The sequence below is a fragment of the Bifidobacterium criceti genome, assembly GCF_002286935.1.
In the GTDB taxonomy this organism is placed as follows: Bacteria; Actinomycetota; Actinomycetes; order Actinomycetales; family Bifidobacteriaceae; genus Bifidobacterium; species Bifidobacterium criceti.
Window position 1 is genome coordinate 114085 of record NZ_MVOH01000015.1, and the last position, 55722, is coordinate 169806.

51 protein-coding genes, 3 tRNA genes and 1 pseudogene (1 of these 55 only partly in view) are annotated in these 55722 nt (G+C 61.7%); 41 read left to right on the forward strand and 14 right to left on the reverse strand.

All coding sequences use genetic code 11. From position 1 onward, the window contains the following. From pyk to glgX, 9 genes are all read left to right on the forward strand, one after another. Positions 1-920, forward strand: partial view of a pyruvate kinase gene (pyk, locus tag B1526_RS07055; RefSeq protein ID WP_095615351.1) — the 3' portion only. The gene continues 523 nt to the left of window position 1, outside the view; 920 of the gene's 1443 nt are visible here — the last part of the coding sequence; the start codon falls outside the window, past its left edge; the stop codon is at positions 918-920. 140 nt (positions 921-1060) lie between these two features. Next, positions 1061-1137: transfer RNA gene (locus B1526_RS07060), tRNA-Leu, on the forward strand. 589 nt (positions 1138-1726) lie between these two features. Beyond that, positions 1727-1966, forward strand: a complete 240-nt coding sequence (locus tag B1526_RS07065; protein ID WP_095615352.1) for a hypothetical protein — start codon at positions 1727-1729, stop codon at positions 1964-1966. A gap of 567 nt (positions 1967-2533) precedes the next feature. Further along, positions 2534-3130 carry an NUDIX domain-containing protein gene (locus B1526_RS07075; RefSeq protein ID WP_095615354.1) on the forward strand — a complete coding sequence of 199 codons (597 nt, stop codon included), beginning with the start codon at positions 2534-2536 and terminating at the stop codon, positions 3128-3130. A gap of 195 nt (positions 3131-3325) precedes the next feature. Continuing rightward, positions 3326-4105, forward strand: a complete 780-nt coding sequence (locus tag B1526_RS07080; RefSeq protein WP_095615355.1) for an ANTAR domain-containing response regulator — start codon at positions 3326-3328, stop codon at positions 4103-4105. A 118-nt stretch (positions 4106-4223) separates the two neighbouring features. Continuing rightward, positions 4224-7058: a DNA polymerase I gene (gene polA, locus B1526_RS07085; RefSeq protein ID WP_095615356.1), complete on the forward strand. Its 2835-nt coding sequence runs from the start codon at positions 4224-4226 to the stop codon at positions 7056-7058. A 72-nt stretch (positions 7059-7130) separates the two neighbouring features. Then, positions 7131-8051, forward strand: coding sequence for a Nif3-like dinuclear metal center hexameric protein (locus B1526_RS07090; RefSeq protein ID WP_095615357.1), 921 nt, complete (start codon positions 7131-7133; stop codon positions 8049-8051). Beyond that, complete coding sequence (locus B1526_RS07095; RefSeq protein ID WP_095615358.1) at positions 8041-8694, forward strand: NUDIX hydrolase; 654 nt, start codon at positions 8041-8043, stop codon at positions 8692-8694. Before B1526_RS07090 ends, B1526_RS07095 begins: the two co-directional genes overlap by 11 nt. Before the next feature lie 57 nt (positions 8695-8751). Next, positions 8752-10887, forward strand: a complete 2136-nt coding sequence (glgX, locus tag B1526_RS07100) for a glycogen debranching protein GlgX (RefSeq protein ID WP_201260140.1) — start codon at positions 8752-8754, stop codon at positions 10885-10887. Between the two features lie 123 nt (positions 10888-11010). Here the strand turns inward: glgX and B1526_RS07105 are convergent, their stop codons facing one another. Further along, a complete protein-coding gene (locus B1526_RS07105) occupies positions 11011-12258 on the reverse strand; it encodes an ABC transporter permease (RefSeq protein ID WP_201260141.1) in 1248 nt (415 codons plus the stop codon). A gap of 99 nt (positions 12259-12357) precedes the next feature. Here B1526_RS07105 and B1526_RS07110 point away from each other — a divergent pair. From B1526_RS07110 to B1526_RS07120, 3 genes are all read left to right on the forward strand, one after another. Further along, positions 12358-12431: transfer RNA gene (locus B1526_RS07110), tRNA-Pro, on the forward strand. A 131-nt stretch (positions 12432-12562) separates the two neighbouring features. Then, entirely contained in the window at positions 12563-12949 is a 387-nt protein-coding gene (locus tag B1526_RS07115) for a transcriptional regulator (protein ID WP_095615359.1), read from the forward strand. Between the two features lie 180 nt (positions 12950-13129). Continuing rightward, positions 13130-13711: a peptidoglycan DD-metalloendopeptidase family protein gene (locus tag B1526_RS07120; RefSeq protein ID WP_235607097.1), complete on the forward strand. Its 582-nt coding sequence runs from the start codon at positions 13130-13132 to the stop codon at positions 13709-13711. Positions 13712-13733: 22 nt separating this feature from the next. Here the strand turns inward: B1526_RS07120 and B1526_RS07125 are convergent, their stop codons facing one another. Both B1526_RS07125 and B1526_RS07130 read right to left on the reverse strand, forming a co-directional pair. Beyond that, entirely contained in the window at positions 13734-15254 is a 1521-nt protein-coding gene (locus B1526_RS07125) for a substrate-binding domain-containing protein (protein WP_157908716.1), read from the reverse strand. A gap of 134 nt (positions 15255-15388) precedes the next feature. Then, the gene (locus tag B1526_RS07130; RefSeq protein ID WP_095615361.1) at positions 15389-16606 is read right to left on the reverse strand and encodes an NADP-dependent isocitrate dehydrogenase; all 1218 of its coding nucleotides are present in this window, start codon (positions 16604-16606) and stop codon (positions 15389-15391) included. 128 nt (positions 16607-16734) lie between these two features. Between B1526_RS07130 and B1526_RS07135 the strand changes: the two genes are divergently transcribed. The 12 genes and pseudogenes from B1526_RS07135 to B1526_RS07190 form a co-directional block, all read left to right on the forward strand. Further along, entirely contained in the window at positions 16735-17856 is a 1122-nt protein-coding gene (locus B1526_RS07135; RefSeq protein ID WP_095615362.1) for a GuaB3 family IMP dehydrogenase-related protein, read from the forward strand. 705 nt (positions 17857-18561) lie between these two features. After that, positions 18562-19230, forward strand: a complete 669-nt coding sequence (locus B1526_RS07140) for an Rv3235 family protein (RefSeq protein ID WP_095615363.1) — start codon at positions 18562-18564, stop codon at positions 19228-19230. Between the two features lie 41 nt (positions 19231-19271). Beyond that, positions 19272-21341, forward strand: a complete 2070-nt coding sequence (locus tag B1526_RS07145; RefSeq protein WP_095615364.1) for an AMP-dependent synthetase/ligase — start codon at positions 19272-19274, stop codon at positions 21339-21341. Positions 21342-21344: 3 nt separating this feature from the next. Beyond that, complete coding sequence (locus B1526_RS07150; RefSeq protein WP_095615365.1) at positions 21345-21830, forward strand: peptide deformylase; 486 nt, start codon at positions 21345-21347, stop codon at positions 21828-21830. A gap of 254 nt (positions 21831-22084) precedes the next feature. Then, a complete protein-coding gene (gene rpsB, locus B1526_RS07155; protein ID WP_095615366.1) occupies positions 22085-22999 on the forward strand; it encodes a 30S ribosomal protein S2 in 915 nt (304 codons plus the stop codon). Positions 23000-23079: 80 nt separating this feature from the next. Next, on the forward strand, positions 23080-23940 hold the full coding sequence (gene tsf / locus B1526_RS07160) for a translation elongation factor Ts (protein ID WP_095615367.1): 861 nt from the start codon (positions 23080-23082) through the stop codon (positions 23938-23940). 160 nt (positions 23941-24100) lie between these two features. Beyond that, positions 24101-24847 (forward strand): UMP kinase, encoded by a 747-nt coding sequence (gene pyrH, locus B1526_RS07165; protein ID WP_095615368.1) that lies wholly within the window; start codon positions 24101-24103, stop codon positions 24845-24847. A gap of 50 nt (positions 24848-24897) precedes the next feature. Beyond that, positions 24898-25452: a ribosome recycling factor gene (gene frr / locus B1526_RS07170; RefSeq protein WP_095615369.1), complete on the forward strand. Its 555-nt coding sequence runs from the start codon at positions 24898-24900 to the stop codon at positions 25450-25452. Between the two features lie 140 nt (positions 25453-25592). Then, positions 25593-26558 (forward strand): phosphatidate cytidylyltransferase, encoded by a 966-nt coding sequence (locus tag B1526_RS07175; RefSeq protein ID WP_407641011.1) that lies wholly within the window; start codon positions 25593-25595, stop codon positions 26556-26558. 76 nt (positions 26559-26634) lie between these two features. After that, complete coding sequence (gene rlmN / locus B1526_RS07180; RefSeq protein WP_095615371.1) at positions 26635-27852, forward strand: 23S rRNA (adenine(2503)-C(2))-methyltransferase RlmN; 1218 nt, start codon at positions 26635-26637, stop codon at positions 27850-27852. Positions 27853-28053: 201 nt separating this feature from the next. Then, the gene (locus tag B1526_RS07185; RefSeq protein ID WP_235607098.1) at positions 28054-28725 is read left to right on the forward strand and encodes a TetR/AcrR family transcriptional regulator; all 672 of its coding nucleotides are present in this window, start codon (positions 28054-28056) and stop codon (positions 28723-28725) included. Next, positions 28661-28951: pseudogene (locus tag B1526_RS07190) on the forward strand (ATP-binding cassette domain-containing protein); the annotation flags it as partial. The gene B1526_RS07185 and the pseudogene B1526_RS07190, both read left to right, overlap by 65 nt. A gap of 114 nt (positions 28952-29065) precedes the next feature. Here the strand turns inward: B1526_RS07190 and B1526_RS07195 are convergent. After that, positions 29066-30100 (reverse strand): helix-turn-helix domain-containing protein, encoded by a 1035-nt coding sequence (locus B1526_RS07195; protein WP_095615372.1) that lies wholly within the window; start codon positions 30098-30100, stop codon positions 29066-29068. A 317-nt stretch (positions 30101-30417) separates the two neighbouring features. Here B1526_RS07195 and hisF point away from each other — a divergent pair, with 317 nt between their 5' ends. The 3 genes from hisF (at position 30418) to B1526_RS07210 (ending at position 33241) form a co-directional block, all read left to right on the forward strand. Further along, the gene (gene hisF / locus B1526_RS07200) at positions 30418-31188 is read left to right on the forward strand and encodes an imidazole glycerol phosphate synthase subunit HisF (RefSeq protein ID WP_095615373.1); all 771 of its coding nucleotides are present in this window, start codon (positions 30418-30420) and stop codon (positions 31186-31188) included. An 80-nt stretch (positions 31189-31268) separates the two neighbouring features. Then, positions 31269-31685, forward strand: a complete 417-nt coding sequence (gene hisI, locus B1526_RS07205) for a phosphoribosyl-AMP cyclohydrolase (protein ID WP_095615374.1) — start codon at positions 31269-31271, stop codon at positions 31683-31685. Next, a complete protein-coding gene (locus B1526_RS07210) occupies positions 31685-33241 on the forward strand; it encodes a chorismate-binding protein (protein WP_095615413.1) in 1557 nt (518 codons plus the stop codon). Before hisI ends, B1526_RS07210 begins: the two co-directional genes overlap by 1 nt. Before the next feature lie 105 nt (positions 33242-33346). On the opposite strand, the gene B1526_RS07215 is transcribed toward B1526_RS07210, so the two are convergent. The 3 genes from B1526_RS07215 to B1526_RS07220 form a co-directional block, all read right to left on the reverse strand. Beyond that, positions 33347-33940, reverse strand: coding sequence for a uracil-DNA glycosylase family protein (locus tag B1526_RS07215; protein ID WP_095615375.1), 594 nt, complete (start codon positions 33938-33940; stop codon positions 33347-33349). A gap of 206 nt (positions 33941-34146) precedes the next feature. Continuing rightward, on the reverse strand, positions 34147-34296 hold the full coding sequence (locus tag B1526_RS09195) for a hypothetical protein (RefSeq protein WP_164470457.1): 150 nt from the start codon (positions 34294-34296) through the stop codon (positions 34147-34149). Between the two features lie 215 nt (positions 34297-34511). After that, the gene (locus tag B1526_RS07220; RefSeq protein ID WP_095615376.1) at positions 34512-34817 is read right to left on the reverse strand and encodes a hypothetical protein; all 306 of its coding nucleotides are present in this window, start codon (positions 34815-34817) and stop codon (positions 34512-34514) included. 249 nt (positions 34818-35066) lie between these two features. Between B1526_RS07220 and B1526_RS07225 the strand changes: the two genes are divergently transcribed. From B1526_RS07225 to B1526_RS07285, 13 genes are all read left to right on the forward strand, one after another. Beyond that, the gene (locus B1526_RS07225; RefSeq protein ID WP_095615377.1) at positions 35067-37151 is read left to right on the forward strand and encodes a bifunctional indole-3-glycerol phosphate synthase/tryptophan synthase subunit beta; all 2085 of its coding nucleotides are present in this window, start codon (positions 35067-35069) and stop codon (positions 37149-37151) included. Continuing rightward, complete coding sequence (trpA, locus tag B1526_RS07230; protein ID WP_095615378.1) at positions 37144-38079, forward strand: tryptophan synthase subunit alpha; 936 nt, start codon at positions 37144-37146, stop codon at positions 38077-38079. The genes B1526_RS07225 and trpA overlap by 8 nt, the downstream gene beginning before the upstream one ends. A 79-nt stretch (positions 38080-38158) precedes the next feature. Next, complete coding sequence (lgt, locus tag B1526_RS07235) at positions 38159-39148, forward strand: prolipoprotein diacylglyceryl transferase (protein ID WP_095615379.1); 990 nt, start codon at positions 38159-38161, stop codon at positions 39146-39148. A 57-nt stretch (positions 39149-39205) separates the two neighbouring features. Further along, complete coding sequence (gene rpe, locus B1526_RS07240; RefSeq protein WP_095615380.1) at positions 39206-39871, forward strand: ribulose-phosphate 3-epimerase; 666 nt, start codon at positions 39206-39208, stop codon at positions 39869-39871. Between the two features lie 117 nt (positions 39872-39988). Beyond that, a complete protein-coding gene (locus tag B1526_RS07245) occupies positions 39989-40252 on the forward strand; it encodes a phosphoribosyl-ATP diphosphatase (RefSeq protein WP_095615381.1) in 264 nt (87 codons plus the stop codon). Between the two features lie 69 nt (positions 40253-40321). Then, positions 40322-41173: an ATP phosphoribosyltransferase gene (gene hisG, locus B1526_RS07250; RefSeq protein ID WP_095615382.1), complete on the forward strand. Its 852-nt coding sequence runs from the start codon at positions 40322-40324 to the stop codon at positions 41171-41173. A 15-nt stretch (positions 41174-41188) separates the two neighbouring features. Then, positions 41189-41806 (forward strand): CDP-alcohol phosphatidyltransferase family protein, encoded by a 618-nt coding sequence (locus tag B1526_RS07255; RefSeq protein WP_095615383.1) that lies wholly within the window; start codon positions 41189-41191, stop codon positions 41804-41806. A gap of 7 nt (positions 41807-41813) precedes the next feature. Beyond that, positions 41814-42785 (forward strand): DUF881 domain-containing protein, encoded by a 972-nt coding sequence (locus B1526_RS07260; RefSeq protein WP_407641012.1) that lies wholly within the window; start codon positions 41814-41816, stop codon positions 42783-42785. A 3-nt stretch (positions 42786-42788) separates the two neighbouring features. Beyond that, the gene (locus tag B1526_RS07265; RefSeq protein WP_095615384.1) at positions 42789-43121 is read left to right on the forward strand and encodes a small basic family protein; all 333 of its coding nucleotides are present in this window, start codon (positions 42789-42791) and stop codon (positions 43119-43121) included. A 213-nt stretch (positions 43122-43334) separates the two neighbouring features. Beyond that, the gene (locus B1526_RS07270) at positions 43335-44165 is read left to right on the forward strand and encodes a DUF881 domain-containing protein (protein WP_235607101.1); all 831 of its coding nucleotides are present in this window, start codon (positions 43335-43337) and stop codon (positions 44163-44165) included. Between the two features lie 6 nt (positions 44166-44171). Beyond that, on the forward strand, positions 44172-44612 hold the full coding sequence (locus tag B1526_RS07275; protein WP_095615385.1) for an FHA domain-containing protein: 441 nt from the start codon (positions 44172-44174) through the stop codon (positions 44610-44612). Between the two features lie 119 nt (positions 44613-44731). After that, positions 44732-45382: a MerR family transcriptional regulator gene (locus B1526_RS07280; protein ID WP_095615416.1), complete on the forward strand. Its 651-nt coding sequence runs from the start codon at positions 44732-44734 to the stop codon at positions 45380-45382. Beyond that, on the forward strand, positions 45379-45837 hold the full coding sequence (locus B1526_RS07285) for a C4-dicarboxylate ABC transporter (protein ID WP_095615386.1): 459 nt from the start codon (positions 45379-45381) through the stop codon (positions 45835-45837). Before B1526_RS07280 ends, B1526_RS07285 begins: the two co-directional genes overlap by 4 nt. Positions 45838-46338: 501 nt before the next feature. On the opposite strand, the gene B1526_RS07290 is transcribed toward B1526_RS07285, so the two are convergent. The 6 genes from B1526_RS07290 to B1526_RS07315 all read right to left on the reverse strand — a co-directional run bounded on the left by B1526_RS07290 (position 46339) and on the right by B1526_RS07315 (position 54074). Beyond that, on the reverse strand, positions 46339-47058 hold the full coding sequence (locus B1526_RS07290) for an HAD hydrolase-like protein (RefSeq protein ID WP_095615387.1): 720 nt from the start codon (positions 47056-47058) through the stop codon (positions 46339-46341). A gap of 54 nt (positions 47059-47112) precedes the next feature. Continuing rightward, the gene (locus tag B1526_RS07295) at positions 47113-47460 is read right to left on the reverse strand and encodes an RNA polymerase-binding protein RbpA (protein WP_095615388.1); all 348 of its coding nucleotides are present in this window, start codon (positions 47458-47460) and stop codon (positions 47113-47115) included. Between the two features lie 68 nt (positions 47461-47528). Then, positions 47529-50132, reverse strand: a complete 2604-nt coding sequence (locus B1526_RS07300; protein ID WP_095615389.1) for a DEAD/DEAH box helicase — start codon at positions 50130-50132, stop codon at positions 47529-47531. Positions 50133-50245: 113 nt separating this feature from the next. Beyond that, entirely contained in the window at positions 50246-50563 is a 318-nt protein-coding gene (locus B1526_RS07305; protein WP_095615390.1) for a hypothetical protein, read from the reverse strand. A 10-nt stretch (positions 50564-50573) separates the two neighbouring features. After that, the gene (locus B1526_RS07310; protein WP_095615391.1) at positions 50574-52502 is read right to left on the reverse strand and encodes a helix-turn-helix transcriptional regulator; all 1929 of its coding nucleotides are present in this window, start codon (positions 52500-52502) and stop codon (positions 50574-50576) included. A 144-nt stretch (positions 52503-52646) separates the two neighbouring features. Further along, entirely contained in the window at positions 52647-54074 is a 1428-nt protein-coding gene (locus B1526_RS07315; protein WP_095615417.1) for a UTP--glucose-1-phosphate uridylyltransferase, read from the reverse strand. A gap of 303 nt (positions 54075-54377) precedes the next feature. Between B1526_RS07315 and B1526_RS07320 the strand changes: the two genes are divergently transcribed. Continuing rightward, positions 54378-54454, forward strand: a tRNA-Pro gene (locus B1526_RS07320). Positions 54455-54508: 54 nt separating this feature from the next. Here the strand turns inward: B1526_RS07320 and der are convergent. Next, on the reverse strand, positions 54509-55722 hold a 1214-nt coding region (gene der, locus B1526_RS07325; RefSeq protein WP_095615392.1), incomplete at its 5' end, for a ribosome biogenesis GTPase Der.

Here is a 55722-nt window from a genome sequence, read left to right on the forward strand (position 1 = left end):
AGAAGGACGAGAAAGACCTGCGTTGGGCCATCCAGACCGGCGCGGACATCATCGCGATGTCCTTCGTCCGCTTCGCGACCGACATCGACCGCGCCCATGAGATCATGGACGAGGAGGGCCGCCGCATCCCGATCGTCGCGAAGATCGAGAAGCCGCAGGCGGTCGAGAACCTCGAAGACATCGTCAAGGTGTTCGACGGCATCATGGTCGCCCGTGGCGACATGGCCGTCGAGATGCCGTTCGAAGAGGTTCCGCTCGTCACGAAGCGCTGCATCGAGCTGTCCCGCCAGTACGCGAAGCCGGTCATCGTCGCGACCGAGGTCCTCGGTTCGATGGTGCATTCCCCGGTCCCGACGCGCGCTGAGGCGTCCGATTGCGCGAACGCCGTCCTCGACGGCACCGATGCGACGATGACGTCGAATGAGACCGCCGTTGGCGAGTATCCGACCGAGACCGTCAAGACGATGGCCCGCATCTCCGGATATGCGACCGAGCATGGCTTCGACCGCATCCCGAAGCTCAGGGACCTCGACATGTCGAGCACGGGCGCCGTCTCCTCGGCCGCCGTCGACCTCGCCGAGAAGCTCAACGCGAAGGCGATCGTCGCCTACACGCAGACCGGTTCGACCGTGCACCGCGTTTCGCGCGAACGCCCGGCGACGCCGATCTACGGTCTGACGACGAACGAGCACACCTACCACTGGCTCGCGCTCAGCTGGGGCACCGAAGGCCTCCTGCTTGACGAGGACTACCACGACATGTCCCGCAAGGACCTCATGATCTTCACCGACAAGGTGCTGCGTGAGGCGGGCAAGGTCTCCAACGGCGACAAGATCGTCGTCCTGAGCTCCGCGCAGGGCGATCATCAGCCGGGCCGCACCGACTCGATCTACGTGCACACCGTCGGCGCTTGCGACTGAGCGCATATCCGGCATGACCGGTGACCGCATATCGCATCAGATGGCCGCCCGTCCGCCAGTGGTGGATGGGCGGCCATCGCCTATCTGCGTGTCGTGCGGTGCCACCGGTATGGTATAGTTGCTCAATGTCGCCTTGCGACGCCCCTGTATCCCAATTGGTAGAGGAGACAGCCTCAAAATCTGTACAGTGTGGGTTCGAGTCCCACCGGGGGCACCAAAAGACGAGGGGCCGAGGAACGTTGGAAAACCAACGAACCTCGGTCCCTCGCATATCCGGCCGCACACCGGTTTGGACACGGTTTGGACACGATATACCGCAAAACTCAGAACGAATCCCCGGACTGGTGGTGATTTCCGCCGGTGCCATGCCATCTTCTTTCCTTCATCGAGATATGCATCGCAACTATGCTGTTATAGGTATGTTCATGCGCTGCGACGCGATACGAGTGGAGGTCTGGGGCTCCTTCTTCCTTGTGCAGTCTCGCGTTGAATGGTGATGGATGGGTTTTGGGGAGTTCATCATCAGGCGCATCAACATGCACTTCGATTGGATGGGTGCGAGGAGCGTCCTGTGGCACCTGGCGAAAGGCGAGAGCGAGGAGGCGGCGTGGGAGGTCGCGAGCGTCCCTGTTCCTCGGCCAGTTCCATGAGGTCGTGCTCACCGGATGGCGGCGCACGATACAGGAATGTGCGAAGAAGGATCCGCGTGCCATCGGCTGGCGGCTCGTGTCCGACGGGGGACCCGTGCGCGTTCTGCGCGAGGCTCGTCTCCCGCGGCCCCGTCTATCTGAGCGAGAAAAACAGCGTTGACGGCGGACACGCCAAGCGGCAAATACCATGCGCACTGCGGATGCGCCGTCGAGGTCGTGTACGGCGACCGGCAGCCCGCCGAACGGGAACAACAATGGATCGACGACTGCTACCGCGCCGCCGAACGGTTCCCCAACGGCGAGAAGACTTGGCAGAACATCCTGCCCATCATGCGCGAAAACGGCCGGTGCCGTGATTCGCCGACAAGAACGGCGACTCCATTGGAGAACCATTAGGCGTTCACAACGGGTGGATCCTTTATGATTTCACGCCTGCTGATTGCATCGAAGGCGGTTTCTCCGGAGTGCTGCAATTCATCGTCGTGAATGTGGACACAGGGGAGGCTCGCTATCAGACAGCAGATGAGATCGACACCGTGAACACACGTAAGATTCTTGATCATCTCGACCCGATACCAGAATAAGATCATCATTGCATTTTTCCCCATCGGCCAGTGGCTGGTGGGGATTTTTGTTGCCCGCAGGCCGGGCGCGAAACACACAACAGGAGAGGATGCCATCATGGCCGACAATCAGACCGAATCGCGGAGATCCGCGCGAAGCATCCGGCCCTGTCCGAGGACGACATGCTGGGGTGGTGCGGGTACGTTGCAATTATGAATACCCACGACCACCGGTTTTCGCAATCATATCCGATGGCGAGATGATGTGGGCACGGATTTGCGCATGCGCCATCACCACGCCGTTGTGGGGCGTACCATCCGCTGTTTTCCTCTCAACGGGAAGTCGGCGCCTGCACTCCATATACAATTAGGGGACAGTGTTTCAGCCGAAAGGAGCATCATGAGCAAGGAGACGTACCGCAGGTTCGATCCATGGCGCGCGGCGCCCGTCGTCGAGGAATCCCGTCAGATGGTATTGGGGGGGCATTACTTCACTGTGGACCAGGTGTCCTACGATTCGCGTGACATCGGGCATTTCGACCGGTATATCCTGCACAAGAACAATGGTGATTCGGTGGGTGTCATCGGCCTGACCGACGATGGTCTCATCCCGCTCATCGAACAGTACCGCGTCGCCGTGCACCGTTGGACGCTTGAGATCCCGGCGGGACATGCGATTCGCCAGGGGGAGCGGCCGATGGAGGTCGCGCAGCGCAAACTCACCGAGGAAGTCGGCTATACGGCCGCGCATCTGACGCAATTCTGCAGGTTCATCAACACGCCAAGCTATTCGACTCAATACACGGCGTTGTTCTTCGCGTCCGGACTCACGCCGGCGTCCGCCGATGAGGCGCCTGAGGACCTGCGGTCCTCGGTGCGGTATTTCACGCCGGAGGAGGCGTACAAGATGGTCATCAACGGCACGATCCTCGACGCCAAATCGATCATCGCGATCCAACGCGTCTACGAGTCGCCGAACCATATGGTGCAGGACTGACCCACGATACGCGACGCACGATGCGCATGCAACGATGTGCGCTATACTGCATAAGGATATCGACGTCGCCGTCCGCCCGCGTGGCAGACGAGGATGTGTGAGCGTCCGTCGCATGGGTGGGCGTCGATGAGACCGACTGTACGCGCCATGCCACAAGCTGGGCATGGTCGCCAACGCGAAAGAGACACAGGACGGATGACACTGCAGGAAATGGACAAGGAACACGAAGAGGCGGTCCTCACGGAAGAGGAGCTCGACACGCTCGCCAAGGATGACGGAACCGAGCAGGACAACGCCGACGAACAGGCACAGACGGAGGAACGCAAACCCACCGTCGTCGTCGCCGAAGACGAATCGGTCAACCGCATGGACCTCGTCGCGATGCTCGAAGACAACGGCTACGACGTCGTCGGACAGGCGGCGAATGGTGAGGAGGCCATCGCCCTCACCCGTGAACTCAAACCGGACGTCGTCTGCATGGACGTCAAAATGCCGCATATGGACGGCATCACCGCGGCGGGCGTCATATGCGATGAGAACATCGCACCCGTCGTCATGCTCACGGCGTTCTCGCAGATCGACCTCGTCAAGCAGGCGATCGGCGCCGGCGCGATGGCATATGTGACGAAACCATACGAGGAATCGAAACTGCTCCCGGCGCTCGCCGTCGCGATGGGACGCTTCGCCGAGATCAACGAACTGCTTGACAGCGTCGAACGCAACGAGGCCGAACTCAAGGACACGCAGGCCAAACTCAAGGACACCGAGGAGCAACTCAAGAAGACGCAGGACACGCTTGAGGAGCGCAAACTCGTCGACCGTGCGAAGGGCCTGCTCATGGACAAGGCGAACTTCTCCGAACAGGGCGCGTTCCGTTGGATCCAGAAGACATCGATGGACCAGCGCATTCCGAAGAAGCGCCTCGCCCAGGCCATCATCGAGAAATACGGCGACGACGATTCGGACAAGGACTGAACCGGACCCATCCCGACACATCGCGGGTGCACGAGTGCCACTGCGGCTTCGCGCACCCGCGATGCCGTTTCCGGAGCGTCAGCTCCACCATCCCATCCCCAAACATGATCGGACATCCATGGAATCCCCAGCATCCAACCCCCGCGGCACCTTGCTCGTCGTCGACGGCCATTCGCTCGCGTTCCGCGCGTTCTACGCGCTTCCCGTCGAAAACTTCAGCACGAAGGAAGGGCAGGCGACGAACGCCGTCTACGGCTTCCTCACGATGCTCTCACAGGTCATCGAATCCGAACACCCCGACCATATCGGCATCGCGTTCGACGTCAAAGGCGGCACATTCCGCAACGAACTGCTGGGCCAGTACAAAGGCACACGCGAAGCGGCCCCCGAGGAGCTGCTCAGCCAGCTGCCGCTCATCCAGCAGGCGTTGACGGCGCTCGGCGTACGGTACATCGAAAAACAAGGATACGAAGGGGACGACGTCATCGCGACACTCGCGACGATGGGCGAACGCGACGGCTACAAGACACTCGTCCTATCGGGCGACCGAGACGCGTTCCAGCTCATCGACGACAACGTGACCGTGCTCTACCCGGGATACCATTTCAAAGACCTCAAACACATGGACCCGGCGGCTGTCGAGGAGAAATACCACGTCACACCGCGGCAATACCCCGACCTCGCCGCATTACGCGGCGAGACGTCCGACAACATCCCCGGCGTCCCCGGTGTCGGTGACGGCTTCGCCGCGAAATGGATCAACCAATACGGCGGACTCGACGGCATCATCGAGCACGCCGACGACATCGGAGGGAAGAAAGGGGAGGCGCTCCGGGCGAACATCGAACAAGTCAAACTCAACCGACGTGTCAACGCACTCGTACGCGACCTTGACCTCGGCGTGACAATCGACGACCTGGGATACGGGCACGTCGACGCCGACCTCATCGAACGGCTCTTCCGCGAACTGCAATTCGGCGAACGCACACGCAACAAACTGCTGACGACGTTCAACACCGGGGAGAATACGGCCGCCATCGCAACGCACGACCATACAATCCCACCAATCGTCGAACCACTCGTCGACGAACTGAAGGACACCGCATCATTCGAGATGTGGATCGACCAATACTGCCCCCAAGCGGACGCGACACCCGCACGCCATGACACAACGACCGACGTGACCGCCGAATACGAACGGCAGGGCACACAATGCGTGGACGCGGTACGGCATTCATGGACGCTGCATATCGACGGCGACGCGAAACCGGGACATGCGCGCGCACACACCGTTGCGATCATCGCAGGTGCCCATGCGGTCGCATTCGACCCACATGACGAACGCTACCACGACACACTGCAAGGACTCCTGACGACACATGCGTGCACACTGAGCGTCCACGGCTTCAAAGAGCATCTGCACATGCTCGCCGCCGCCGGACTCACATTGCCGACCGTGCTTTTCGACACGAACCTCGCCGGCTACCTCATCGACCCCGACTTCCAAGGGGGCACACTCGAAGAGTGCGCCGCCCATTTCCTCGCGGTGCACGTCGACGAACAGCGGGACGAACCACAACAGGGCACACTCGGATTCGAAGGGGAAGGCGAGGACGCCGACGACCGTGCACAGCGATGCATCGACAACGCCGCCGTTGTCGCGGCGCTCGCACGGCATCTCGCACCCGAACTCGAACGGCGTGAGCAATACCCGTTGCTGAGGGACATCGAACTGCCCATGTCCTATGTGCTGTTCCTCATGGAGGACACCGGCGCGAGCGTCGACCGTGCGCGTTTCGACGAGTTGTACACGCAATTCGCCGACGAATCGGCGCATATGGAGCAGATCGCCTATGAGGCCGCGGGACGTCCCGTCAATCTGCAGAGCCCCAAGCAGCTCGGCGTCGTGCTGTTCAAGGACATGGGGCTTGCGCCGACGAAGAAGACGAAGAAAGGGTCGTACACGACGAACGCGGCCGCGTTGCAGACCTTGTTCGCGACAAGCGAGGAAGGGTCGAAGGCGAACGAATTCCTTGGGGCGTTGCTGCGGCACCGTGAGACGAACAAGCTCAAGCAGATTGTGCAGACGCTCATCGATGCGATCAATCCTCACGACGGCCGCATCCATACGACGTTCACGCAGACGGTCACGGCGACGGGGCGTCTCAGTTCGGTCGATCCGAACCTGCAGAACATCCCGAACCGCAACGCCGCAGGACGTGAGATCCGTTCCGGATTCGTACCGGGCCCCGACTTCGTCGATCTGCTCAGCGCCGACTATTCGCAGGTCGAGCTGCGCATCATGGCGGATCTGTCGGGCGATGACGCCCTCATCGAGGCGTTCAAGTCGGGCGCCGATTTCCACAAGTACGTCGCGAGCCTCGTCTTCGGCATCCCGGTCGACGACGTGACACCGGACGAACGCAGCCGCGTCAAGGCGATGAGCTACGGGCTCGCCTACGGGCTGAGCACATACGGATTGTCCAAGCAGCTCGGCATTTCGAACGCCGAGGCGACGAAACTGCGCGACCAGTATTTCGAGACCTTCGGTGAAGTGCACGAATACCTCGAATCCCTTGTCGCGCATGCGCGAAGGACTGGCTATACGGAGACGATCTTCGGACGCCGCCGGTATTTCCCCGACCTCAACTCCCCGAACCGTCAGCTGCGTGACGCCGCGGAGCGTGGCGCCCTCAATGCGCCGATCCAAGGGTCGGCGGCCGACATCATGAAGATCGCGATGATCCGCGCCGAGCGTGCGTTGCGCGACGCGCACTGCAGAAGCCGCATCGTGCTGCAGATCCATGACGAACTCGTCGTCGAGCTCGCCGCCGGCGAGGTCGACGAGGTGACGGCGCTCGTCAAGGACGCGATGGAGCACGCTGTCGACCTCGCCGTGCCGCTTGACGTGTCGACGGGCGTCGGCGCCGATTGGCAGCGTGCGGCCCACTGATACCATGTCTTGGACGGCCGACGGAATCAAAGGACTTAAAAATATGCAGTACCTTACGGAAAGGAAGCTTTAATGCCTAGCCTCAAACAGGTCGTCGACGTGCTCGAGACATTGTATCCACTGCGATATGCGGAATCATGGGACCATCCGGGACTCATCGTCGGAGACCTCACCGATCCGGTGGATTCGATTGTGTTCGCGGCCGATCCCACGGTTGATGTCATCGAGGACGTGATCGCGGGAGGCGCGCAATTGCTTGTCTGCCACCACCCATTGTTCTTCCGCGCCGTGCACGAGGTATCCGGTCTCACGTTCCGTGGCGACATCGTCGCGCGTCTGTACCGTGCCCACTGCGCGTTGTGGGTGGGACATACGAACGCCGACGCCGCCTGGCGGGGCGTCGGCATGGCAGCGGCAGACGCGTTTGGGATCATCGACCAGGTGCCGATGGTGCCGATCGAGGATGCGAGCACGGCACACGCCGTCGGTTTGGGCAGAGTGGGCCGTCTCGCCGAGCCAATGCCGCTGCGCGCGTTCGCCGAACGTGTCGCCGCTGCGCTGCCGGCGACACGCTACGGCATCCAGGTCGCGGGCGACCTCGACGCCCCCGTGCAGACGGTCGGCGTACTCCCAGGCTCGGGAGACTCATTGTTCCGCGAAGTCAACGCACTCGGTGTCGATGTCTATGTGACGAGCGACCTCAGGCATCATCCGGCGACCGACGAACAGCAGGAGAGCATCTATGAGGCCGCGATGCGCGCCGATGGCATCACCCTCGGGCATGGTGACGCGCACATGCGGCCCGCGCTCATCAACACCCCCCACAGCGCAATCGAATCGATGTGGTTCGCCTATGCGATGCACGATGTGCCGCAGGCCATCGAGATCGCGACAGGCGAACGCCCACACGTACGATGGAACAAAACGAACACCGACCCCTGGGACCTGAGCCTGGGGGCGAACTTCACGATGGGGGACACCGATGGACGCTGAACATGCACAGTCCACACGCGCACAGCTCGACATCCGTTTCGACGGAACGTCCGACGGCATCGACATGGATGTCCCTGCGCGCATCGTCGATGTCGAAACGACATATCGCGGCGCGATATTCGACGTCGAGGACCGCACAATCGCTCTCACACGCAACGATGGTGGCGAAACGCTCATCCGTCGGCAGGTCATCGTCCATGCGCCATGCGTCGTCATGCTCGTCCACGACACGCGCACCGACCGCTATCTTGTCGAACGCGAATACCGTGCGGGCGCGAACATCTACACAATCGGATTGCCGGCCGGGCTCATCGACGACGGCGAGGATCCGCGTGAGGCCTCGCTGCGCGAACTACGTGAGGAGACGGGCGTCATCCCCGACGGGGACATCACCTTCGACACCGCAGGCGACTACTACTCGTCGGAGGGCATGACGGACGAGCTCGCGCATATCGCCGTCCTCCACCTCGATGGCTGGCGTCAAGGCGAATGTCGGTTCGACGCCGACGAACATGTCGAATCGGCATGGGTTGATTGGGACACGCTCATGTCGCTGCCGATCACGGCGTCGAACTCGATCATCGCGATCCAACATGAGCGAATGCGCCGCCTCGAACGCGAACGCGGATGCGCGCGCGCGTGAATGGTCATCCTTCGATACCATCAGTGAACGAAACGAGGATGTGCGATACTGTAAACCATGCAGACAAGACCTGGCTCCATGTACCCGCTCGGAGCAAGCTACGATGGAGCGGGTGTCAATTTCGCACTGTTCTCACGTATGGCCGACAAAGTCGAACTGTGCCTGTTCGATGAACAGGACAACGAGACACGTGTCGAACTGACGGAACAGAATTCATTCGTATGGCATATCTACATCCCGGGCATCCAACCCGGGCAGCGGTACGGATACCGTGTCTACGGGCCGTACAATCCGCACAACGGCGAATGGTGCAATCCGAACAAACTGCTCCTCGACCCCTACGCAAAGGCGATCGAAGGCAATATCGACGGTGACGAGAGCCTGTATTCGTACTGGTTCAACGACGCCGACAACCCCGACAACATGAACGACCTCGATTCGGCGGGGCATACGATGAAATCGGTCGTGGTCAACCCATTCTTCGATTGGGACAACGACCAGCATCCGAACATCCCATACTCCGATTCGGTCATCTACGAAGCGCATGTGCGCGGCATGACGAACCTCAACAAGAGCGTGCCGCCCGAAATCCGCGGCACGTATGCGGGACTCGCGCATCCGAGCGTCATCGCCTACCTCAGGCAGCTCGGCATCACGGCGATCGAACTCATGCCGATCCACCAGTTCATCAACGACCCCTTCCTGCAGGACAAAGGGTTGAGCAACTACTGGGGATACAACACGATCGGGTTCTTCGCGCCGCACAACGCGTATTCAAGCCAAGGGCAGCGCGGCGAACAGGTCAACGAGTTCCGTTCGATGGTCAAGGCATTCCATGCGGCGGGCATCGAGGTCATCCTCGACGTCGTCTACAACCACACCGCCGAAGGCAACGACAAAGGACCGTCGCTGAGCTTCAAAGGACTCGACAACCTGTCCTACTACCGTCTCGTCGACAACGACAAACTGCACTATTTCGACACGACGGGCACCGGCAATTCACTGCTCATGCGTTCGCCGCAGACGCTGCAACTCATCACCGATTCGCTGCGGTACTGGGTGCAGGAGATGCACGTCGACGGATTCCGCTTCGACCTCGCCGCGACGCTCGCACGGCAGTTCCAGGAGGTCGACAAGTTGTCCGCGTTCTTCGACATCGTCGAACAGGATCCGGTCATCTCCCGTGTCAAACTCATCGCCGAACCGTGGGACCTCGGCTCCGGCGGCTACCAGGTCGGCGGTTTCCCGCCGAACTGGTCGGAATGGAACGGCCGCTACCGTGATTGTGTCCGTGATTTCTGGCGTTCCCAGCCGGCGACACTCCCTGAATTCGCGAGCCGCATCATGGGCAGCTCCGACCTCTACCAGCACAACGGACGCAAACCGGTCGCATCGATCAATTTCATCACCGCGCACGACGGATTCACGATGAACGACCTTGTGAGCTACAACAACAAGCACAACGAGGCGAACGGCGAAGGCAACCGCGACGGCGAGAACAACAACAGCTCGTGGAATTGCGGCGTCGAAGGACCGACGACGATTCGCGACGTCAACGAGCTGCGGCACCGGCAGATGCGCAACATGTTCTCGACGCTGCTGTTCAGCCAAGGCATCCCGATGATCTGCGGCGGCGATGAGGTGTGCCGCACACAGCTCGGCAACAACAACGGATACTGCCAGGACAACGAGATCTCATGGACGCACTGGGACCTCAAGGACTACCAGCGCGAGATGTGCAATTTCGTCTCGAAGCTCATCCATCTGCGCCTCGACCATCCGGTGCTCCACCGCCGCAGATTCTTCACCGGCCGCGAGGCGGACATGGCCGCAGACGCGTTGCCCCAAGTCGAATGGTTCGACCACAACGGCTCGATCATGGATCTTGAGGCATGGCAGAACACGCATGCGCTGTCGATCATGGTGTTCCTCAACGGCGGTGACATCCCGGAGACCGACTGGTACGGCAACACGATCGTCGACAACGATTTCATCCTCATCTTCAATGCCCACTACGAACCGATCATGTTCACGCTTCCCGACGAACGGTATGGGCGCAAATGGAAACTCGTCGTCGATACGCACAATCCCGACGGCCCCGAACTCAACTATGAGGCGGGATTCGCGATCACCGCGCAGTCACGCAGCTTCCTGCTGCTCAAAAGCGATGACAAGACCGAACGCGCGCTCTGAGCACGAGGGCCTTGGGTGAAAACCCAGGTGAAAAGATGACCGTGGTCTGTCGGTACGGCGACGCCCCGGGACAATCGATTGTCCCGGGGCGTCGCCGTACCGACAGACCACGGTCATGGCGCATCATTTCGCGAGCTGCGCGGCCGCCTCGTTCTGTTTGTCATGCGCCGCGACCTTCGCCGCAAGCGTGGGGGATGCGGTGTCGGTGAGGATTGTGTTGAACCCGATGCTTTTCTCATCGTCGACAAGTTCGTCGAGTTCGGACGAATCGACGACATCATGGGCGATGAGCTCCTGCTGGATGCGGTCCGCTTCGATCGCGGCGATCTGCCGCGAAAATCCGATGAACCATCCCAGGAAGAGCATCGCGGCGAGCGCTTCGACGTTCGTCAACGTATTGTCCCCTTTGAGCCATGCGATGCCGGCAAGCGCGCATATGACGAGCGCGATATCGGAGATCGCATAGAACGCCTTGCTCAGCTGCGGCGCGAGCCACGGGAGGGCGACGAGCAGCACGAACATGACGCACGGCATGCCGCGTGCGAACACATTGTGCAGGATCGGGTGCGGGGTGTAGCGGAACGTGCCGATGCCGATGAACGCGATCCCCGAAAGCGTCAGCAGGACGGACAGGATGATGATGCGCACCTTGAACTTCGGGATGCGGTAGGAGACGTCGGGTGTGCGGATGCCTATCGTGCCGTCGGGGCGTGCGACCTTGTACGTCGTGATGAGCTCGGATATCGCGAAATACGTGATGATGATGATCGACAGTCCGCCGAAGATCAGTGTGATGTTGAACATGCTCGCTGCGAACGTCGTGCGGTCGCCGAGTTCGGAGAAGTTGTTCTTGAACCAGTGTGGGTCGTTCGTCGTCGAACATGCGGTGCCGACGCCCGCGATCACGAAGAACGGCAGCAGCGACGCGAGCGTCTTCGCGTTCATCAGTTCCGCCTGCACGAACGTGATGTAGCCGCATACGCCGGCGAGCGTCGCCGTGAGCGCCGGCAGGTACATCTCGAAGATGACCTTTCCCATCATCGAATTGAGCACCCAGAACAACGTGTAGCTTGTCAGGAACAATGTGACCGCGTAGACGAAGGACAATGCGATGATCTCGAACGCGCGGCGCATGTGGACCGCCCACATGACGTGTTTGTTGAGCATGCCGATGCGGTGCGTGTACCCGGTGATGAACGATACGACGCCGCATGCCGCGACGAGGGCAGCGGAGGCCATGAACCGGCGTTGCGACAATTGCCAGAACGCGGGCGCCCTGTGCAGGTAGACCAGGATTGCGATGCCGCCGACGACCGCGCAGCAGAAGAAGGAGATGAGGCCCGCGGATTCGGCCTTCTGGTGACGTTTCATGGTAACCCTTTCGATACGACACTCCATATTGTATCGAAGTGACCATGATCCGTGGTATCATCTCTTTTTGTGCTCGAAGACGAATGTCTTCGGCCGATTCGGGCTGTGGCGCAGTTTGGTAGCGCGTCTGCTTTGGGAGCAGAATGTCGCAGGTTCAAATCCTGTCAGCCCGACGGTGAGCCCCGCCATTGACGCTTTGGTCGTCGCGTGGCGGGGCGTTTTGCATCTCATGTGCGTCCGGCGTTCCTTCCCGGCATCGGACAAGGCGGTGCGGCGCGTGCGGAGGCGGGGGAGGAGCTTCATCATGAGTACGAACACAGATGACCGGCATGCACTCGAGCAGATCGCGGATGAGCCGGACAACGAGCAGATCGCGTATTTTCGCAAACCGTTCATGGTCGTCTGGGCCGCTGTCCAGGAATCTTCGTCCGAGCTCGTCGAGGATTATGGCCTCTCTCCGGAACTCGCCCAGCTGTGGGTTGCGGAACGGTTGCGTCAAGTAGCTGATTCACTTGTCGACCGCCTCGCCGAACGTGCGGTGGCGCATGGCATGAGCAAATCGAATGTCTCGCGGGCGACGTGCGCGAGTCCGACGAATGCGTTACGCAGGTTCCCGCGGTTGCGCGATCTGGATGAGGGGCGTATTCCCGGGCGCATGCTCATCGACGATGTCCTCGATTCGCTTGATTGAAGACGAGGGTGGACGCGTTATTGTTGCATATGCTACCGGTATCCACAGTGATGATGCCTGTTTGACTGCGACACGCCGTATCCAGGGGCCGTCCGTACACATACCTTCGTCGTGATGGACAGCGGCATACGCTGCGTCGGATAGTGGAACCGACGATCCACGATCCGAAGGAGGAAGCGTATGGGACAATACGAACAAGCGGCACACATCCGCCGGGCGAAGCGGAGGAAGCGTATCGAGGCGATGCGCGGCCGTATGCGCCGCAACGCACTCGTATCGGTGACGATGCTCGTCGTATCGGCGTCGGCGCTTGCCGTGGGTGTGCGGGAGACCGGCTGCGCCCATGCCGACGATGGATGCGCACCCGCGATGGTCATGCCGGTCAAGGGAGGCATTGTTGCTTCGGCGTTCGACGGGCCTGCCCAGGTATGGCTTGCCGGACATAGGGGCATCGACATCGAGGCGCAGGAGGGGACGACGCTTGTCGCGCCTGTGGACGGTTCGATCAGTTTTTCAGGCAAGGTCGCAGGCAAATCGGTCGTCAGCATCGTGCACGGCGCATGGACGTTGACCTTCGAACCGGCGGTCACATCACTCGTTGTCGGCTCGAGGGTTCGTCGCGGCGAGCCGTTCGGCACCGTGTCTGGAACAAGTGACCATTGTGACGGCACATGCGTGCACTGGGGCATGCGTGCTGCGGGAAGGAGGTATGTCGACCCTGAACGATGGCTTCATGCGCAGCGCGTCATGCTCGTTGAATGAGCGTACGCCGGACCGCTCATGTCTACAGGTCGGCGTCCGCGAGCGAGATGTACCCTGGGTCGATGAGCGCCGTTTTGAGGTTGCCGGCGCTCACTGCGACGAGGGGGAGCGCCATCGTCGGCACACCGTCGACGGTGTTGAGATGCCGAGTCGAAGCCGCTCCTTCGCCTCGGTCGAACGCCTGGCATAAGGCCGCGATGCCCTCGGCGTTGTCGTTGCGCGAGGCGAGGCCGGTCATCCACTGCTTGCCGTCTACGATGTTCGGAATGTTGCTGACGTAGGCGCCGTAGCCGGTGATGATCGGCCAACGGCTGGAGGAGGCCGCCGCCGCGCCGCCGTTGGCGCTTTCATCCCCCGTGTGGGCGTCGACGCCCGGTTTGGGGGCCTGTGTCGGTTCGGGAACCTTGCCGCGCTGCACATCATGTTTGCCCGCGATGTTGCCAAGGACGTCGCCGACCGTGATCGATGGGTTGATGTCGGCTGCCGTGCCGACATACCCCATGTCGGCGAGTCCCTTGACGACACCGGATGCGACGAAGTCGTTCATCGAGACGACGCCGTCGATTGGTGTGAACGTGCCTTTCGTGTTCGTACGCAGCCGTGCCTTGATCTCGTCGACGACATCATCGGCGTTCTTCGCTTCGAACGCGACATCGTGCCAATCGTCCTCGGTCGAAGCCGCGGAGAGTTTGAGTGAAGGACTCATAACGACCCCGGAGCGGAAATAGGTGCCGAGCACGCTCCACGCGCCGACGAATGCATCGTGCGCGAACTGCTGTTCATCGTCCATATGCGTGGCGCGCCCGTTGAGGGGGAGCATGATTTCGATGCGTTTGGGATTGTCTTTGCTTGTCTTGTCGAGTTCGAGTTTGTTGACGAGCTGCTGTGCCTGCATACGTCCTATCTGTTCTGCGTCGCACATCGATACGAAGACGTCGGGGGTGAAGCCGGGGATGCGTGTGGAGAGGACGATGACGTGCACACCCGCTGATTTGGCGAGCGTGAGCGCATCGACGGTGCGCGTGAGCGCCTCGTGGTATGCCCGTTCGTCCGTGCCGCCGTCGGTGGTTTCGGCGCTGAGTGTCTGCGTCGCGTAATCGCCATAGTATTTCGTCGATTCCGCAGTCCGCACCGCGGGGGCGACGATGAGCGTCACTGTTCCCTCGTCGGTATTGGAATCAGTATGTCGTCCTTCATCCGTCCGCTCGACATATTCGCGGACATATGTATCGAGGCTCCTGCTTTGCTTGTCGAAATCGGAATCCATATGCGCGTCGATCGAGCTGTTTTCGAAGCCATGTTCGACGAGTGCGTCCGATGTGGCGTCTACAAATCTGTTCCATGTGTTGATTGGGACATTCTGGGAGATCGTGAAACCGTCATTCGGTACGAACATCGCCACCGACCCATTCGTCTCGGACGGTGTCGCCTCAAGCCCTGATTCCGGGGCGCCCCCGGTCGCGCCCGAGCACGCCGTCAATGTGAACGACAGCGTGCAGCACAGCGCCATCATCATGCGGCGACGCAGGGGAATGGGACTCATGGATGACATGACGTACCGCTTTCTCGAGGATGGTCGGGGACGAACACAGCACGATTGTACTCGGAAAGACGGCAAACGGCCCGGGATGGCGGATGTGGCCCCACCTCCCGGGCCGTTCGTCCCGGCAGGGCCCGTCAGCCCCGAAGCGTCTTGTTCAGGTTCTCGTCAAGCGCATCCATGAATCCCTCCGTGTCAAGCCACGGATGGTCGGGGCCGATGAGCATCGCAAGGTCCTTCGTCATCTGGCCGCCTTCAACGGTCGAGATGATCGTCTGCTCGAGCTTCTCGGCGAAATCGGCGACCTGCGGGGTGCCGTCAAGCTTCGCACGGTGCTTGAGGCCGCCCGTCCATGCGTAGATCGAGGCAATCGGATTCGTCGACGTCTTCTCGCCCTGCTGCCAACGGCGGTAATGGCGTGTGACGGTGCCGTGCGCGGCTTCGGCCTCGACGGTCTGGCCGTCGGGCGTCATGAGGACCGACGTCATGAGGCCGAGCGACCCGAAGCCCTGTGCGACGGTGTCCGACTGCACGTCGCCGTCGTAGTTCTTGCAGGCCCACACATAGCCGCCATGCCATTTGAGCGAGCTCGCGACCATGTCGTCGATGAGGCGGTGCTCGTAGGTGAGGCCCTCCTGCTCATAGCGGTCCTTGTATTCGGTCTCGAACACTTCGGCGAAGATGTCCTTGAACTCGCCGTCATAGGCCTTGAGGATCGTGTTCTTCGTCGACAGGTAGACCGGGTATCCGCGCAGCAGTCCGTAATTGAAACATGCGCGCGCAAATCCGCGGATCGAATCGTCGAGGTTGTACTGGACCTGCGCGACGCCGGCGCCGGGGTAGTCGAAGACGAGGTGTTCGATCGGCGCGGAGCCATCCTGCGGCGTGAACGTCACCGTCAACTTGCCGGCGCCGGGGACCTTGAAATCGGTCGCCTTGTACTGGTCGCCGAACGCGTGGCGCGCGACGACGATCGGCTTCGTCCATCCGGGCACGAGGCGCGGAATGTTCGAGATGACGATGGGCTCACGGAAGATCGTGCCGCCGAGGATGTTGCGGATTGTGCCGTTCGGCGACTTCCACATCTTCTTGAGTCCGAATTCCTCCACGCGCGCCTCGTCCGGCGTGATCGTCGCGCATTTGACGCCGACGTGCTCGCGTTTGATCGCCTCCGCGGCGTCGACCGTCACCTGGTCGTCGGTCGCGTCACGGTTTTGGATGCTCAGGTCATAGTAATCGAGGTTGACGTCGAGGTAGGGCAGGATGAGACGGTCCTTGATGTCCTTCCAGATGACGCGCGTCATCTCGTCGCCGTCGAGTTCGACGACGGTTCCTTCGACCTTGATTTTCGCCATGGGGGATTCCTCCAGTGAGTGATCGATTGTTTCGATAGACATGCTTAGCGCATGAGTGTTTCGTCGACGGTCGATTGTCCAAAAACGCGGTGCTTTGCGTGTCATTGCTGAGCATTAGCCTAAGAACCATGTCTCAGGAAATTGAAATCGGCCTTGGCAAGAAGGGCCGCATCGCCTATGGGCTCGACGACATCGCGATCGTCCCCTCGCGCCGCACACGTGATCCGCAGGACGTGTCCACAACATGGCAAGTGGACGCCTACCAGTTCGACATTCCCGTCATCGGCGCGCCGATGGATTCGGTCACGAGCCCAAAGACCGCGATCGCGCTCGGTCGGCTCGGCACTGTCGGTGTCCTCGACCTTGAAGGCCTGTGGACGAGGTATGACGACCCTGAGCCGATTCTTGCGCGTATCGGTGAGCTTGGCCCGGATGAGGCGACGGCCTATCTGCAGCGTGTGTACTCCGAACCGATCAAACCGGAGCTCATCGTTTCGCGTCTCCATGAAATCCGTGACGCAGGGGTGACGGTCGCCGGTGCGCTGTCGCCGCAGCGCACGCAGCAGTATTACTCGACCGTCCTCGAGGCGGGCGTCGACCTCTTCGTCATCCGTGGGACGGCCGTGTCCGCCGAACATGTGTCGACCGACCATGAGCCGCTCAACCTCAAGAAGTTCATCTACGACCTTGATGTCCCCGTCATCGTCGGCGGCGCCGCGAACTACACGGCGGCGCTGCATCTCATGCGCGCCGGCGCGGCGGGTGTCCTCGTCGGCTTCGGCGGCGGCGCGGTCTCCGCGGTACGCAAGACAATCGGCGTGCATGTGCCGCTCGCGACCGCGATATCCGATGTCGCCGAGGCGCGCCGCGACTATATGGACGAATCGGGTGGCCGTTATGTGCAGGTGATCGCCGACGGCGGCATGGGCAACTCCGGCAGTTTCGTGACCGCCCTTGCGATGGGCGCGGATGCGTGCATGCTTGGCGCGCCGCTCGCACGCGCGAAGGAAGCTCCGGGCCATGGCATGCATTGGGGTGCGGAAGCCCGCCATGAGACGCTCCCGCGTGGCTTGCGTTCCAATGTGGGCACCGTGGGCACGCTTGAGGAGATCCTCTACGGACCGAGCCACATGGCCGACGGCAAGACGAACTTCATCGGTGCGTTGCGCCGTGCGATGGCGTCCACCGGATACGTCGACCTCAAGAACTTCCAGCGCTGTGATGTCGTTGTGACGCCCACGGGGCGCTGAGCGGAGCCTTCCTGCATTGACGGGGCCGTGGTGCGCGCAACGCTACCATTGCGTGCACCACGGCCCCGCTTTGCTATATGGGAGGCGGCTCTGAGGGGTACGCGCTTCGCGTACGTATATCGCCGAAGGCGAACATTTTGGCATGAAGTGTCTACGGATTGTACGTGTGCCGATATGCCATGGAAAGGGCGTATGGTGCGTTTTCATGCTTCTGGAAGTGTGGGGGGACGCTGTGGATTCTCAATATGTGGATACGACAATATATCGGTATGGTGTCGCAATTCACATCTTGTTCGATTAGTTCATTGTGCAAACGTATTCAACGCGCATGAGCAAAAAGGGCGAAATACCGCCACGTTTGAGAAGGCGTTTGCGGAACATCAACACAAATCCACAATAATTTGTTCGATTGTGGATGATGCACAGTTTATCCACAAATGGAATGTCCAAGTGAAAGCGTTGGCATATTGCTGCGAAATACGCTACATTCGATTGCGGCGGGGAGATTCACGGAATCAACGGTGCGAACTGGGGAGGAAGGGAGTCGACCGCTATGAACAACAACAAAACAATGCTGGCGTATCCAATTGCGTCCCATGTGCATCCCATATGCGCCGCCGCTTCGCGGTCTGCATATGGCCGCACAAGACGCGTGGAACGCCCAAGCGACGACAGATGAAAGAATAAAGAGAAGGAGGCCCGTACATGGTCAGGAGCGACGATGCTTACATGCAGGATGAGCCTACGGGGGACAACAATGATGACGAAGTCCTCGACCTCGGATGGTCGAAACTGTACGAGGAAATGGACGAGGAAAGCCGCAAGGAATTCGACGCCGACGTGCGCAGGGACCGCGAACGCGCTCGGTTGGCCCGGATCGCCGACCTCAAGGCGATAGAACGCATGAAACAGTGTGCCGCACAGGTGCTGCCGTATTTCGACGGTGAGATTCCGCTCGCGGTGCCGGGCGAATCGTTGCGCTACCATGTGCAGCTGTGTTTCATGCACGAATACGCCGATTCCTATATCCGTAACCTCATCATGCAGATATGCCGCACGCTGTGTTCGGCGATCGAGGTCATGCGTGCACGCCAGTCGGGAAGCTCGCTTGCGAAATATATGCAGCCCGAGTGCATCGAGCGTATCGAGATGATGCGTTCGGTTCTCACGTGTGATCCGCGCACACTCCCCGAACCGGTGCTCAGGATGCGTTATGCACCGGTCATGCCGACCCTCGTCCATGTGATGATGCTGAGCGAGACCGTCATGGAGGTCTCGATACATCTGACCATCGGAGGGAAGCACCATTGCGGCAACATGCGCCTCGTGCGTGTGGGGTCGCGCTGGATGTGCGTCCTGATGGACCTCGGCTGAATCGTCGGTCGCTCGCGTCCCCCTGCGTTATAGTTGGAGACATGCTCAGGGAATATGGACTTGACAATATCTATGTGACGACGCAGGGGGACACAGTGTATTCGCTGTTGTCCAAGCGCGCGATCGCCGACCCCGACGACCTCATCGCCCAATGGAAGGACGAAAGGACACGTCAGTGGAATGATGTCATGGCGGGGGAGATGCTCGCCCAGGTGCGCAGTGTCGCGAAGGGCCTCATGGCCCTCGGCGCACGGCAAGGCACGATGGTCGTGCTGTATTCGGCCACATGCTATGAGTGGGGCGTCCTCGATTTCGCCTGTGCGGCGATCGGTGCGGTCTCCGTGCCGATCTATGAGACGGATTCCCCGAAGCAGGCCGCCTCGATCGTCGAGGAGGTCGAGCCACTCATCGCGTTCGGTGGTGACGAGGCGCATACGCATACCCTCGATTACATCGCCGCCGAGCATCCATGCGTCAAGCATGTACTCAACATCGAGAACGGCGCGCTCGACGCGCTCATCAATTACGGCGAGGCCGTCGACGATGACGCGTTGGATGACGCGATCGGCCGGGTGCGTGCGGACGATTTGCTGACGATTGTCTATACGTCCGGTTCGACCGGCAAACCGAAGGGTGCGATGTTGTCGCACCGCAATTTCACACATATCGTCAAGAACGGCTATGAAATCCTGCCGGAGATGCTCTATGAGCCGAACAGGCTGTTGCTGTTCCTGCCGCTTGCGCATTGTTTCGCGCGTTACATCCAATACACGGCGATCGGCGGCCATGGCGTCGTCGGCTATGTGCCCGGGGCGAAGCATCTGCTTGCCGATCTGCGTGGGTTCAAACCGACCTATCTGCTTGGCGTGCCACGTGTCTTCGAGAAGGTGTTCAACGCGGCGTCGCAGAAGGCCGGCGCCGGCATGCGCGGCCGCATCTTCGCGAACGCGTACAAGCATTTCGTCGCATGGTCGAAGATGGAGGTCGAGCACAAGCACCCTTCAGCGATCATGCGTATGAAGCATTCGTTCTATATGGGCACTGTCGCGTCGTCATTCCGCTCGGCGCTTGGCCCCAACCTGCGCTACCTCGCATGTGGCGGGGCGCCGATCAACACCGATCTTGTGCATTTCTTCAACGGCATGGATGACATCACCTTCATCCAGGGGTATGGCATGACGGAGACGGCCGCGCCGATGGTCGTCAACTGGCAGAAGGCGAACCGTCCCGGTTCGGTCGGACGGCCCGGCCCCGGCATGGCTGTCCGCACGGCCGAGGATGGCGAGATCGAGGTCAAAGGCCCGAACGTGTTCCTCGGCTACTACAAGAACCCGGCGAAGACCGACGAGGTCCTCGAACCGAGCGGTTGGCTGCACACGGGCGATCTTGGCACAATCGACGACGAGGGGTTCCTGTACATCACCGGCCGCAAGAAGGACATCATCATCACCGCGGGCGGCAAGAACGTCTCCCCGGCGCCAATGGAGAACACGATATGCGAGTGTCCGATCGTCGCCCATGCCGTCGTCGTCGGTGACAACAAGCCGTTCATCGGCGCGCTCGTGACACTCGACCCGGATATGACGCCGTCGTGGCTCAAGGAGCAGGGGCTCGACCCCGACCTGCCGATGGAGGATGTCGCGAACAGCGATGCCGTCCATTCCTTCATTCAGCAATATGTGGACAGCGCGAACGCCGCGGTGTCACGCGCCGAATCGGTGCGCAAGTTCATCGTGCTCCCCGAGGACTTCAGCCTTGAGGATGGCACGATGACGGCGAGCATGAAGGTCGTTCGTCCGAAGGTGCTCACACAATATGCCGATGTGATCGAAGGTGAGCTGTACGCGCCGATGGCCTCCGTGCGCACACCGAATGTCGGCATGCAGATCCTGGAAAGCACGACGGAGACGGTGAGGAAGGCCGGCGAAAGCGTGCGTGCCGCGTCCGAGAACGTGACGCCGCGCGTGCGGCACGCGATCGACAACGTGCAGGAGCGCTTCGGCGAGTGGCGCGATGAGCGCACCGGCGCCATACGTGACAGGGGAGACGCCACGAATATGGGCGACCTCGACCCTGAGACGAAGACCGAGCAACCCAAAACAGAGGAGTGACCAGTGGCAATCCGTGAAATTCGAGTCGTACCCGATCCCGTCCTGCGCACGCCGTGTGATCCCATCACCGAGATCACGCCGGCGGTGCGCCGCCTTGTCGAGGACCTGCTCGACACCGTCGACGATCCTGGACGTGCGGGACTGTCCGCGAACCAGATCGGCGTGAGCCTGCGCGCGTTCTCCTACAATCTCGACGGCCGCGTCGGCTACATCCTCAACCCGGTGCTCGAGGAGACGAGGGGCGAACAGTACGGTGACGAAGGCTGCCTGTCGCTGCCCGGATTGTGGTACAAGACCCGCCGCGCCGAATATGCGCGCGTGCGTGGCATCGACCTCGACGGCAACGAGGTCGTCCTCGAAGGCGACGGCATCATGGGGCGCATGCTCCAGCATGAGACCGACCACCTTGACGGCCATGTGTACATCGACCGTCTTGAAAAGGACGAACGACGCGCGGCGATGCGCAGGATGCGCAGTCTGCAGCGCTGAGCCATCCACGTCGGTGGGCTCCTCGCAGAATCGTTGATTCTGGGAGGAGCCCATGCTATATTCGACGATGGTGCGCCATCCGGCGGCCCCGCAGTCGCGCGCGGGGACGTCACAAACACATCCCCTACACGCGCATCGTGAATACGCGCCATGCGAGCGACGGCTTGTGTCGGTCGGTCGAACCCCAAGCGGGGGCGAGATTGCACGCAATGCCGCATGGCTAGGCAATAACCGACAAGAAAGGTAGCAATACCATGGCTCAGATCACCATGAGCGAGATGCTGAAAGCGGGTCTTCAGTTCGGACACCAGACCCGTCGTTGGAACCCGAAGATGAAGCAGTACATCCTCACGGAGCGCAACGGCATCTATATCATCGACCTGTTCAAGACACTCGACCTGATCGACGTCGCCTATGATTTCATCAAGACGACCGTCGAGCACAACGGCACCGTCCTGTTCGTCGGCACGAAGAAGCAGGCTCAGGAAGCCATCAAGGCCCAGGCGACCCGCGTGGACATGCCGTATGTGTCCGAGCGTTGGCTCGGCGGCATGCTCACGAACTTCCAGACCGTCTCCAAGCGCGTCACGCGTCTCAAGGAACTCGAGAAGATGGACTTCTCCGATGTCCACGGCTCCGGTCTGACGAAGAAGGAGCTGCTGCTCCTTGAGCGAGAGAAGGACAAGCTCGAGAAGCAGCTCGGTGGTATCCGCAACATGAGCCGCACGCCTTCCGCGATGTTCGTCGTGGACGTCAACAAGGAAGCGCTTGCGGTCGAGGAAGCCCATAAGCTCGGCATCCCGGTCGTCGCGATCGTCGACACGAACGCCGATCCGGAAACCGTCGAATACCCGATTCCGGCGAACGACGATGCAATCCGCGGCATCGAACTGCTTACGACGCTTTTCGCCGACGCTGTCGCCGAAGGCCAGATCGAACGCTCCAACAAGGGCGCCCAGGCTGAGGGTGACAATGCCGAACAGCCGATGCCCGCTTGGGAGAAGGAACTGCTCGAGAACGACAGCAAGACGACCGATCGTGAGAACGCCGTCGTCACCGAGAGCGCCGTCCTCAAGGATGACGAAGCCGAAGGCGCCTCCTCCGAGGCCGCCCGCTCGGGCGCCCACTTCGAAGCCTCGCAGGCCGAGAAGGACACCGAAGCCAAGTGATCCATGTGCGGCGACGCGTGATGCATCGCCGCACACCATGGCTTTCCTGAACACTTTTCATTCAAACCAAGGAGATATCAATGGCAGCTATCACCGCAGCATTGATCAAGCAGGTCCGTGAGGAGACCGGCGCAGGCATGATGGACGTCAAGAAGGCGCTCACCGAGGCCGAAGGCGATGTCGCGCGCGCGAAGGAAATCATCCGCGCGAAGGGCATCCAAGCCGCTGGCAAGCGCGAGGGCCGCAAGGCCCAGGAAGGCACGATCGCCTCGACCGTCATCGATTCGGCGAACGGCCAGACCGGTTACGCCGTCGAGCTCAATTCGGAGACCGACTTCGTCGCGAAGACGCCGAAGTTCGTCGACTTCGCCGACACGGTCCTCGCGGATGCGGTCAAGGCAGACGCGGACAGCATCGAGGCCGTCCTTGAAGCCCCGTCCGCGGACGGCACCGTGAAGACCGACATCGAAGAGGCCGCCGCGCTGTTCGGCGAGCATGTCAAGGTCGGCCAGTTCGCGAAGATCACCGGACCGCGCGTCGAGATCTATGCCCACAAGAAGTCCGCCGAGATGCCGCCGAGCATCGTCGCGATGATCGCGACCGATGAGGCCGGCGCCGCCGTGGCCCATGAGGCCGCCCTGCAGATTTCCGCGATGGGTGCGCGTTGGCTCACCCGTGAGGATGTCCCGGAGGATGTCGTCGAGGCCGAACGTCGCGTCGCGACCGAGAAGTCCCTCGCCGAAGGCAAGCCGGAGAAGATCGTCCCGAAGATCGTCGAGGGACGTCTCAACGCCTTCTTCAAGGAGAACGTGCTGCTTGAGCAGGCCTACGTCAAGGATCCGTCGAAGTCGATCGGCGACCTCTTCAAGGAGGTCGGCGGCCAGGCCCTCGCGTTCGCACGCCTTGAGGTCGGCAAGGGCCCAGAGGCCGACGTCGACTGATGCTATGGCCGGTGCGGGCATCCATTGATGGCCGCACCGCGGACATCGCATATCGAAGGGGTCGCCCGTCAGGAATGACGGGCGACCCCTTTCCGTGTCAAACGCCACCGATACTCTAAAAGACGGCATTATGCGTTCGATCGGCAACGAAAGGCACGGTATGGCAGAAGAAACGGCACAGTCCGAACCACGTAGGGTGTTGCTCAAGCTTTCGGGGGAGGCCTTCGGCGGAGGTAGTGTCGGCATCGACACAGGGGTGGTGCGCCGCATCGCGTCGGAGATCGTTCCGGCCGTCGCAGCGGGCGTGCAGGTCGCCATCGTCACCGGCGGCGGCAATTTCTTCCGCGGCGCCGAGCTCCAGCAGGCCGGCATTGACCGTTCCCGCGGCGATTACATGGGCATGCTCGGTACCGTCATGAACTGTCTCGCGCTGCAGGATTTCCTCGAGCAGGAGGGGCAGGCGACGCGCGTGCAGACGGCTATCACGATGGGACAGGTCGCTGAACCATACATTCCCCTCAAGGCGATCCGACATCTCGAAAAGGGGCGTGTCGTCATCTTCGGCGCTGGGGCCGGCATGCCGTACTTCTCGACCGACACCGTGTCGATCCAGCGTTCGCTTGAGATCCATTGCGACGAGGTACTCATGGGCAAGAACGGCGTCGATGGTGTCTATACGGCCGACCCCCGCAAGGATGCCGACGCGAAGCGGTTCGCCCGTCTGAGCTACAAACGTGCACTCGTTGACAACCTCGCGGTCATGGACGCGTCGGCGATGGCGATGGCGCGTGACAACGACCAGCACATCCGCGTGTTCGGCCTCGAAGCGCCCGGTAACGTCACCCGCGCGTTGCTCGGCGAATCCATTGGTACGCTGGTGTCCAATGGCGAATCCCAACTCGCGTGACGCCCACGCGGTACGCATAGTGAACACAGGTTTCATCAAAGGAGAACAACATGGCAAATCTCGTGGACCAAGCCAAGGCACAGATGGCGAAATCCGTCGAATCGACGAAGGAGAACTTCTCCGGTATCCGTACCGGCCGCGCCAACCCGGCGCTTCTCAACGGCATCGTCGTCGAATACTACGGCGCGCCTACGCCGCTCAAGTCGGTCGCGACGATCGGTGTGCCGGAACCGCGGACATTGTCCGTGACGCCGTTCGACCCATCACAGGCGAACGCCGTCGAAAAGGCGCTGCGTGATTCCGACCTCGGTGCAAGCCCACGCCGCAACGGCGCGCAGATCCTGCTGACGATGCCGGAACTGACCGAGGACCGCCGCAAGGAATACGTCAAGCTCGCCAAGACGAAGGCCGAGGACGGTAAGGTCGCTGTGCGCAACATCCGCCGCAAGACGAAGGAAGCGATTGACAAGGCCGTCAAGGACGGCGAGATGGGTGAGGATGAGGGCGACCGCCTGCTCAAGGACCTCGACAAGGTCACGAAGCAGGTCACCGAGGAACTCGATGCCCTGCTCGAAGGCAAGCAGAAGGAGATCATGGAGGTCTGACACCTCCTGCCATTCGATGCGCCCGACGCGTAAAAACGGTTCCCGAAGCTTCGGGAACGCGCGTGGGCGCATCGTTGTATGTCATGCATGGGTGTGTCCTCGGACCAAGGACACACCCGGCCCACTGAAGGAAGGCAACGGTGCCGCATATGCAGCAATCCCATGAGGCCGAGGAGAAACTCGAACAGATCAACAAGAGGACCGGCCGCAACATGCCCCAGGCCGTGGCGACGGCCGTCGTGCTCATCGTCATCATCCTTGCATGCCTGTTCATCGATCCGATGCTGTTCGCATTGCTTGTCGTCGTGTTCATGATTCCGGCGCTGTGGGAACTCAGGGTGGACTTCGCGACCCGCAACCTGCACATCCCACTGCTCACGCTTTGGATCTGTTCGACTGCGACACTGCTCGCCGTCTACTTCTGTGAGCAGCACGTCGTCGCGATGGCGACAGGTGTGATGGCGTCGCTCATCATCGTCGCCGTCACCGCGAGTCTGCAGATCACGCTCAACGGCAGGACATCGCAGGCGGTCGCGAACAAGGCCTCGGACGGCAACGGTCCCCGCGCGGAGCACCTTGCACAGGAACCGCATAGCCATCTGACGCAAGTGGCTGTGTCGATGTTCACCGTCCTCTATATCCCCTTGCTTGCCTCATGCATCATCATGCCGGTCACGTTCAATGGACATCCGGTCTCGCATGCGATCCTCATCGTGTTCATGCCGGCGCTGAGTGACACGGGCGGCCTGTTCGCGGGGGCATGGCTCGGCAGGCACAAGCTGTGCCCGACGATATCCCCGAAGAAATCGGTCGAAGGCTTATGCGGTTCGATTCTTTTCGCGATGGCTGGTTGTGCTGTCGTGTTCGCATGCACCTATGAGGCGTCGATGTGGGCGTCGCATTGGTGGGTGCCCATCATCGCCGGCATCATGATCGGCGTCGTCGGCACGTTCGGCGACCTGTGCGCATCGCTCATCAAACGGGACCTTGGCATCAAGGACATGGGCCATCTGCTCAAAGGGCACGGTGGCATCCTCGACCGTGTCGATTCGATCCTCATGTGCGCGCCGTTCATATGCGTGCTGCTGTGGATGACCGGACTGTGACCGGCCGCCCTCGCGACGCGCGCCCATCCGGTATTGGGCCTATGCCATCCATCCATCCGACGAAAGTGTGACGACCATGACCTGTGACGATTCGTTCCGTTCCACCGCCACGACGCATGACGAGCCGGAAAGCGGCATCACGCCCGGAGGCACGTCCGGCGCGTTCCGTGATGTGCTCGCGAAGGACCATGCGCGCCGTGGCAAACCACCGCTGCATTTCGCGGACATGGATGCCGGAGAACGCATCGAACGCGCGAAGGCGCTCGGCATGCCGAAGTTCCGCGTCAAACAGCTCGCGAACCATTACTACGCCCATTTCGACGCCGATGCCTCGACCTTCACCGATGTCCCCTCCTCGTTGCGCGGGGACGTGCAACAGGCGTTCTTCCCGACGCTCATCACCGAAGTGACGCGTCAGGTCGCCGACGACGGACAGACGGTCAAGACGTTGTGGAATCTGTTCGACGATGCGAAGATCGAGTCGGTGCTCATGCGGTACCCGAACCGCACGACGCTGTGCATATCGTCCCAGGTCGGTTGCGGCATGGGATGCCCGTTCTGCGCGACCGGACAGTTGGGGCTGACGCGCAACATGTCCGCTGGTGAGATCGTCGAGCAGGTGCGCGTCTCGGCGGCGATGATGCAACGCGGTGAGGTGGCCGGGGGCCCCGGGCGCTTGAGCAATGTCGTGTTCATGGGCATGGGGGAGCCGATGGGCAATTACAAGGCCATCATGTCGGCTGTACGCCAGATAAGCGCGATGCCTCCTGAAGGCTTCGGCATCTCGGCGCGTAACATCACCGTGTCGACCGTCGGGGTCGTCCCCGGTATCCGCAGACTCGCGCAGGAAGGCGTTCCGGTCCGCCTCGCCGTTTCGCTCCACGCGCCGAACAATGAGCTGAGGGATGAGCTCGTGCCAATGAACAAACGGTTCGACGTCGACGCCGTGCTCGACGCCGCCCACGACTACTATCTCGCGAGCAAGCGCCGTGTGAGCATCGAATACGCGCTCATGCGTGGCATCAACGACCAGGAGGTGCACGCGCGCCAACTCGCGAACAAACTCAACCATTACGGTGACAACTGGGCGCATGTCAACCCGATCCCGCTCAATCCGATTGAGGGCTCGAAATGGACGGCGTCGAAGCCCGAGGACGAACAACGGTTCCTTGAGATCCTGCACAACGCCGGCATCACCGCGACATTGCGTGACACGAGGGGCCAGGACATCGATGGCGCCTGCGGGCAGCTTGCCGCCAAGACCATCAATATGACGATGCCGCAGCGTTCCTGACACCACTGGACGCCGGGTTCCGAGCCCCGCACTGTGCGCATGCCATGCGCACAGTGCGGGGCTTTCTGCTGTGTTGCACAGACGGCTGCCGGTGCGCACCGTGCATCGCCGCGAGAATAATGTAACAGGTGTTACGTAACGGGTGTTATTCTATGTGATGACCGGTGACCATGTCACACGATGCCATACGAATGGAGATGCATGATGCCGCGGATACCGAAATATTCACGTGAACAGATCATCGACGCCGCCTTCGCGATCGTCCGCGAACAGGGGGCGGACGCACTGAGTGCACGGGCGCTGGCGAGCCGTCTCGGGTGCTCGGTCAGGCCGATCTTCGACGCGTTCACGAACATGGAGGAGTTGCACCATGCCGTCTGGTTGTCCGCGAATGAGGCGTACAACGACCATATCCGTGCCGCGATGGAGGACGGAGGGGACAAGCCGTATCTCGCGAGCGGACTTGCCTACATCGACTTCGCGCGTAGGGAACCCCGACTGTTCGCGATGCTGTTCATGCGGCCCCGCACCCGGCATGAGATGGAACAGGCGGAGCAGGATGTATGTCCCGTCATCGAACTTGTCGCCGCACAGCTTGGTGTGTCATATGAGCGGGCGTACGCGTTCCATATGCAGCTGTGGGTCTACGTGCATGGTCTTGCGACGATGATCGCTTCGCGGTACCTCGAATGGGACGGCGACTTCGTCGGACGCTCGACATCCGACGTCTACAGGGCGCTCAAGGCTCAACTGGAAGCGGAACGGACGGCGACGCAACGGTCGGTGGCGACAAAGGAAGGAGCGTGTCATGGCTGCGATACGCACCGTGCATCTGACGAAACGGTATGGCGGCACGACCGCCGTCGACGATGAGAACCTCGTCGTCGAGCAGGGGAGCTTCTTCGCGCTACTCGGCGTGAACGGCGCAGGCAAGACGACGATATCGATGCTCACTGGATTGACGCGCCCCACGAGCGGGGGCGCATACGTGCTCGGCAAATCCGTGCTCACCGACGGCGCGAGGATCAGTGAGCGCATCAACGTTTCCCCGCAGCAGACGGCTGTCGCGGAGCATCTCAATGTACGTGAGAACCTTGAGCTCATTGCGGGCATCTACGGCCAATCCAAGCGCTGTGCGGCCGCAAGCGCGCATGACGTACCGATGAGGGGCGATGCGCTGCATCGCCCCTCATCGGTCAATGATCCGGACCGTTCAGCGTTTCGTGTCGCGTTCGGCGATCGCGTTCGTGACAATCGACGAGATGCCGCACAGCAGTCCGCCAATGACCCACGACATCCAGAACATGCCGTTCGGTCCGCCGTCGAAGAAGAACAGCATCGACAGTCCCGCGATTGTCGCAAGGATCATGATCGTGCCGCATATCGCGCCGTTGAGGCCCTCCATCGTGTCCATATGCCGGCTGCGTTCCTCGCGCACTGCCTCCTTGTTGTATGCCGCGACGTCGATGCGCGCATAGTTCATGCCACCGAATGTGCATGCAGCGACACCGCCGGCGATGATCATCATGAACAACGCGGTCGGCCATCCCTCGTCGATGTGCAGCGCGCTGTCGGCGAGGATGAGGAACGCGAGCGCGATGAGGATCAGCCCGATGCCGAAGATGAGGCTTATCGTGAGCGTGCGCATCGCCTGCTGGCGGTCCTCACGTGTGTAGAAGTCCTCGACGAACGGGTGGCGCCTCATGAACTCGGCATGGTCGAGGCCCGCTGGGATGAAGAACGCGAGCGCGACGAGCACGCCGATCGCGACGCACAGGAAGACGAGGAAATCGCCGAACGACGGCGATACCGGCAGCGCATGCTCGCCGGTGAATAACAGGCCGACGCCGACGCCGAAGATGACCGCGAACATGCCCGTGGAAATCCTCCTGTCGAACGAGCGCATGTGTTCGTCGTATCCGGTGATGTCCTGCGGCAATGCGGATGGTTCAGGAAGGGGCGGCATCCCTGCGCCCGTGACCGCTTTTGGGGGACGTGCACCGTCCGTGTCCTCCCGATGGGCCGTTTCGGCGTGCGTCACCGGCGTGCGGACGTCTCCGATGACGAGGTCGTCGAGGGTGACACCGAACAGGTCGCATATCATGAGCAGTTTGTCCATTTCCGGATATGCTTTGTCGCTTTCCCATTTGCTGATCGCCTGTCTGGATACGCCGAGCAGCATCGCGAGCTGCTCTTGTGTCATGTTGCGTTGTGCACGCAGGTATTGCAGATTGTCCCTGAAGCTCATGGCCGTCGTTCCTTTCCTTTGCCGTGGGGCCTTTTCCGGTGGCCGGGGCGATGGCATCCACTATGCCCGAAAGGCGTGCCCCGCGTCCATCAGCTTGCGGTTGCATGCGCTGGTGCAACCGCAAGATGGCCGGGCAACCTGCGGTTGCATCCGCGGTATTGCAACGATTGTGCGGATGTGCGCCGCCTCGTCCGGAGCGTGGCGCTGTTTCACGATGCGGGCACGGGGAACGTCACCCAATGTCGATGTAACAGGGAATCGGTACGCTGGAACCATTCGTGTTCCCGTCCGATACAACGATCTGAAGAGGTGCGCCCATGTCTTTGGCGGTCCGTGTTATCCCATGTCTCGACGTCGACGCCGGACGCGTCGTCAAGGGCGTCCATTTCGAGAACCTCAAGGACGCGGGCGATCCCGTCGAGCTCGCCGCCGAGTACTACCGTCAGGGCGCCGACGAATTGACGTTCCTCGACGTGACCGCGTCAAGCTCGCACCGTCAGACGATGATCGACGTCGTCACGCGTACGGCTGAGCAGGTCTTCATCCCACTGACCGTCGGCGGTGGTGTGCGCACGCCCGAGGATGTCGATTCGCTGCTGCGCTGCGGCGCCGACAAGGTCGGTGTCAACACGGCGGCAATCAACGATCCGACGTTGATCAGCCGCGTCGCAGGACGTTTCGGCAACCAGGTGCTCGTCCTGTCCGTCGACGCGAGACGTGAACGAGGCGAGCAGCATACGCGCTCCGGATTCGAGGTCACGACGATGGGAGGACGCACGTCGACGGGCATCGACGCGTTGTGGTGGGCGAAACGCGCCGAGGAACTCGGCGCCGGCGAGATCCTGCTCAATTCGATGGACGCCGATGGCACGCAGCAGGGGTTCGACCTCGAGATGATCCGTGCGATGCGCGAAGTCGTCTCGATTCCGATCATCGCGTCGGGCGGCGCGGGCAAGGCGCAGGATTTCCCGCCGGCTATCGCCGCGGGCGCGGACGCCGTGCTCGCCGCATCGATCTTCCATTTCGGCAAGGTCACGATCGGCGAGGTCAAGGACGAATTGCGCCGCGCCGGCTATACGGTGCGCTGAGGCCGGTGCGCCCAAGGGCGCATGCGCATGTATGATGATGTGGTTCATATGTGGTTTCCCAATATTGATGATGGAGCATGATGGGCAGCGAAGCTGAAATGACCTATGACAATACGGTGACGCTCGACCCGCGCATCAAGGCGCGGCTCAAATACGACGGACAAGGGCTCGTATGCGCCGTCGTGCAGCAGTACGACACGCATGAGGTGCTCATGGTCGGATATATGGACGATGAGGCGTTGCGCCGCACGCTGACGACGGGACGTGTCACGTTCTGGTCGCGTTCGCGTCAGGAATACTGGCGCAAGGGGGACACGTCGGGTCATGTGCAGTATGTGAAGTCCGTGCGCCTCGATTGCGATGGCGACGCGTTGCTCATCGAGGTCGATCAGGTGGGCGCCGCGTGCCATACCGGCAAACGCAGCTGTTTCGACGAGGGCGGCCCGTTGCCGGCCGTCGTCGGCGAACGTCCCGATGGACAACAGGAGGTGGCATGATGAGCGCCGTCAGCGTGCGTGACCTGGGTTGGGGGGAGACCTGGCCCAGCCGTGAACAGTTCCATGAACTCGCCGGCGAAGGCTACCGCATCATTCCCATCGTGCGCAGGATCCTCGCGGATTCGCTCACCCCGGTCGGCCTGTATGAACGGCTCGCCGGGCACCGTTCCGGCACGTTCATCCTCGAATCGGCCGAGACGAACGGCACATGGAGCCAATACAGCTTCATCGGCGTCGATGCGATGGCGCAGCTGCGCTCGAACGGCGGACGCGCCGACTGGCTCGGCGACGTGCCGTCGGGTGTACCCGTCGAAGGCGACGTCATCGATGTGGCGCGCGCGACACTTGACGTCCTGCGGTCGCCGAAGGTCGACGGCCTGCCGAACCTGACGAGTGGCCTTGTCGGCAATATCGGGTGGGACGCGATCCGTCATTGGGAGCCGACGCTGCCGGCGAATGCGCCGGATGAGACCGAACAGCCGGAGTTGACGCTCGCATTGGCGACCGACATCGCCGTCGTCGACCACAAGACCGGTTCCGTCTGGCTCATCGCGAATGCCGTGAACGTCGATGACAAGCCGACGCGTGAGGCCGCCGCCTACAACGAGGCCGTCGCGAGGGTCGAACGGATGGAGCTGCGGGCCGCGACTCCCACGCAGGACGAGTTCCGTGTCAATGTCATCGATCCGGACGTCGCGCAGCCCGAGTTGCGGTTCCGCACGAAGAAGGAGGACTTCCTCGCGATGGTGGAGCGTTCGCGACGCCACATCATCGACGGCGACGTCTTCCAAGTCGTCGGATCCCAACGCCTCGACATCGACTCGCCGGCCGACCCATTCGACGTCTACCGTGTGCTGCGTACGCTCAATCCGAGTCCGTACATGTACTTCATGACGTTGACCGACGCGCAGGGGCGCGATTTCAATGTCATCGGCTCCTCGCCGGAAACACTCATCAAGGTCGACGATGGGCTTGCGATGAGCTTCCCGATCGCCGGTTCGCGCCCACGGGGCAAGACGCCGGAGGAGGACGAGCGGCTGCATGACGAACTGCTCGCCGATCCGAAGGAGCGCAGCGAGCACATCATGCTCGTCGATCTGGCGCGCAACGACCTGAGCCGTGTGTGCGAACCGGAATCGGTCGAAGTCGTCTCGCTCATGGATGTGCTGCGGTACAGCCACATCATGCATATCTGTTCGACGGTGACCGGACGCGTCCTTCCCGGCATGGGCGTCATGGACGTGTTCACGGCCGCGTTCCCTGCGGGCACATTGTCAGGGGCTCCAAAACCGAAGGCGATTGAGCTCATCGACGAGATGGAGCCGGCCGACCGCGGCATCTACGGCGGCACCGTCGGCTATTTCGACTTCTCCGGCAACATGGACATGGCGATCGCGATCCGCACGGCGTTCATCCGCGACCACAAGGCATCGGTGCAGGCGGGAGCGGGCCTTGTCCTCGATTCGGTGCCCGAGAACGAATGGCTGGAAACGCGCAACAAGGCCGGTGCGAGCGTCGAGGCGATCAAGATCGCCGCGCAGCTCAAACGCGTATGAGCCATATCATCCATGCATCACACCTTGGCATGCATGAGAGGGTCCCAAGGTGCGATGCATCACACCTTGGGACCCTCTCCCTATCGAAACCGAGGACGCTCGGCCTCACGCGCCGAGCAACGCGTGGACTTGTTCGCGCAGCGCGGGGATGACCGTCTCATCGAACCATGGGTGTTCGGTACGCCAGATGTCGGTGCGTCCCGAGGGGTGCACGATCGGGAAATACGTAGGCAGGTAGTCGGCGAAATCCTTGACCGTGTCCTCGAGGCGCGCCTTCGAATCCTCATTGAGGTAGTAGCGCACCGCATAGGAGCCGACGAGGATCGTCAGCCGCACATGCGGCAGCAACGCCATGATCTGCGGATGGTACGTGGGTGCGACCCATGGACGTGGCGCCTCGGCGCCTTTGTCGCCCGGCGCATCGCCGAGATAATAGAAATCCATTGGCACAAGGGCGAATTTGCCCGAGTCATAGAATGTCGATTCATCGACGTCGAGCCATGAACGCAGCGTCTCTCCGCTGCGGTCGTCCCAGCAGCGTCCACGTGTCTGCGCGTTGAGGCTCGGTGATTGCCCGACGATCGTGATGAGGGCGTCCGACGGGGCTGAGAATACCGGCCGCTCGCCGCGCGTGGTGAATTGCGCGTCACGTGGGTCGTCGATGATGTGTTGCGTGATTGATGCGATCGTTGCTGTCATAAGCACTCCTTGTGAACATGTCCTTCGCCCACCGGATTAGCGCATCCGCCTTCGTATCGTATGCGCGGTGGGCGCATTGCGCCGACCGCGTCATCGCGGGCGTCCGACGGGGCGTTACGGCGCATGGTGGCATCGTGGTGACGCCAGGATATGGTGAGGGGCGCGCACCTTGATGGTGCGCGCCCCTCACCGTCGACGGCTCCCGGTCACTCGGCCTTGTCCCCGTGCTCCTTCTTGAGCTCATCGAGCTTGGCTTCCGCCTTGCCCTTGAGTTCGCCGGCCTTCATCTTGACCTCGTCCGCCTTGACTTCGGCCTTGCCCTTGAGTTCGCCGATCTTTTCAGCCATATCAGTCATGATTGGCTCCTTTCGTATGTGGGCGCCTTGTCGCGCCTCATTCATTACACCATGCGCGACGTGTGCGCCGGGCCGCGTTCCTCGCACAGGGCAAAGCGGCGTATCCTCAGCATATGCGCTACATGCGCCGGCGCGCCGCCGCGGTCTGTGACGGTACCAAGGCATGAAAAACGGGGCGGGGGAGAACCCCGTCCCGTGATGGGTGTCGGAAGGAATCAACCGAGCTGGGTGCCGAAGCGGTCGTTGAGCTTGACCTGATCCTCGGTGGCCTTGGCCTCCTCATCGGCGGCCTTGCCTTCGGCCTTGTCCTTCTTGTCATCGGCCTTATCGGTGATCTTCTCGAGCTTGGCCTCCGGATCGTCGGCGGCCTTGACGATCTTCTCGTCCTCCTTGGCGATGACCTTGGCGGCATGCTCCTCGGCGCGCTCGGCGCGCTTTTCGTCGCGCTTCGCCTCGTGCTCCTCATGCTTCTCGACCATATGGTCCTTGAATTCCTCGAAGTGTTCCTTGATGTCGGCCATAATCGGCTCCTTTCACCAATGGTATATGGGTTACCACCATTAGACCACCATCGCCGTTCATCAGGCACCCGATTCCACTCTCAAGTGAAACATATGTGACACTAGGGGCGTCGTGTTATGCGGCGGTTGGTGTTTTCCGACGGCATGGCGACCAACATTCAGACGCCGACACGCATTCGTCGCAAGCGTTCCGTTACAGTGTCCTTGACGGGAGAGCCCCGTTCAAGCCATCGCATCCCAAGGAGGAGCATGTCGGTTTTGGATGAACTGGTAGCGGGAGCGCTCGAGGACCAGCGCGCCCGTGAACGCGAAACGTCGTTGGAAGAGCTCAAGGCCCAGGCGGCCACGGCACGGACCCCTATCGACGCGAAGCGATGGCTCAGGCGTGGGGATGGCATACCGGTCATAGCCGAAATCAAGCGTGCGTCGCCGTCGAAGGGGCATCTGAGCGACATCGACGACCCCGCGGCCCTCGCGAAGGAATACGAGGCCGGCGGCGCGAGCGCGATTTCCGTGCTGACCGAAGGGCGTCGGTTCCTCGGGTCCCTCAACGACCTCGACGCCGTGCGTGCCGCGGTCGGAATCCCCGTGCTGCGCAAGGATTTCATCACGACCGACTACCAGATCTGGGAGGCGCGTGCACACGGCGCGGACATCGTGCTGCTCATCGTCGCCGCCCTTGACGACGCCGATCTGGCACGTCTGCTTGCGCTTACCCACGAGCTTGGCATGACGGCGCTCGTCGAAACGCATACGCGTGACGAGATCGAACGCGCGATCGCCGCGGGTGCCCGCGTGATCGGCATCAACGCGCGCAACCTCAAGGACCTGCGCGTCGATGTCGGCAAATACTGCGAACTCGCCGACGGCCTGCCTGATGATGTCATCAAGGTCGCGGAATCGGGCGTGTTCGGCGCGGTCGAGCTCGAGGATTACGCGAGGGCGGGCGCCGATGCCGTACTCGTCGGGGAAGGCGTTGCCACGGCCGACGACCACCGACTCGCAGTGGAACGTCTAGTGAAAGCAGGAGCCAAGGTGAAAGCCTCGGAGGAAGAACCACTCAGCACCCATCACGGCCCGTATTACGGCCAGTTCGGCGGGCGCTACGTCCCTGAAGCGCTCGTCACCGCGCTCGACGAGCTCGAACGTGTGTATGAGGACGCGAAGCGCGACCCGGAGTTCCATAAGGAGCTCGCGCGGCTCAACCAACAATACGTCGGCCGCCCGTCGCCGCTCACCGAGGCGCCTCGCTTCGCCGAACGGCTCAAGGAACGCACCGGACTCGACGCGCGTGTGTTCCTCAAGCGTGAGGACCTCAACCACACGGGCGCGCACAAGATCAACAACGCGATAGGACAGGCGCTCCTCGTCAAGCGCATGGGCAAGACGCGTGTGATCGCGGAGACCGGCGCGGGGCAGCATGGAGTGGCGACCGCGACCGTATGCGCGATGCTCGGCCTCAAATGCCGCATCTACATGGGGCAGATCGACGCGCGGCGGCAGGCGCTCAACGTGGCGCGTATGCGCATGCTCGGAGCCGAAGTCGTCGAGGTCACGCTTGGCGACCGCATCCTCAAGGACGCGATCAACGAGGCGTTGCGTGACTGGGTCACGAACGTCAAGGACACACATTACCTGCTCGGCACCGTCGCGGGCCCCCATCCGTTCCCGGAAATGGTGCGTGACTTCCAGAAGGTGATCGGCGAGGAGGCGAAGGCGCAGCTCAAGGATTGGTACGGCGTCGACCATCCTGATGCGGTGTGCGCGTGCGTCGGTGGCGGCTCGAACGCGATCGGCATCATGAACGCGTTCCTCGACGACCCACGCGTCAACCTGTATGGCTACGAAGCGGGCGGCGACGGCCCCGAATCAGGCCGCCACGCGATCCGCTTCGCCCCTGGCACCGGCGAACTCGGCATGTTCCAGGGCGCGAAAAGCTATTTGCTTGAGAACTCGGAAGGACAGACGCTCGACACGTATTCGATCTCTGCCGGACTTGACTACGCGTCGGTCGGCCCCGAGCATGCATGGCTCAAGGACATCGGCCGCGTCAATTACTCGTGGGCGACCGATGGCGAGGCGATGAGCGCGTTCAAGGACCTGTGCGAGACCGAGGGCATCATCCCGGCGATCGAATCCTCGCATGCCGTGGCCGGCGCCTACAAGGCGGCGCTCGACCTCAAGGAGAAGGGCTATGAGCATCCCGTCATGATCATCAACATCTCGGGCCGTGGTGACAAGGACATGAACACCGCAGGCAAATGGTTCGGCTATCTGACCGATGAACAGAGCAAGGCACTCGAAGCGAATGGAGCACAGGGTAACAATGCGTGAGACAATCGACATCATCGACAACGGCGACGGCGCGTTCGTCGCGAACGTGACCGAGGAAACGCAAGGGGCCGCGGCCCGTGTCCCTGAGCAGCCGCTTGGCATCTCGCACCGTCCTAGCCCATGCCGCGAACTGTTCGCGGCATACAAGGCGCAGGACAAGCCGGCGTTCATCGGCTACCTGCCGTTCGGCTTCCCCGACCCGGATCTCTCGCTTGAGGCGTTCCGCACGATGGTCGACAACGGCACCGACATCGTCGAGATCGGCCTGCCGTATTCCGACCCGGTCATGGACGGCCCCGTCATCCAGGCGGCGAGCCAGATCGCGTTGCGCAACGGCGAAAGGATCGCCGATGTGTTCAAGGCCGTCGAAACGGTCGCAAACGCCGGAGGCGTGCCGCTCATCATGAGTTACTGGAACCTCATCTACCATTACGGCGTCGAACGGTTCACGACCGATTTTGCGAACGCCGGAGGCGCGGGCCTCATCACGCCCGACCTCATCCCCGACGAGGCGGGCGAGTGGATCGAGGCGGCCGACCGCCATGGTCTCGACCGCGTCTTCCTCGTCTCCCCGGACTCGACCAACACGCGTCTGCGCGTCGTCGCCGAGAACACGCGCGGCTTCGTATATGCTGCGGCGCGCATGGGTGTGACGGGCGAACGCGCGACGCTCAACGATTCGTCCCAGGAGCTCGTCGCGCGCACGCGCGCGGCCGGTGCCGAGAACGTATGTGTCGGCATCGGCGTCTCGACACCGGTGCAAGGTGCGACGGTCGGCCGCTATGCGGACGGCGTCATCGTCGGGTCAGCGCTTGTGCATACGCTCCTCGACGAGAATGGTGCCGTGCGCGACCCCGTGCAGGGTCTTGGGGCGCTTGCGAACACGACTGCGGCGCTTGCCGACGCGATCCACGGCTGCCGAGCCTGACTTCGCGGACCGTATCCGAAACGGGCCACCGTCACGATGACGGTGGCCCGTTTCGTACCTGTTGCTACGATCGGGAACCATGAACCTTGCCTATATCCCGTCCCCGACGGTCTCGCAATTCCACATCGGATCGCTCACGATACACGTCTACGCCCTGACGATGCTGCTCGGCATCATCGCCGCCATTTGGATCACGAGCGTTCGGTGGAAGCGGTATGGGGGCACATTCGACCAGATCCTCGACACTGCGCTCGTCGCCGTGCCATGTGGCATCATCGGCGCGCGGCTCTACCATGTCATCACCACGCCCGAACGCTTCTTCGGGCCGGACGGTGACTGGGTCGAGATATTCCGCATCTGGAACGGCGGCCTCGGCATATGGGGCGCGATCGCGCTCGGCGCGCTCGGCGCATGGGCGTGGGTGCGCCACCGCCATTATCCGATGGCGTTGCTCGCCGATGCGATCGCGCCTGCGCTCCTCGTGGCGCAGGCGATCGGGCGTCTCGGCAATTGGTTCAACCAGGAGCTCTATGGCAAGCCGACGACACTGCCGTGGGGGTTGAAACTCAACACCGAGGGGTCGGCGATCGGCAACGCCGAACAATGCTATGACGGCGCGACGTGCCCGACAGGCACGTTGTTCCATCCGACGTTCCTCTATGAGATGATATGGAACCTCATCGGCGCGGCCCTCATCATATGGATCGGCCACAAGGCGGTCAGGGCGCTCAAGGCGGGCTCGCTCTTCGCCCTCTACGTCATCTGGTACACGGCGGGGCGCACCTGGATCGAGATGCTGCGCATCGACTTCTCCCATGAGTTCCTTGGGCTGCGTGTCAACGTCTGGGTCTCGATCATCGTGTTCGTCCTCGGCGTCATCGCGTTCGTCGTCATCCAACGGTGCGGCAAGCCCACGCCGTTGCTCGCCGAGAAGCTGCGCACCGTCACCGAGATCGAGGAGCGTGACGCGGCGCGCGCAAAGGGCGGGCCGGACGCGAAACACGGCGGCGGCGGCAACGCCGGCGCGCGCGCCGCGGATACGCAGGATTCCCCACATGAATCCCGGTGATGGCCGTGGACGGCCGCGTACGGCCGTTCGTCGCTTACCTTATTTAGAATGACAACCATGGATATCAAAATCGCACCAAGCATCCTTTCCGCGGACTTCTGCAACCTCGAACGCGACCTCGACCGCATCTCGAACGCCGACCTCGTCCATGTCGACGTCATGGACCATCACTTCGTGCCGAACCTGACGATCGGGGAGCCGGTCGTCGAACGCATCTGCGAAGTGACGAAACTGCCGGTCGATGTCCATCTGATGATCGACGACCCGGACCGCTGGGCCCCGGGATACGCCGAACGCGGCGCGCGTTCCGTCACGTTCCATATGGGTGCGACCCATGCCCCTGTGCGTCTTGCGCGCCAGCTGCACGACATGGGCTGCGAGGCATGGTTCGCGGTGCGCCCGGCGGAACCTGTCGAGCCGATCTTCGACATCCTTGAGGAGTTCGACACGATCCTCATCATGACCGTCGAACCCGGATTCGGCGGCCAGAAGTTCCTCGCGAACCAGATGGGCAAGGTGCGTCGCCTGCGTGACGAGATCACACGCCGCGGACTCAAGACGAACATCCAAGTCGACGGCGGTGTCGGTGTGAAGACCGCGCCTATCGTCGCCGAGGCGGGTGCGAACATCCTCGTCGCCGGTTCCGCCGTCTATGGCGCCGACGACCCGGCGAAGGCGATCGACGAGATTCGCGACGCCGCACGCGCCGCCTACCGTGACTGACCGTCCGCCACAGAACCTTTTTCCGGCCGCCGTGCCACGAGTCATCGTGGGGCGGCCGAACCATGACCAGCTGTGGCCCACCGGGGCCGCACAACGACAACCGACAGGAACCATCACATGAAGACGTTCGAATCGCTTTTCGAGGAACTGAGCGCAAAGGCCGCCGCGAAGACGCCCGGATCACTGACCGTCGAGGAGCTTGGCAAGGGCACGCATTTCATCGGCAAGAAAATCGTCGAGGAGGCCGGTGAGACGTGGATCGCCGCCGAATACGAGGGTGCCGAGCGCACCGCCGAGGAGATGAGCCAACTCATCTACCATCTGCAGGTCATGATGATCGACCGTGGCATCACGCTCGACGACATCTACAAGAACCTGTGAGCCGAAAGAACCCGTGATCCGCACCGCGCACGCAGCCGTTGGCGCGTGCGCATGATTTTTGGAGGAACCATGCTACGCATCGCAGTCCCGAACAAGGGCATGCTGTCCGAACCCGCCTGGAACATGCTCGAGGAGGCGGGGTATCGCCTGAGGAGCAATCCGAGGCAGCTCGTCGTCGAAGATCCGGACAACGACGTGGAACTGTTCTATCTCCGTCCGCTTGACATCGCCGTCTATGTCGGCCGTGGCACAATCGACGTCGGCATCACCGGCCATGACCTGCTACTCAACTCGGGAACGGACGCGCAGGAGGTCATGGACCTCGGCTTCGGCGCATCGACGTTCCGCTTCGCGGCGCCGCAGGAATCGGACATCCGCACGCTCGCCGACATCGACGGCAAACGCGTCGCGACGTCCTTCGACAAGCTTGTGCACGATTATCTGACCGGACACGGCATCACAGCCGAGACAATCCACCTCGACGGCGCCGTCGAATCGTCGGTGCAGCTCGGCGTCGCCGACCTCATCGCCGACGTCGTCTCGACAGGGACGACGCTGCGCAACGCCGGACTGCGTATCTTCGGCGACCCGATCGTGCATTCCGAGGCGGTCCTCATCCGTTCGCCGCGCCTCGACGCCGACGATGAGCGCCTCGAGCGCCTCGAACGCCGCCTGCAGGGCGTCCTCACGGCAAAACGCTATGTGCTCATGGACTTCGACATTCCGGTCGACAGGATCTCGGCGGCCGTCGACATCACGCCGGGGTTCGAAAGCCCGACGATCTCCCCGTTGCATGACAAGCAGTGGTCGGCGGTACGTGTCATGGTCCCGAAGGACAAGGTCAACCGGCTCATGGACGAACTGTATGAAGTCGGCGCGCGTGGCATCATCGTCACGGCGATCCAGGCCACCCGCATGTGATGGTAGGGTGAGCCTATGGCCGATGCAGGAAAGTACAGTCCCGAACCCCGCGATATGGTGTTCACGATCCCGAACCTCATCAGCGCGTTGCGCATCGTCTCGATTCCGGTGATCGCCTGGTTCATCGCGCGCCATGACATGGTGTGGGCGCTTGTCATCCTCGCAGTCTCATCGGCGTCGGATGGCTTGGACGGCATCATCGCGAGGAACTTCAATCAGGTGAGCAAACTCGGGCAGATCCTCGATCCGATTGCAGACCGGTTGCTCATCATCTGCAGCATCCTCGCGCTGGCGGTCTGCGGTGTCGTCCCGTGGTGGATGCTCGCGCTCGTCGCGTTGCGTGACATCGTCATGGGCATCCTCACGCTCATGCTCGCGCAACACGACTATGGGCCGCTCCCGGTCCATTTCGTTGGAAAGACCGGCACCGCCATTCTACTCATCTCGATCATCGGACTCATGGTCGCCGACATACGGCGCTCGTTCATCGTGCTCGACGTGCTGCATTATGGTGCGATCGCATGCGCGATCTGGGGCATCGGCCTGTACTGGCTCGCTGGAATCATCTATCTGCGGCAGGGCATCGGACTCATCCGCGCCGACTCCACGCGACGCAAGGCAGTCAGCAGGTAGGTGCGTGTTGCCAGCGAACCCCACGATGCCTCCCGTCCAGCCGATTCCGTCAGGGCACGAGCCGCAACGGCGCCGCGCCGTCTTCTCACGTGGATACGCATCGATCGCATCCCATCATGCGGCGTCGCCCGACGAACTGGGCCACAGGCCGCGCCGCCGCCGCAACAGCGACGATTCGCTCCAGCTCATCGACGACCTGATCAACCGTCCGATGGACCAACTGTACAGCGATGCACGCCTCGTGACGAAACCTGATTCGAAGATCGTCTATTGGGGCACTCGCATCGTCGTGTTCCTCATCTGCATCATCGTCGGGTTCTTTGGCAGCCAGTTCGTTCGCCTGCTCAACACCGATTCACGCAAGCAGATCCGCGAATCGCTCGCCAATCAGCTTGTAGCGAACAATGCGCGCATCGACGGCCTTGACAATGACATCACGAATCTGCGCAAGCAAGTGGAGGAACAGTCGGTGTCGGCGACGAAATCACCAATCGAACAGGTCGTCGAGGAGAACGAAGCCGCCGCAGGTGCGACGCCGGTCGAAGGCGAAGGCATCGTCATGACGATCGCCGATCCAGTGGCCGCGGCGACCGACTCGGCGAACGGGGCGTTGCCGCGGGATGGCGCGACCGACCGCCTGCGCGTCGTCACCGACGCCGACCTGCAGCTGCTTGTATGCCTGTTATGGCGCAATGGCGCCGAGGCGATCGCGATCAATGACAACCGCCTTGGTGTCGAAACGTCGATCCGCACGGCGGGCAATTCGATCCTCGTCGGCGTCACGCCGATTGAGAGCCCATACCGGATCCAGGCGATAGGGGACAGGAACGCGTTGGCTGATGCGATGGGCGAACGTTCGCTTGCGACGTTGTACAGTGATTTCCATAAGGCCGGCATGTATCCGCAGATCAGCAAGACGGATTCGATGAGGCTCGACGCCGCGAGCGTCGGCAAACTGACCTATGCGAGAAGGAGTTGAAGAATGGCAGCCGTGCTTGGACTCATCATCGGAGTGGTCGTGGGACTCTTCGTGCGACCGGACATCCCTGTGTTCCTGCAGCCGTATCTGCCGATCATGGTCATCGCCGCGCTCGATGCGCTGCTGGGCGCCGCGCGCGCGTATTTCGAACGCAGCTTCTCGGACCGTGTGTTCGTCATCTCCTTCTTCGCGAATGTCGTCACGGCGACGCTCCTCGTGCTGCTCGGCAACCAGCTCGGCGTCGGCTCGCAGCTGACGACAGCCGTCATCGTCGTCCTCGGCATCCGCATCTTCTCGAACGTCTCGGCGATACGCCGCTACATCTTCCAGGGGTGATCGATGAGCGAACCACAACACCGCCCCGATGCTGACGGCGTCCACAACACCGGCGACGCACAGAATGACGTCAACGGCAGCGTCAACGCCAACGCCAACGCCAACGCCAATGATAATGATAATGATAATGGCACGGCCAATCCCATGACAGGGGAGAATCTCGCGGATGCCGGCGTACACGAACCCGACGCGCAGACGGCCGAGCATCCACAAGTGCGCGCGCATGACGGCGCGCAGCCCGACCTGCTCAAGCGCATCATCTCGCAGCATTCGCGTGACAAGGACAACGATAGGACGAAGACGGGCGCGTTCCCCGTCGTACGCAAACGCAAACCGAAGGAACTGTCATCGAATGCGCGTTCCCTCAAGGCGCGTTTCGGCACCGGTGTCCTCATCGCCGTGCTGTGCGCGTTGCTCGCGTACGCATACGTCATCCAGATCAACAACAAGGACAGGACGTACGAAACGCTCACCGAAACAGAGCTGACACGCCTGATAAGCGAAACAAGCACACAGGCGGAACGCCTCGAACAGCGTAAGGCGGAACTGACGGAGCAGCTCACATCGCTCGAGGATGCGGCGGACAAGGAAGAGCAGGCCCAACGCATCGCACAGGAGAACGAGGAGACGAGCGGCATCCTCTCCGGAAGGCTCCCAGCGCAGGGCAAGGGCGTCGTCATCCGCATATCGAAGCCGAAGACCGCGCCGATCGACGCGGCGACGATGTTCAACCTCATCGAGGAGCTACGCAACGGCGGCGCCGAGGTCATACAGATCAACAATGTGCGCGTTGTGACGTCCACCTATGTGAGCGAGACGGAGAATGGGCTCATATGCGATGGGCAGGCGCTTGCGACACCCTATGTCATCAAGGTGATAGGCGATCCGAGCAACCTCGCGAACGCCGTCAACATCGCAGGGGGTGTAGGCTCAAGGCTCACCGTGAAATATGGTGCTAATGTGACGGTAGAGACCTCCGATGACGTCAGGATAACCGCGACGCAGCCGGTCATGAAATACAAGTACGCAACGATTGTAGAATAGGCAGTTATGACAGATCCGATTCCAAGTGCAGGCGAGACGACGATCATCGGTCTCCCGGCAATACAGATACCCATCACGACGTCCGGCGACCGTCCCCTCACGCAGGAGGACCTCGAGACGATCACGCGTCTTTCCGACAACACGGCGTTGCTCATCGCGACGCGCGGCGCATTGTCGGGATCGCGTTATCTGCTTGACGAGGATGAAGTGACGGTTGGACGTGATCCGCGCGCCGACATCCTGCTCGACGACTCGACGGTGTCCCGTTCCCATGCGGTGTTCCGCCGCGTCAGCGGCAAATACGAGATCGTCGACGCGGGAAGTCTCAACGGCACCTACGTCAACAGGCAGCGCGTCGACCGCGCCGTGCTCAAGGACGGCGATGAGATCATGATCGGCAAGTTCCGTCTCGTCTACTTCACGAATTTGGCGATTCGCCAGCGCTGACACCGGACGGCACCGATTCCATGAACCGGCAGCAACGAGGCGGCGTCGCGGACGCGGACGGCAACGGACGGACGTCCGCGCGGTATGTCGACGTGCCGCTCATCGACATCGACGACACGATGGTGCAGGGGGAGTTGTTCCCCGATGCGGACGCGGACACCGTCATTCGCGGATACCGTGGCACCGTCGCATCCGAAGTGGCCGGCATCACCTACCGACAGCTTGATTACTGGGCGCGTAAACGCATCGTCGTCCCGTCGATAACCCCTTCGCGCGGTTCCGGCACGAGAAGACTGTATTCGTTCACCGATGTCGTCATCCTCGCGGTGTCGAAGAAGCTGCTCGACACCGGTGTGAACCTGCAGAACGCGACATCGGCGGTCGAGTTCCTCATCGGACAACCGACAGAGCGGCTGCGCCATCTGACGATCCTGTGCGATGGGCAGCATGTCGAGGAATGCACGGACAGCGAGCAGATCGCGCGGGCGCTCGAGGAAGGTGACGCCGTGTTCTGCGTATCCGTCGCGGCGTTGTGGTCGAGGGTGCAGCAGGCGCTCGAACACGCCGACTACACCGATGTCACCGGTACGCTGCGCAAGCACAACACGAGGCCGATTGACGACCTCGCCGCGCAATCGATGCGTGAACGGCTCGAGCGCAGGCGCGCCCAGCATGCGAGGTTCGTCGAACAATACGAAAACCAGACGATTGAGGATGCCGTACCACACGATCGGCATGGCGACGGGCACGGAGAAAGGGGAGCGGCATGAACGCATTGCCTGCGATATTGTGGATCATCGGCGTCGTGAGCGCATTGGCCGTTTGCGCGGTCACGATTGTGCGGAGCCATTACCATGGCGGCAAAGCCGCCGACGTGCGTCCCGTCAGCTGGGCCGTCATCGGCGCGCATTTCGTGACCCTCATCCTTGTCGCATTGCCGTATCCAATCTATCTGCAGCACAAGGACACGATAAGCGCCCATGCGAGGATGCTCTACGGCAAGCTCGGATGGGCGTCCGCCGCGATTGCCGTCGGTGTCATCGTGCTCGAACTCGTCCTCATGTATCTGCAGGCGCGACGTGCGTTGCTCGCGCAGGAGGCACGGCGCACAGCCGAGCAACAATCCACGGCTGCTCCCACAAACACAGCGGACGACGTCGACGATGTCCACTCCAAGCAGACACATGACGATGATGCGGACGAATGGCCGAGCACACTGGTGTGAATGGAGGGCGATGCAGGCGGCGCATTGAGGTCTCGCCGGTATCGCCCATCCACCAAATCTGACATAACGTACATTATCGGATATATATACAGATGTCCCTCACGGTGCCGTCCCACTACCTGTATGGCCATGTTCGGCATATTCGTGGGGTAAGCATCCGCGTGCACGCCATACTGTCATCGACGTTTGCGGCAGGACCGCTCTGGAGCACGAACGTGCGCATTGTAGAGTCGATATCGATAAACAGACATCCAAATACTCATCATCGGGATGAATAATCTGGATTCTGTTACTTTATTAATTCAGATTCTTTATCAGTGATTCGCATTGTTTGTGATGCAAGCTGACATGCAGCATGTATTTCCGAAAACGATAACAGACATCCATTACTTTTTTGGTGTTTCTTATAATGATGTGTCTGGTCGCCATTGTTGGCAGCATACAAAAACCTGCCGATAACGGCAGGTTCTTGTATCGCATCATACGGGCACAACGATGGCGTCAGTCATGGAAATACGCGTCGACCGCGCCGCTCAATTCATCGACATGGTCGATGACACGGTACGTGCCGTGTTCGACGAGCTCCCCCGGTTCCGCGTATCCCCAGCCGCAGCCGAGGCAATCGATGCCGCACGCCTTCGCGCCGTCGACGTCGGTCCAGCGGTCGCCGACCATGAGCGCACGGTCACCGTTGTCCGGATCGTATCCCATATGCTCGAACGCATACCGGATGACCTGGTCCTTGTCGGTGCGCGAATTGTCCTTGCTCGCCCCATAGACCGCGTCGACGAGGTCGGTCAGATGGAAATGGTCGCATATCGGCACGGCCTGGTATTCGGGCTTCGCCGTCGCGATCGCAAGATAATAGCCTTGGGTGTGCAACGCCTTGAGCTGTTCGGGAATCCCCGGATAGACGGTGTTGTACAGCCGTCCCGGAACCTTGTTGCCCGGCTCGTTCGGATCGTCGAAGACCGCCTCGTCGCCGTAATAATGGCGGTAGACACGGACGGCCTCATCGAGCTTGTCCTCGGGGATGCCGTATTTCCTCATCGACGCGAAAATCGCCGGTCCGATGAACCGCTGCAGCTGCGCAGGTGTCGGCACCGGTACGCCGACCGCCTCGTATGCCTTCTTCACACACGCGATGATGCCTGGATCCGACTTCGTCAACGTGCCGTCAAGATCGAGCAGAACGGCGCGCAGCGGATGCGTCGTGGTCATGATGTCCTTCTTCCCTATTGTCTCATGCTTCGTGATGCCGCCAACGGCATGCCGTCACTCGTAGTCGGGGATCCAACCTTCGCGGTGCATCTGCAGACGCTTGTCGAGGAGCGCCTTGAGCTCGTCCTCGCTGCGGCGTTCGAGGAGCATGTCCCAATGGGTGCGCGTCGGCTTCGTGATTTCGTCGGCTTCTCCGTCCTTGTCGTCCTCGCGGTGCGCGGTCGCCCCGCAGCGGCATTCCCATTCGTTCGGGTAATCGGCGCCTTCGGCGAACGGCAGAATCGTACGGTGGCCGCGCGGGCAGACGTACGCCACTTCGGTGCGGGCGGCGAAATCGACGTTCGTATCCGATTCCAACGATTTCGCGCCGATGCTCATGCCGCGCAGACTGCGTTCAGCCATGGTGTTCCTCCCAGAGACGTATGGATGCTTCCACGCTACAAAACAGTTCGGACGTGGGGTTTATTCCATCAGTCGACGCCCGAATAGGCGACGATGCCGCGGTTGACGGCATCGTAGGCCTCACGTGCGCGTGCGGCGAGCTCGGCGTGTTCGACACCCATATACGGTTCGGCGACGGCGATCTGCTGGAGCACATCGGCGAGGCGTTTCGCATTGCGCACGAAGTCGCCGCCCGTCAGCTCCGTATGTTCGAGCACGTCGGACAGGCTGTCGCCGCGCGCCCAATCATAGATGATGTCGACGATGCCGAAGTCGAGCGGTTGCAGATAGTTCGTGACACCGAGGTCCTCGCACAGCATGAGCACATGGTCGTCGAGCTCGTCGAGCTCACGGGCGCGTTGCGCGACGAGCCCATGCGGGCCGCCCGGATACCTGCGCGGCTCTCCCCTTTCGCCACGGCGCGCCTCATACAGGATCGACGAGATGAGCGCGGCGAGCTGGGCGGCGTTGAGTCCGTCAAGCGTTCCGGTCGTGATCGCCTGGGCGAGCACCAGGTCACGTTCCGAATACAGGCGGCGTAGCAGCTGGCCGTGCTCGGTGAGCCGGTAGTCGAGCGCACGATGTTCGTCGGCGCGTTCGAGATAGCCGAGCCGTTCGAGGATCGTGCAGATGCGGTCGAACTGGCGTGCGACCGAACCGGTCCTCGAATCGTACCGGTCGCGCAGACGCGTCAGTTCGCGCGTCTCGCGGATCCACCGGTTGCCCCATGTCATATGTTTGTGGAAGTCCGGACACATCTTGCACGGATGGTCGTGTTCGCGTTCCTTGAGTTTCACAATCGACGCGTCAAGACGGCGGAACGCGCGCGACTTCTCTTCGTTGTCACGGAAGACCTCATGCTTGAGCCGCCTGCGTTCGTTCTTCTGCAGGTCGCTCAGCTGCATGCGGATCCGCAGCAGGTCGGTGAAATCACCGTATTCGCAACGCATCGCGTCCTCATATCCGGCGATCGCCTGTTCAAGGGACGTGATCCGCGCCTCGATCTGCCACGCGGATTCGTTCGCCTCCCATTGCGCGAACGAATGGTCGAGCGTATCGCGCGCTGTTTCGTAATCGCTGCTGTTGAGCAGGTTGACGGCCATGTTGAACGTCGGCTTGAAGCTCGAATGCAGTGGATAGACACGCTTGCTCGACAAGGCGACGGCCGTCTCCGGCTTGAAACCGCGGTGGTCGACGACAATCGCGTTGCCGATTGTGTCGATGCCGCGGCGCCCCGCGCGTCCGGTGAGCTGCGTGTACTCCCCCGGCGTGAGCCCGACGATGCCGGTGCCGTCGTATTTCTCGAGCTTCTCGATGATGACGCTACGCGCCGGCATGTTGATGCCAAGGGCGAGAGTCTCGGTCGCGAACACGACCTTGATGAGGCCCTCTTCGAAAAGCCGTTCGACAATCTGCTTGAACAGTGCGATCATGCCGGCATGGTGCGCGGCGAAGCCCTCCTCGAGCGCATGGCGGAACTGCGTGAACCGCAGCGTCTTGAGGTCGTCGCGCGTGAGCTGTCCCTCGATCATCTCATCGACGATGACGTCGATGCGGCGTGCCTCCTCGTCGCTCGTCAGACGCAGGCCCGCGTCGAGGCATTGCTCGACGGCCTCATCGCAGCCGTTGCGCGAGAAGATGAAATAGATCGCCGGGAGCATCCCGAGGAAGTTGAGTTCGTCGACGACGGCCCACCGACGCGGATGGTAGCGTTCGACGTTCCGGCGCCCCCCGCGCGCATCGGGACGGCCGTGCCTGCCTCCCCCACGGCGATTGCCGCGTGTATCGACGCCTTTGCGGCGCATCTCATGCCGGTCAAACTCCTCGAGCTTCGCCGCAAGCCGTGCGTTCGGCTTCGTCGTCGCCTCGCCATGCTCGTCGCGCCGGTACAGGTCGATCAGTTCCGGTTCGGTGCGTGGGTCGCGCTGCACGAGGACGTACTGGTCGAGCGGCACGGGACGGTGTTCGGAGATGACAAGCTTCGTCTCACCACGCACCGAGGAAATCCAGTCGGCGAAGTCCTCGACGTTCGAGACGGTCGCCGACAGGCCGACGATGCGCACCGTCCGCGGCAGGTGGATGATGACCTCCTCCCACACCGGTCCGCGGAAACGGTCGGCGAGGTAATGCACTTCATCGAGCACGACGTAACGCAACGCCTCAAGCGTCGTCGAATGCTCGTAGAGCATGTTGCGCAACACCTCGGTCGTCATGACGACGATGTCCGCTTCGGAGTTGATCGACGTATCGCCGGTGAGGAGCCCGACCTTGTCAGGCCCGTAGAGCGCGGCAAGGTCATGGTATTTCTGGTTGCTCAGCGCTTTGATCGGCGTCGTGTAGAAGGCCTTCGCGTTCTGCTCCTGCGCGAGGTAGACGGCGAAGTCAGCGACGACGGTCTTGCCGGCGCCGGTCGGTGCCGCGACGAGGACGTTCGACCCTTCCTCAAGCGCCTCATTCGCCTCCATCTGGAACCCGTCGAGTTCGAAGGGCAGCGATTGCGCGAAACGGTGCGCGACCGACCGCTGTCTGCGTTTGATGTCGTTGAACCGCGCGTAGCGTTCGGCCGGGCTCATCTCCTCGATTGGTTGCTCGGTTGCGTTGCCGCGCGTCGTGCGCTTGTGGTGTCGTGCCATGTCAGACCTTCATCCAATGGTGTTCGTTCGTATATATGTCCGTGCCCACATACGATTGCAGGTGCGGGCGTGGCCGCACCTGCAATCGTATGCCGTGTAATTATGTACGGGAATCAGTCGTTGAAATGCGACCATCGCCTCCATGTCGCCGCGTGGAGGTCCCGGCGCCGTTCCTTGCGCTCGATGACGCCGACATGCGCATCCGAATACCGTTCGGCCGCGACGGCGAGTGGTTCGGTGAAGATCGCGCGGCGCGGTGTGTTCCCGCCTTCCTCGTCGACGTTCATCTCGGCGAGCCGCGCACTGACATCCGACACGACGCCGCCGATGACCTTCGACGCGCGCAATGCGTGGACGATGGCGTAGATGACGCCGATGACGAGCATCGCGAGCATGAAAAGCGCGAGGATGAGCCAGATCCACCAAGGCATGGGTGTGCTCCTATCGTTCCTGTTCCGTTGCCGCGGCCTGTTCGGACAGGCTCAGTTCACGTTCGGCGCGGGCGATCATCATCGTGCGCAGTGTTTCCGGCGCGACGGCGACGATATGGCGGGCGTGCGCGATGCAGAACGCGACGAACCACGAATCGGACTGGACGTACAGATGGACCTTCTCGCCTTCGCCACATGGTTCGACATCCGCGTCGGCGAGCGTCTTGATGAAGTCAAGATGCGGCTGATCGGTGATGAACACGGCGGGTGTCGCCGTGTCGGTGATCCATTTGCGCAGTTCGGAGACGGAGACCTTCGGGATGTCGATCGGTCGCGTCGGCTCGACGATGTCGGCCTCCTCGATGCGCGCGATGCGCAGCACCTGCCAGATACGCGGCTCGCCGGTCTCCTTGTTGAGTGTCATGTCCTTGTGGACGAGGTCCTTGAGGTCGTCGGGGGCGGCCTGTTCGACATCCGTCCACATCGCGGCGTAGTAGACGCCTTCGTCGGCGTAGATCTTCGACGGGGCGACGAGCCGGCGCTTGACACGGCCGGAACCGTCCCGGTACTCCATGTTGAGCAGCGCATGCCGCTTGATCGCGTCCTTGACGACGTCGAAGCACCGCGGTTCGAGCTCGTAGCCGGTCAGGCTCAGCCAAGGCGTCTGCCCGGGCGCGACATACTTGACGAGCCGCGCGTACAGGTCGCTCGCCTGTTCGCGCTGGTCCTCCGGGAGCAGCTGTGTATGCGCGAGGTAGTTGACCGAGGCGGTGAGCATGCTCATGTATTGCGGCGAGATGCCCGCGAGGCGTTCGAGGCCAAGCGAGTTCGTCGCCGAGACGATGCCCTCGGCGTCGAGGAGTGACCAATCAATGTCGAAGAACTGGCTCCCCGCCATCTCGCCATCATCGGAGACGGTCGTCAACGTGTTGATGTCCTTGTGGATCGTGTTGACGTATTTCTTCATCTCGTCGTCGTTCCTCGGCTTGCCGATGAAACGTTCGGCGAGTTCGGGAAGCGAGTACTCCTCGCCGAGATGCGCGGACAGGAACAGCATGAGGCGCAGGCGGCGGTCGACCTCGCTGCCGGTCTGGAACGCGTTCTTCTTGTGCGCCTTCTGGCTCGACGGCTCCTCATCCTCCTCCGGTTCCCCGGATTCGATCGATTGGGCACGGACCTTCGCCGTCATCGGATTGGCGGAATCGTCGGCGAGCTGGAATTGCGTCGCCGCGTTGAGCCTGCGATGATAGGCGGCGACGGCCTCGGGCGGGCTGACGACCGACGAATTCGGATGCTCGAGCACGAACATCGCAAGGTCGTCGGAATCGCTGTAGGCGACGTTGATGTGTTCGCTGCCGATCGCGACGGTCGCGGCGAAGCGGCGCGAGTCGACCTCCTTGACGAGGTTCTCGGGGATGTGCTGCGTGCCGAGGCCCGGTGCGATCGAATCAAGGCCGAGTCCTGGGATCGGCGTCTGTGGCACCCGCGGCGCGGTGCGCGAGGCGTGCGATTGCTGCTGGGCGTGCGCCGGCATCGACGACATCGACATCGAACGTGCGAGATAGTTCGCCGCGGCGAGCACAGGAAGGTCCTCGGGGCGGAACCTCAGGCGGATGCGCGGCTCGTCGCCAAGCTGGAGTCGGTAGGATGCGAAGTCCTGCCCTTCGGACTTGGATGAGTATTCGGGTTGCCTCGATTCGATCGCGATGCCCATAGCGGCGAGCTTGGCCCGGTCGCGCTGGAACTGCTTCGCAAATGCGGCCTTCGCCGCTTGGTCGGCGAGTTCGCCATATGAATCTGCGTATGCCTTCACTCGTTGGGCGATTTGCCGGGATGTCAACCATTGCGGGAAAGCGGATGACAACACTGCCAGAACGTCAAGCTCGTGTTTGCCCCACTTGTCGGAGAAGCGGCGCCTACCGTTACTACCCTCAGCCATTAGTCCTCACGTATCGTTAATGTTTTTCATAGGTGTGGGCATTGGGGATGCCGAACACCCTCTCCCTATGATATAGGCTTTTTCGGCTGATGTGGCCGATTTTTCGAAAAAACTCCGTTTTTCTTGGTCTGCGAACAATCCCGCTCATAGCCATTCGTCCGGTTCGATGCCCTGGGGCCCCACGAATTCGCCATTCGGCACATAGCTTGGACGGCCTGCGTCGTCAAGCCGCGCGTCGCCGAAGAGGCTGACGTTGCGACCGAAGGTCCAATCACCCTCGACGTGGAACGAGGCAGCGGCGGCGATCGACGGCACACCGTACGGGAACCGCTCCTCGAAATCCTGGATGTTCTTGTAGTAGCGTTTGTCGAGCTCGACGTTCGGGAAATGGTAGTCGCCGTCCTCCATCTCATAGGAATCGGTCAGATGGAAGCGGTCGGAACGCATGATGAACAGGTCGTCGGTCGTTTTGACGGGCAGGAAGCGCATACGGTCCACCTGTACGCATATCGCGCCGTTGAACAGGTTGACGGCGGCACCCATCGCCGTTTCGAGCTGGACGACCTTCGTCGATGCGGGGTCGGTCGGGTCGGCGGTCTTGTAGTTGCGGATGACCGGCAGCGGCAGCACGCCGTGGTACTCGTCGAGCATGCGGCGCAACGCGTCGATGCGTACCCAGATGTTGTTCGTGTTGAAGAACGGGTGCTTGTGGATATCCATCGCGTCCGCGCGGTCCTCGGGGTCGACCTGGGTCATCTCGCGCAGCATGAGGCGTCCGGTGACACGGTCGCGCACGATGTGGCCGCCTTTGCGGTCCGCTTCGGTGCGTCGGGCGACTTCGATCATGATCGGGGCACCCGTGTTCTCGAAATGCTGTGCGAGCGTGCGCGAAGGACGTGCGCCGAGGTTGTCGGAATTGGAGATGAACAGGTATGTGAAGCCACGTTCGTCGAGGATGTCGAGCAGCCCGGATTCGTACAATGTCGAATACAGGTCGCCGTGCCCCGGTGGGCACCATTCGAGGTCGGGGTCCTTTGGCCAGTCGACCGGTGCGCCCGTCGCGAGGTCGATCTTCGGCTCGACATGCTGGATGATCTCGATCGGGACATCGGTCTGCGTGAAGTGGCGGTTCTTCGCGATCGCGTCCATCGTGTCCTTCGACGTGCGGAACGAATTCATGAACGTGAGCGGCAGTTCGACGCCGAGCCGTGTGCGTGCGGTGTCGACCTGGCCAAGGATGATGTCGAGGAAACGCATCGGGCGCGCCTTGTGGCGGCGCACCGGCAGCAGCGACTTCGCGTAGTTGAGCCCCATCGACGTGCCGAGGCCGCCGTTGAGCTTGAGGAACGCGGTCTTCGCGAACGCGTCGACGGCCTTGTCGTGGTTGATTGTCTCATAGACGTCGTGGAAGTTCGGGATGTCGGTTATCGGTTCGACGTCTGCCTCACGGATGTAGCTTGTGTTCTCCTCGTTGACCCACACGTCGTACAGATGCCCGAATTGGGCGATCGCGGTGTCACTCATGCCATGCGCGCGCATCTTCTCCGCTGAGCGTTCGAAAACGTCGACCATCGTCGTGACCAATCCCTTTCCGGTTGTGCACAGGCGCCGCTGTGCGTTTTGCCGTGTAACAGTGTAGCGACTCAACCTTGTATCTGTCTAATTGGATGCTGTACCGTCTGCATTATATGTGTTCATTATTCGATTTTCCCGCTGTTTTCCTTGGAAAACATGACGATTCGTTGCATTATACGGCATCGGACGTCGAGTGTCCCATCCGATGGCGCTGGTTTCCGTACGGCGTAGCCACGCGGACGATTTGGCATTGTCGCGCAGGTTGTGCTAGATTGACCTCTCGGTGCGACACGCACCGTTCGGACCATAGCGCAGTTTGGTAGCGCACTTGACTGGGGGTCAAGGGGTCGCGGGTTCAAATCCCGCTGGTCCGACCATATGGGAAAGCCCGGAGCCTTTAAGGTTCCGGGCTTTCCCATTCTTCCGGCGTGTCACTTGCGGCGTTTCTTCTCGCGGATGTTGACGGAGATCTGGATCGGCGACCCCTCGAATCCGAACTCCTCGCGCAATTGCCGCTCGAGGAAACGGCGGTAGCCGTGCTCGAGGAAGCCCGTCGCGAAGACGACGAAGCGCGGCGGCCGGCTCGAGGCCTGCGTCGCGAAGAGGATGCGCGGCTGCTTGCCTCCGCGCAGCGGATGCGGGTGCGCGGCTTGGATCTTGCCGAGGAACGCGTTGAGTTTTCCTGTCGGAATGCGCTTGTCCCACGATTCGAGCGCCTGTGTCATCGCGCGCGACAGGCGGTTCGTATGCCAGCCGGTCTTCGCGGACAGGTTGACGCGCTGCGCCCATGTCACACGGTCGAACTCGGTCTTCCACAACCGCTCCATGCGCTGGCGGTCGAACTCGTCCATGAGGTCCCATTTGTTGAACACGAGCACGACCGCGCGCCCGGCGTCGACGGCGGAGCTCATGACCTTGAGGTCCTGGTCGGAGATCGGCACCGACGCGTCGAAGAGAACGAGCGCAAGCTCGGCGCGTTCGATCGCGGCCTGCGTGCGCAGCGACGAATAGTATTCGGCACCCGACAGCTTGTGCTGCCTGCGTTTGATGCCGGCCGTGTCGATGAAGAGGTAGTCCTCGCCGTCGATTGTGACGATTTCGTCGACCGGGTCGCGCGTCGTGCCCGCAAGGTCGTTGACGACCGAACGTTCCTCGTGCGCGAGTTGGTTGAGCAATGACGACTTGCCGACGTTCGGTTTGCCGACGAGCGCGACGCGCCGCAGATGCGAGGGTGTGAGGAAGCCGGACGTGCGCTCCGCGTTCCCAAGCGCGTCGAGCGCGGCATCGAGCAGGTCTCCTACTCCCCTGCCGTGCATCGCCGAAATCGGATACGGTTCGCCAAGGCCAAGCTTCCAAAATTCGGCGGCCATGTATTCGCTCATCTGGTCGTCGATCTTGTTGACGGCGACGACGACCGGTTTGCCGGCGGAGCGCAGCATCCTGACGATGCGTTCGTCGGTCTGTGTCAGCCCGGTCTGCCCGTCGACGACGAACACGACGGCGTCCGCCAGTTCGACGGCGATCTGCGCCTGCGATGCGATCGCCGAATCGATGCCTTCGACGTCCGCCTCCCATCCGCCGGTGTCGACGAGTTTGAAATCGACGCCCGCCCATTCCGCAGAGTGGTACGCTGACGCGGCGTCCA

Bases quoted from the DNA above. Each gene is read 5' to 3' on its own strand.
- B1526_RS07285 (WP_095615386.1), top strand. From the start codon at position 45,379: ATGAACGCATTGCCTGCGATATTGTGGATCATCGGCGTCGTGAGCGCA.
- B1526_RS07195 (WP_095615372.1), bottom strand. From the start codon at position 30,100: ATGAGCTTCAGGGACAATCTGCAATACCTGCGTGCACAACGCAACATG.
- B1526_RS07310 (WP_095615391.1), bottom strand. From the start codon at position 52,502: ATGGCTGAGGGTAGTAACGGTAGGCGCCGCTTCTCCGACAAGTGGGGC.
- lgt (WP_095615379.1), top strand. From the start codon at position 38,159: ATGAACCTTGCCTATATCCCGTCCCCGACGGTCTCGCAATTCCACATC.
- rlmN (WP_095615371.1), top strand. From the start codon at position 26,635: ATGACCTGTGACGATTCGTTCCGTTCCACCGCCACGACGCATGACGAG.
- B1526_RS07210 (WP_095615413.1), top strand. From the start codon at position 31,685: ATGAGCGCCGTCAGCGTGCGTGACCTGGGTTGGGGGGAGACCTGGCCC.
- pyrH (WP_095615368.1), top strand. From the start codon at position 24,101: ATGGCAGAAGAAACGGCACAGTCCGAACCACGTAGGGTGTTGCTCAAG.
- B1526_RS07080 (WP_095615355.1), top strand. From the start codon at position 3,326: ATGACACTGCAGGAAATGGACAAGGAACACGAAGAGGCGGTCCTCACG.
- B1526_RS07280 (WP_095615416.1), top strand. From the start codon at position 44,732: ATGGTGCAGGGGGAGTTGTTCCCCGATGCGGACGCGGACACCGTCATT.
- B1526_RS07140 (WP_095615363.1), top strand. From the start codon at position 18,562: ATGGTCAGGAGCGACGATGCTTACATGCAGGATGAGCCTACGGGGGAC.
- frr (WP_095615369.1), top strand. From the start codon at position 24,898: ATGGCAAATCTCGTGGACCAAGCCAAGGCACAGATGGCGAAATCCGTC.
- B1526_RS07255 (WP_095615383.1), top strand. From the start codon at position 41,189: ATGGCCGATGCAGGAAAGTACAGTCCCGAACCCCGCGATATGGTGTTC.
- rpe (WP_095615380.1), top strand. From the start codon at position 39,206: ATGGATATCAAAATCGCACCAAGCATCCTTTCCGCGGACTTCTGCAAC.
- glgX (WP_201260140.1), top strand. From the start codon at position 8,752: ATGCAGACAAGACCTGGCTCCATGTACCCGCTCGGAGCAAGCTACGAT.
- B1526_RS07300 (WP_095615389.1), bottom strand. From the start codon at position 50,132: ATGGCACGACACCACAAGCGCACGACGCGCGGCAACGCAACCGAGCAA.
- B1526_RS07125 (WP_157908716.1), bottom strand. From the start codon at position 15,254: ATGAGTCCCATTCCCCTGCGTCGCCGCATGATGATGGCGCTGTGCTGC.
- B1526_RS07075 (WP_095615354.1), top strand. From the start codon at position 2,534: ATGAGCAAGGAGACGTACCGCAGGTTCGATCCATGGCGCGCGGCGCCC.
- B1526_RS07115 (WP_095615359.1), top strand. From the start codon at position 12,563: ATGAGTACGAACACAGATGACCGGCATGCACTCGAGCAGATCGCGGAT.
- B1526_RS07095 (WP_095615358.1), top strand. From the start codon at position 8,041: ATGGACGCTGAACATGCACAGTCCACACGCGCACAGCTCGACATCCGT.
- B1526_RS07130 (WP_095615361.1), bottom strand. From the start codon at position 16,606: ATGGCGAAAATCAAGGTCGAAGGAACCGTCGTCGAACTCGACGGCGAC.
- B1526_RS07105 (WP_201260141.1), bottom strand. From the start codon at position 12,258: ATGAAACGTCACCAGAAGGCCGAATCCGCGGGCCTCATCTCCTTCTTC.
- B1526_RS07220 (WP_095615376.1), bottom strand. From the start codon at position 34,817: ATGGCCGACATCAAGGAACACTTCGAGGAATTCAAGGACCATATGGTC.
- B1526_RS07305 (WP_095615390.1), bottom strand. From the start codon at position 50,563: ATGCCTTGGTGGATCTGGCTCATCCTCGCGCTTTTCATGCTCGCGATG.
- rpsB (WP_095615366.1), top strand. From the start codon at position 22,085: ATGGCTCAGATCACCATGAGCGAGATGCTGAAAGCGGGTCTTCAGTTC.
- hisI (WP_095615374.1), top strand. From the start codon at position 31,269: ATGGGCAGCGAAGCTGAAATGACCTATGACAATACGGTGACGCTCGAC.
- hisG (WP_095615382.1), top strand. From the start codon at position 40,322: ATGCTACGCATCGCAGTCCCGAACAAGGGCATGCTGTCCGAACCCGCC.
- B1526_RS07245 (WP_095615381.1), top strand. From the start codon at position 39,989: ATGAAGACGTTCGAATCGCTTTTCGAGGAACTGAGCGCAAAGGCCGCC.
- polA (WP_095615356.1), top strand. From the start codon at position 4,224: ATGGAATCCCCAGCATCCAACCCCCGCGGCACCTTGCTCGTCGTCGAC.
- B1526_RS07090 (WP_095615357.1), top strand. From the start codon at position 7,131: ATGCCTAGCCTCAAACAGGTCGTCGACGTGCTCGAGACATTGTATCCA.
- hisF (WP_095615373.1), top strand. From the start codon at position 30,418: ATGTCTTTGGCGGTCCGTGTTATCCCATGTCTCGACGTCGACGCCGGA.
- B1526_RS07315 (WP_095615417.1), bottom strand. From the start codon at position 54,074: ATGGTCGACGTTTTCGAACGCTCAGCGGAGAAGATGCGCGCGCATGGC.
- B1526_RS07295 (WP_095615388.1), bottom strand. From the start codon at position 47,460: ATGGCTGAACGCAGTCTGCGCGGCATGAGCATCGGCGCGAAATCGTTG.
- trpA (WP_095615378.1), top strand. From the start codon at position 37,144: ATGCGTGAGACAATCGACATCATCGACAACGGCGACGGCGCGTTCGTC.
- B1526_RS07275 (WP_095615385.1), top strand. From the start codon at position 44,172: ATGACAGATCCGATTCCAAGTGCAGGCGAGACGACGATCATCGGTCTC.
- B1526_RS07215 (WP_095615375.1), bottom strand. From the start codon at position 33,940: ATGACAGCAACGATCGCATCAATCACGCAACACATCATCGACGACCCA.
- tsf (WP_095615367.1), top strand. From the start codon at position 23,080: ATGGCAGCTATCACCGCAGCATTGATCAAGCAGGTCCGTGAGGAGACC.
- B1526_RS09195 (WP_164470457.1), bottom strand. From the start codon at position 34,296: ATGACTGATATGGCTGAAAAGATCGGCGAACTCAAGGGCAAGGCCGAA.
- B1526_RS07185 (WP_235607098.1), top strand. From the start codon at position 28,054: ATGATGCCGCGGATACCGAAATATTCACGTGAACAGATCATCGACGCC.
- B1526_RS07265 (WP_095615384.1), top strand. From the start codon at position 42,789: ATGGCAGCCGTGCTTGGACTCATCATCGGAGTGGTCGTGGGACTCTTC.
- B1526_RS07145 (WP_095615364.1), top strand. From the start codon at position 19,272: ATGCTCAGGGAATATGGACTTGACAATATCTATGTGACGACGCAGGGG.
- B1526_RS07225 (WP_095615377.1), top strand. From the start codon at position 35,067: ATGTCGGTTTTGGATGAACTGGTAGCGGGAGCGCTCGAGGACCAGCGC.
- B1526_RS07290 (WP_095615387.1), bottom strand. From the start codon at position 47,058: ATGACCACGACGCATCCGCTGCGCGCCGTTCTGCTCGATCTTGACGGC.
- B1526_RS07135 (WP_095615362.1), top strand. From the start codon at position 16,735: ATGTCTCAGGAAATTGAAATCGGCCTTGGCAAGAAGGGCCGCATCGCC.
- B1526_RS07120 (WP_235607097.1), top strand. From the start codon at position 13,130: ATGGGACAATACGAACAAGCGGCACACATCCGCCGGGCGAAGCGGAGG.